We start from the raw sequence: 57,671 nt of genomic DNA, 5'->3' as shown, positions 1-57,671 counted from the left end.
CGGCTACGTCTATATCGCTCAGCCGCCGTTGTACAAGGTGAAGTCCGGCAAGCAGGAGCACTACGTCAAGGACGACAAGGAACTGTCGAGCTATCTCCTGCGGCTGGCGCTGAACAAGGCCGAATTCCGTGTGTCGGCCGATACGCCGCCGATCTCCGAGGATGCCCTGGCCGATCTGGCCCATCGCTATACGGTGCTGCTCGAGGATATCGACCGCTGGGCGCGTCGCTATGATCCGGCGACACTCACGGAGATGACCTATCTGGCCCCGGTGACCGCGGAGTCGTTCGCCGACGCCGACTGGATGGCCGGCTGGGCCGAGCAGCTGCAGGTGCGTCTGGACGCGCGCGAAGAAGCGCGTCATCGCTACGAGGTACAGATCAAGCCGGCCGACGACGAGCATCCGCTGCATCTGCAGGTCACGCGTTACAGCCACGGCATCCCGCATATCTTTGTCTGGCACGAGGACTTCTTCACCAGCCCGGAATACCGTCGCATGTCGAGCCTGGGCACCGAGCTGACGGAGCTTATCGGCGAGGGCGCCCGCGTGACGCGTGGCGAGCGCGAGGCCGAGGTCGCCACGTTCGATGAGGCTTATCGCTGGCTGCTCGAGCAGGCCAAGCGCAATCTCAACGTCCAGCGTTACAAGGGGCTGGGCGAGATGAATCCGGAGCAGCTGTGGGAGACGACCATGGATCCGGAGAGTCGTCGCCTCATGCAGGTCAAGATCGACGATGCCGTCGGGGCCGATCAGATATTCACCACGCTCATGGGTGACCACGTGGAGCCGCGGCGGGAGTTCATCGAACGCAACGCGCTGATGGTGTCCAACCTGGATATCTGATCGGGTAGTGCGCCCCCGGGCTTCGGTTCAGCCCTCGGTCGAGTGTCGGACGCGTTCGGCCAGGATGTGTTCGACCGCACCGGTCAGATCATCGAACATCGCGACGCTGGCCCAGCGTTGATCATCGGTATCGATCGGTTTGCCGGTACGCACGCCGAGCGCGGCCATGCCCGCTGCATGTGCGGCCTGGATATCGGTGGGGCTGTCGCCGACCATCACACACTCTGTTGCCGCCAGATGCCATCGACTCATGATGTCGTCCAGCATGCCGGTGGCCGGCTTGCGACACATGCAGCCGGCTTCGGCCGTGTGGGGACAGAAGAAAACCCCGTCGAGCGCGACGCCGAGATCGGCGAGCTGGCGTGTCATCTTCTCGTGCATCGCCAACAGCGCGTCGTACTCGAACAGGCCGCGGCCCAGGCCCGACTGGTTCGTTGCGACCATGACACGCAGCCCGGCATGCCGCAGCCGCGCGATTGCCTCCAGACTGCCCGGGATCGCATGCCATTCGGCCGGCGACTTTATGAAGGCTTCACTGTCCCGGTTGATCACGCCGTCTCGATCGAGCACGACGGTCGATAGCGTCACTGCGTGCTCTCCACCGACAGGCAGGAAACGTCAGCCACACGACGACACAGGGCATCGATCGTGGCGAGCAGCGCCAGCCGATTGGCACGACGATCCACATCGTCGGTCATGACCATGACTTCATCGAAGAACGTATCGAGCGGGGCGGCGAGCGAGGCCAGCGCCGACAGCGCCGCCGTATAATCGCTGGCTCGGGCATCGCGTTCGATGTCTGCCTGAACCCGGGTGAGCGCCTCATGTAGTGCGATCTCGGCAGATTCGCTCAGCTGGGCGCCGGTGACGGCATCGGCGATTTCGGCGTCGCTGTTGCGACGCAGGATATTACGGATGCGCTTGTGTGCCCCGCAGACGATGGGGGCGGCGTCCAGCCGCGCAAAGGCCGCCACAGCATGGAGGCGGGCATCGAAATCCACCAGATCAGTGACGCCCTGGCCGGCAATCGACTCGAACTCGGCCGGCGTGAAGCCACGCTCCAGCCCGTAGCCGCGCAGACGTTCCATCACGAACTGCCAGAGGGCCTCGGCTGTGCCCGCCGGCGGGGTGACGGGCTGCGCAGCCAGTGAGCTCCCCAGGGCGGCGGCCAGATCCAGCCGGATATCGCCCTCGATGAGCGTCCGGACAACGCCGAGCGTCGCACGCCGCAGGCCAAAGGGATCCTTGTCGCCGCTGGGGCGCTTGTCGATGGCGAAGATGCCCGTCAGCGTGTCCAGACGATCGGCCATGGCCAACGCTTGGCCGGCCGGCGACACCGGGATCGGGGCGCCGGCGGCCGCGGGGGCGTACTGTTCGACGATGGCCGTGGCAACGGCCGCCGGTTCGCTGTCGTGGGTGGCGTAATACCCGCCCATGATGCCCTGCAGCTCGGGGAACTCGTCGACCATCTCGGTCAGTAGATCGGTCTTGGCAAGCCGGGCGGCACGCGTGACGACTTTCGGATCGGCACCGGTCGCCTCGGCCAGGCGGCCGGCCAGGGCCTGCACGCGGGTCGACTTGTCGGCGAGGCTGCCCAGTGCCTGCTGGAAACTCACCGCCGCCAGGGCGTTCACACGTGCCTCCAGCGATTGCTGGCGATCGGCGTTCCAGAAGAACAGCGCATCGGCCAGCCGCGGGTGGACCACACGCTCGTTGCCGGCCACGACCTGCGCCGGATCACGACTGGCGATATTGGCGACCGTCACGAACCCGGCAATGAGCGCGCCCGTCTCACCGGCCACCGGGAAATAGCGCTGATGCCCTTCGAGCGTGGCGATCAGCACCTCGCGCGGCAGCGCCAGATAACGTGTGTCGAAATGCCCGGCAATGCCGACCGGCCATTCCACCAGCGCGGTGACTTCCGTGATCAGGTCGGGGGAGACAAGGGCCGTGCCGCCGAGCGTGGCCGCGGCCGCGTGCACTTCCGCGGTCACCAGGCGCTCGCGTTCGACCATGTCGACGATAACATGACCGGGGGCTCGCAATCGCGCGATATAGTCGTCGGCCTGGGACAGCGGGATATCGTCCGGATGATGGAAACGATGGCCGCGGGTGGTGGCCGTAGCCGTGATGCCGAACACCGACAACGGCAGCACCCGGTCGCCGTGCATGGCCACGACCCAGTGCACCGGCCGTACGAACGCGGCCTCGGAATCCCCCCAGCGCATGCGCTTTGGAATCGGCAGGCTGCGCAGTGCCGCATCGACGGCGGGCTGGAGCAGATCGGTCAACGGCCGGCCTTCGGCGACACCGCGATAGACCAGACGCTGGCCCTTGTCCGAATCCTCGACCTCGAGATCGTCCATCGAGACTCCGACCGAGCGTGCAAAGCCCTCGCCGGCCTGGGTCGGTGTACCAGCCTCGTCATAGGCAATGGCCACGGTCGGGCCCTGTTTTTCGATCGTCTCGGACTGGCCCTGGGCGGCGACGTCGGCCATGCGTACGGCCAGTCGCCGCGGCGTGGCCAGGGGTTCGATCGTGCCGTGGGCGAGACCGGCCTCGTCCAGCTGGCGGCCCAGCTGTTCGGCGAAGGTCTCGGCGAGCGGGCGCATGGCTGCCGGTGGCAGCTCTTCCAATCCGATTTCGACAAGCAGAGTGGCTGTCATGCCGCGTTCGCGTCCTTGTTCTGTTCGAGCATGGGAAAGCCCAGCGCCTCGCGGGCGTCGTAATAGGCCTTGGCGACGGCGCGCGCCAGCGTGCGCACGCGCAGGATGTAGCGCTGACGCTCGGTGACCGAGATCGCATGTCGCGCATCGAGCATATTGAAATTGTGCGAGCACTCCAGCATGCGTTCGTAGGCCGGCAGTGCGAGACCGGTCTCCACGAGCGACAGACATTCGGCTTCCAGTTCGTCGAAGCGGCGAAACAGGGCCGCCACCGGTGCATGCTCGAAGTTGTAGGTCGATTGCTCGACCTCGTTCTGATGGAACACGTCGCCGTAGTAGACCTTGCCCTGGGCCGAGTCGGACCAGACCAGGTCGTAGACCGATTCCACGTTCTGGATATACATGGCGATACGTTCCAGCCCGTAGGTGATCTCGCCGGAGACCGGGCGACAATCCAGCCCGCCGACCTGCTGGAAATAGGTGAACTGCGAGATCTCCATGCCGTTGAGCCAGATCTCCCAGCCCAGCCCCCAGGCGCCGAGCGTCGGGGATTCCCAGTTGTCCTCCACGAAACGTACGTCGTGGATCGACATGTCCAGACCCAGCGCTTCCAGGCTGGCCAGATATTGCGCCTGGATATCCTTGGGCGAAGGCTTCAATAGCACCTGGAACTGATAATAGTGCTGGAGGCGGTTGGGGTTGTCGCCATAGCGCCCGTCGGTTGGTCGACGCGAAGGCTGGACATAGGCGGCGCGCCACGGCTCCGGGCCGATCGAACGCAGGAACGTGGCGGTATGAAAGGTGCCGGCGCCGACGGCCATGTCGATCGGCTGGACGACGACACAGCCCCGTTCGGCCCAGAACTGCTGCAGCGTGAAGATCAGCTGTTGGAAATCCATTGGTATGCGCACTTTGATGCAGACCCCTATTGTAACGGACCGACTGCCTGCATCGGTGTCCGTGCTGCGCACCAGATCGGCGCACCAAAAAAGACGATGAATTATTTTAGTGCGTCAGTTGTCTGATAAAAGTGCACTGACGGGGTGCAAGGCCGGTGTCACGCCGGGATGACGTGGCACGGAACCTGCCTTTATAGTGCATCCGTTGAACTGGCTGCGGGATACGGCAGGCGGTCAGCGCCGATAACCCATCAAGGAGTGATCATGGCGAGTAAAGCGCTCGAACTCATCAAGAAGACCGAAGCCAAGTTCGTGGATTTCCGTTTCTGCGACGCCCGCGGCAAGGAACAGCACATGACCATGCCCGCCAGCGTGGTCGATGAAGAGTTCATGGAAGAAGGCAAGATGTTCGACGGCTCGTCCATCGACGGCTGGAAGGGCATCAACGATTCGGACATGGTCATGATGCCGGACGATGATTCGGCCGTGCTCGATCCGTTCTTCGAGGAGCCGACGGTCAACATCCGTTGCGATGTACTCGAACCCAACACCATGATGGGTTACGAGCGCGATCCGCGAACCGTGGCCAAGCGTGCCGAGGCGTATCTGGCCTCCACCGGCATCGCCGACACGGCCCTGTTCGGCCCGGAAGCCGAGTTCTTCATCTTCGATTCCGTGCGCTGGCACAACGAGATGAAGGGGGCCGGTTTCGAGATCGATTCCGAGGAAGCGGTCTGGAATACCGGGCGGGCCTATCCGGAAGGCAACATGGGCCATCGGCCGGGCGTGAAGGGCGGCTACGTCCCGGTGCCGCCGGTCGACTCGCAGCACGACATCCGCTCGGCCATGTGTCTGGCCATGGAAGAGATGGGCCTGACCGTCGAAGTGCATCACCACGAGGTGGGCACGGCCGGTCAGGGCGAAATCGGCATGTTGTTCAACACGCTGGTCAAGAAGGCCGACGAGACACTGACCTACAAGTATTGTGTCCAGAACGTCGCCCATGCCTTTGGCAAGACCGCGACCTTCATGCCCAAGCCGATCGTGGGCGACAACGGCACCGGCATGCACGTGCACCAGTCGTTGTCCAAGGACGGCAAGAACATCTTCTCGGGCGACGAATACGGTGGCCTGTCCGAGGAAGCGCTGTACTACATCGGCGGCATCATCAAGCACGCCAAGGCGCTCAACGCGTTCACCAACGCCTCGACCAACAGCTACAAGCGTCTGGTCAAGGGCTTCGAGGCGCCGGTACTGCTGGCCTATTCGGCGCGTAACCGCTCGGCCTCGATCCGTATTCCGTGGGTGTCCAGCCCGAAGGCCCGTCGCATCGAGGTGCGTTTCCCCGATCCGACCGCCAACCCGTACTTCGCCTTCGCCGCGATGATGATGGCCGGCCTCGACGGCATCCAGAACAAGATCCATCCGGGCGAAGCCATGGACAAGGATCTCTACGATCTGCCGCCCGAGGAAGAGCAGAAGATTCCGACGGTGGCACAGTCGCTGGAAGAAGCGCTGAAGTCGCTGTCCGACGATCGCGACTTCCTGAAGAAGGGCGATGTCTTCACCGACGACCTGATCGACGGCTACATCGAGCTCAAGCAGGAAGAAGTGCTGCGCATGAAGATGAGCACGCACCCGGCCGAGTTCGACATGTACTACAGCTGCTAGAGCGGCACGCTGTCGCATGATCGAAAAGGCGCATCCGCATGGATGCGCCTTTTTTGTTGGATACTCGTTCCACGGCCGGCTGCGAGGGAGGACGTTGCCATGCAGACTCATCGCCGACGACGTGCACGTCTTCGGGTTCGTTGCCTGATCGGGCTCGTATTCATGGGCGCAGCCGCGCCGGCGCTTGCCACCGTCTACACGTGGACAGATGCCAAGGGCGTGACCCACTACAGCGATCGGGCCGGTGCGCGTGGCGCCGAGCCCATGCGGCTGCAGGTACGGGCGCTGGGGGATACGACGCCGCATGCTGTCAGCGCCGGTGATGCGAAGGCATCAACGGCGGCCACGGGGTCGCAGAGTCAGGCCACACACGCGCCGCGTATCGTGTCGCCGTCATCGGATGCGGTGATCGACGCTGCTGCCGGGTCCATGGTGGTCTCGGTTGCGATCGGCGACGATGCGACGCTGACCCCGGATGAAACGCTGGTCTATCGCCTGGACGGACGCGTGCTGGAGGCGGCCCCACCGACGGCGACGCGCCTGGCGATCGACAACCTTGCCCCGGGCCGACACCAACTCTCCGTGACGCTGGCTCGGAACGGGCAGGAGATCGGTCGCCAGGATGCCGTGACCTTCACCGTCGCCGCTGCCGATCAGTCGCCGTCGGGCGATGCAGCGACAGCGTCATATCCGGGATCGACGATGCGGTGAGACACGAACTCGTTCGTCACCGATGTGTGTACCCATCAATGGCTCGAACCTTGCTAGGTGGCGGGCATGACTGAAGATTATGTACCGGACGTCGCGCCGGACAATATTCTGGACAACCTCAGGACCGCGGTGGTCTGCCTCGACGACAGCCTGCGCGTGACCTATCTGAACACCGCCAGTGAAATGCTGTTCGGCGTCTCGGCTCGCCACTGCCAGAAGGAAGTGTTCGATCGGGCGTTGCCTTATCTGGCCGACCATCGATCGCGGCTGACGCACGCCCTGACCGAGGGCGCGGCCTATACCGACCGCGAACTCCAGCTGGTGGCCGGTGACGGCGAGGCGTTGATCGTGGACTGTACGGTCACGCCGTTCACGCAGCGCGACGGACGAGCCGCCCTGTTGCTCGAGTTCCTGTCGCTGGACCGTCAACTGCGCATTTCGCGTGACGACCAGATGCGGGTTCAGAACCTGGCCAATCGCGAAATGATTCGCGGCCTGGCGCACGAGATCAAGAACCCGCTCGGCGGCCTGCGCGGCGCTGCCCAGCTGCTCGAGCGCGAGATTGGCGATGCGGCCCTGACCGAATTCACGGCCGTGATCATCCGCGAGGCCGACCGTCTGCAGAATCTCGTTGATGACATGCTCGGCCCGCGTCGGCCGCCGGACAAGACACCGATCAACATTCACGAGCCGCTGGAGCACGTGCGGGCGCTGATCACCACCGAGCTGCCCGCGGACGTGCGCCTGATTCGTGATTACGATCCGAGCATCCCCGAGATCCCGGCCGACCGGGAACAGCTCATCCAGATCTTCTTCAATCTGGTCGGCAATGCGGTCACGGCACTCGGCGGCTCGGGCGATATTCTGCTGCGCACGCGCACCCAGCGACTCTTCACGATCGGTGGCATACAGCATCGGCTGGTCAGCCGGGTCGACGTGATCGACAACGGGCCCGGTATTCCCAAGGACCTGCTGCCGCGCATCTTTCATCCGATGGTCAGCTCGCGGGCCGAGGGCTCCGGCATGGGCCTGCCGATCGCGCAGTATCTGGTCCATCTCCACGACGGTCTGATCGAGTGTGAAAGCCGCCCCGGGCAGACCGTATTCAGTGTGTTCCTACCCATGGAGGCCGCGCATGGCTGATCTGACCGCCTGGGTCGTCGACGACGACGAATCGATTCGCTGGGTGCTCGAGCGCGCCTTCGGCGCGGCCGGTATCGAGGTCGCCTGTTTCCCGGGCGGGGCCGAACTGCTCGACGCGCTGGACGAATCGATGCCGGATGTACTGCTCACCGATATCCGCATGCCCGGCATCTCGGGGCTGGATCTGCTCGAGCGCGTCCACGCCATCAAGCCCGATCTGCCGATCATCATCATCACCGCGCATTCCGATCTGGATTCCGCGGTCGCCTCCTATCGCAACGGGGCCTTCGAGTATCTGCCCAAGCCCTTCGATCTCGACGAGGCCGTCGAGCTCGTGCAGCGTGCGGCCCTGGTCGCCGACGAGGACGATCCGGCCCGCCCGGTGGAGGGCGAGGGCAGTTCGACGATCATTGGTGAGGCCCCGGCCATGCAAGAGGTCTTCCGGGCGATCGGGCGGCTCTCGGCATCCAACATCACGGTATTGATCACCGGCGAGTCGGGCACCGGCAAGGAACTCGTCGCCCACGCGCTGCACGAGAATTCGCCGCGTGCCCAGCGTCCGTTCATCGCGGTCAATACCGCCGCGATCCCGAAGGATCTGATGGAGTCGGAATTCTTCGGCCATGAGAAGGGCGCGTTCACCGGCGCGGCCACACAGCGCCGTGGGCGTTTCGAGCAGGCCCACGGCGGGACGCTCTTTCTCGATGAGATCGGCGATATGCCGGCGGATCTACAGACGCGGCTGTTGCGCGTGCTGCAGGACGGCCAGTTCTATCGCGTTGGCGGGCATCAGGCCGTCAAGGTCGATGTTCGTATCGTGGCGGCAACGAACCAGAACCTCGAAGCGGAAGTGAAGAAAGGCCATTTCCGCGAGGACCTGTTCCACCGCTTGAACGTCATCCGGCTGCGGGTGCCGCCGCTGCGCGAGCGGCGCGAGGACATCCCGCTGTTGCTCGATTTCTTTCTCGCCCGGGCCGCGGCCGATCTCGACATGGAGGTCAAGAGCGTCGGTTGTGGTGCCCGCCAGTATCTGACCGGGCTCGACTGGGCCGGCAACGTCCGGGAGCTCGAGAACCTGTGTCGCTGGCTCACCGTCATGGCGCCGGGGCGCGAGGTGGTGCTCGAGGATCTGCCGATCGAGCTGCGACCGGGCAGTGATCAGGGCGATACACCGTCGGCGATGGGTTTCGGGGCCGAATCGACAATGTCCGGTGAGGCGCAGACGCCGGTGGCGGCCAGCGCGACCGGCGAATGGGATCGGCTGCTCTCCGGCTGGGCCGATGCACGACTCGCGGCCGGCGCCGACCACCTGCTCGATGAGGCCGTACCGCGGCTCGAGCGGGTGATGATCCGCGCAGCGCTGGCTCATACTGGCGGCCACCGACAGGAAGCCGCGCGCCTGCTGGGTTGGGGGCGTAATACGCTCACCCGCAAGATCAAGGAGCTGGAGATGAGTACGGCCGAGCACTGAGTTGATCGGTCGGGTCGGGCGGACTCGCGCGACAAGCCGAGACGGCTTATCGTCGGGACTGTTTTGCTCCAGAGGCCAGAGACATGTGTCTGATCGTCGTCGCCTGGCAGACGGATCCGGAGTTCGATCTGATCGTGGCCGCCAACCGGGATGAATTTCATGATCGGCCAGCGCGATCCGCTTACTGGTGGCCGAGCGTGCCCGGTCTGTTCGCCGGACAGGATTGTGTGGCCGGCGGCGCCTGGTGTGGCGCGGGACACGACGGCCGTTTCGCGGCCGTGACCAACGTTCGTGATACGGCCGCGCCGATGGGGCGTCGATCGCGCGGTGGGCTGGTCCGGGATTATTTCATCAACGACCTCGATGCCGGCAGCTGGGCATCGCGCGTTCAAGCGTCCGGCAACGAATACGCGCCGTTCAATCTGTTGATCGGGGATCGCCGCGGCCTGTATTTCGTCTCCAATCGCGACGAAACCCCGCCGCGACGTCTGCCGTCCGGCATCTGGGCGATATCCAACGGCCACTGGGGGCAGCGCTGGCCGAAGACCGAGCGCGCGACGGCTGCCATGGACCACGCGCTCAAGGCCGATCGACACGATCCCGAGTCGCTGTTGGCCCTGTTGTACGATGACCGGCCGGCACCGGAAGCCGAATTGCCCGATACCGGCATCGACAGGACACGCGAGCGGTTTCTGTCATCGATCTTCATTCGCAGCCCGCAGTATGGCACTCGGGCCGCGACGGTGATTCGTCGACGTCCGGACAGATCCGTCGAATTCACCGAGCAGGGCTTTGATCGTACCGGTCAACCCGTGCACCGTGTGCAGCAAACTTGGCTCATCGAGACCTGTTCCACATGAAACCCATGCGCCCCTACGGCAGTTGGCCTTCTTCGATCTCTGCGGCACACGTCGCCGCTGCCGGCCGCAAGTTCACCGATCTGACCGTGGACACCGCCGGTACGGCAGGCGATACGCTCTACTGGGTCGAATCGCGGCCGGAGGAGGCCGGACGGGCCACGATCATGGTCGATGGAGACGGCGCACCCCGCTCGCTGCTCGAGGCGCCGATGTCCGTGGGCAGCCGGGTTCACGAGTATGGCGGTGGGGCGATCGCGGCCCACGGCGGCTTCGTCTGGTTCGTCAACGCGGCCGATCAGGCGATCTGGCAACGCGACACGGAAGGCGAGCTGTCGCCGGTCACCGATGTTGATGCCGATGTCCGCTACGCCGATCTGCAATACGACAGCCGGTTCGGGCGATTGATCGCCGTGGCCGAGGATCTCGGTACGGGGCACAGCGAACCGGTCGCGCGCGTGGTCGCGGTCCATCGGGACGGTTCGACGAGCACGATCGCCGAAGGTCATGACTTCTATGCCAGCCCGCGACTCGCCCCCGGATCGCACCGGTTGGTCTGGCTGGCCTGGCAGCATCCGGACATGCCCTGGGATCGGACCGAACTCTGGGCCGCCGATATCGATGAACACGGCGAGATCGGACCGGCGACACCGCTCTGGCAGCCCGAGGCGCTATCGCTCTTCGGTCCGGTCTTTGCACCGGACGGCATGCTGCATATCGTGGCGGACGTCGACGACTGGTGGAACATCCATGTCGAGAGGGCCCCCGGCCGGTTCCAGGCGCTGACCCACGAAACTGCCGAATTCGCGGTGCCGCAATGGGTGTTCGGCCAGTCCACCTATGCCTTCACCGGCGAGGGGCGGCTGTTTGCGCTGGCCTCGCGGGACGGGGTCTGGCAGATCGGTGAGGTCGATCGCGAGAATGGCGATTTTCGTCCGCTCCGACAGGATTTCGATTTCTACGAGCAGATCGTGGCGCTCGACGAGGCGGTCGCCCTGGTCGCGGCCAATCCGGCGCGTGCCAAGCACGTGCGTCGTATCAACGCCGACGGCAGCAGCGAAATCCTGCAGGCCGCCGACAGTCTGCCGGCGGATGCGGCGCTGTCGCGCCCCGAATCCGTGAGCTGGCCGAGCGCTGACGGGACGACCGCGCACGGGCTGTTCTATCCGCCGGTCAGCGAAAGCTATGTGGCCGCCGATGATGAACGGCCGCCGGTAATCCTGAAATGCCACGGCGGGCCGACGGGCGCGACGAGCACGGCGCTCGATGCCCGGATCCAGTACTGGACCTCGCGCGGGTTTGCGATGCTCGACGTCAATTATCGCGGCAGCACCGGCTACGGGCGAGCGTATCGCCAGGCGCTCGTCGGCGCCTGGGGCGTGGCAGACGTCGCCGACTGTCAGAGCGGCGCCGCCTACCTCGCCGAGGCCGGCCGGGTCGATCCGGAACGGGTACTGATTTCGGGTTCGAGTGCCGGGGGCTATACCGTATTGTCGGTCCTGACGTTCACCGATCTGGCCGCTGCCGGCGCGAGCTACTACGGCATCGGCGATCTCAAGCGCCTGCTCGCCTCGACCCACAAGTTCGAGTCGCGCTATCTGGATCGTTTGATCGGCGTCGACGAGGCCACACTGACGGCGCGTTCGCCCCTGTATCACGCCGAGCAACTGTCCTGCCCGGTGCTTTTCCTGCAGGGGCTGCAGGACAAGGTCGTCCCGCCCGATCAGGCCGGATCGATGGTCGAGGCGCTGCGTAGTTCGGGCGTGCCGGTGGCCTATGTGGCCTTCGAGTCCGAGCGGCACGGCTTTCGTGATGCCGACAACATCATGACCGCAATCGAGTCCGAGCGCAGTTTCTACAGTCGCGTGCTGCACATCGCCGAAGTCGAGGATCTCGAACCCTTGACGATCGAGAACTTCGACGACACCGAGGCCGTGCCTTAGGGCCTGTTGATGTTTCGTGCGAGTCCGCGCTTGTCCCTTCGGGTTGGGCCGCAAATCACGCCCGGTGGCTGTGCCGAGCCTGAGACCGTCGGCGGGGCAATGAATGCGGCCGCCTGTCCCCTGACGACATGCCTCAGGGACCGCTATCCAACACCAGTACGCACGAAGCGGCGGTCGATCGCATCCTTGACATGCCACATGTATCGCGAGGCCGGCAGGCTCCAGCGTCCGCGAATCGCGATCGCTCGCCGGTCGCCCAGCGAGACGAGCGCCAGACTACGACGCTGGGCCGAAAACACACGCAGCGGCTGGCCCTGTGTCGCACGCACCAGATTGTCGGCCAGGACAGGGGCCTCGCGCACGGCGAACACCCCGGATTTGGGTCGCGGTGCCGGTAGTGCCGCGAGATCGCCGGCAGCGAACACACCCGGATGCGAAATCGACTGCAGTGTCCAGTCCACGGCGATGAAACCACGCGCGTCCACGGCCAGGCCACTGGCCCGCGCCCAGTCGGGTGCCCGAGCGCCGGTCGCGGCCACGACCAGGTCGGCTGCACGGTCGCGGCCGTCGTCCAGAACCAGTTGACCCGGTGGTCGGGCGGTCATGCGTGCCCCCTCGTCGAGGATCACGCCGGCGTGCTGCAGGGCCCGGCGAAGCCGTTGCCGCGCCGAGACGGCGACATCCGGCAACAGCCCCGACGTGCCGGTGACGAGTCGAAAGGCGGGCGGCGTCGGCCAAAGCGCCCAGCGATGGACCAGCGACAGCATCAATTCGACGCCGCCGACACCGCCGCCGACCACGGCAACACGGCACGGATTGGCGGCATCGCGGTGTCGTCGTTCAAAACGGGCCAGACTCGACATCAGTGTGTCGACGGGCTTGGCGGGGACCACGGTCCGATCGAGGGCATCGATCGTCGTATCGACGGGGGCGCCGCCAGTATCCAGCGACAGCATGTCGTAGGTCAGTGTCCGACCGGAAGACAGCGTCAGCGTCCGCGCATCCGGATCCAGTGCAACCATCGTATCCGGGTATCGAAACGCGCCGAGTCGCCGTGTGCGCGCTTCGATGGACAGCGTGGTCTGCGCGCGAGCGTAGTGGCCGGCGATCCAGCCCGGCAGCATGCCGGAATACACGAGCTCGGCATCCGGCGTGACGACCTCGATCTGGCAACGATCGCCGGACCTGCCCGCGAGGCGGCGCAACACGCCCACGTGGGCATGGCCGCCGCCAACCAGAATCAGACGGATCGGCACATGGGGACTCATTCAGCGCTGTTCATTCGTGTTCGTCCGATAACTCATGATAGACATACACTTGTATCTTGAAGAACAGTGCCGGAAACACGGCTCGGATAAGATTGGGGCAGGTTCAGGGGTGAACGCTTTCCAACCGACGTGCTGTCAATCGGCGCCACCGTTATGCTGAGGTCTCGATCGGGGATGTCGTCATCTTGATTATTCATGGCCAGCGGGCAATGCGGCGTCGATGGCTGATTCTGTTGGGGCTGTCGATGGCCGGCGGGGTGTATTCAGCCAGTGCCGTCGCCGACGATGTCTCGGTCCAGATCGAGGGCATCGATAATCCATTGAAGAGTAATGCGCGCAAGGCGTTGTCGGTGGCGGCCAAGCATGAGGATGACTGGAGCGGCCAGCACATCCAGACGCTCTATCGGCTCGCACCGAAAGAGATCAAGCAGGCGCTCGAGCCCTATGGTTACTACAACCCCGAGATCAAAAGCGACCTGAGCGCACCGACAGGGGATGGCAAGACCTGGCAGGCAGCCTTCCGCGTCAAGCACGGGCCAGCCACTCAGATCACCACGCTGCATATCGCTGCCGAAGGGCCGGGTGACGGCGTTCAGGGACTGGTGCAGGCCATGCGCGGAACCGAGCTGAAAAAGGGCCAGCGCTTGCGCCAGGCGCGCTACACCGCCACCAAGAGTGCGATGTACAACGCGGTCTACAACGCCGGCTATCTGGACGCGAAATTCAGCCAGTCCGCGATTCGCGTGGACCCACGCGACAACACTGCCGAGATCGATCTGGTCCTGCAGACAGGCGAGCGCTATTACTTCGGCCCGGTGACCTTCGACCAGGATCTGCTGGCGGATTCGTTCGTCCAGCGATTCGTGCCGTTCGACGCCGGTCAGCCGTACAACGCGCAGAAACTCATCGATATGCAGCTGGCGCTGTCGGACTCGGAGTATTACAACCAGATCGAGATCAGTGCCGAGCGGGCCCAGGCCAAGCGGACGACCGATGTCGACGGCTGGTTCTACGATCTGTTGTATCCGCCGCAGGACCCTCTGGAATCGGTGGGCCAGCTGCGGATACCGGTGACCGTCACGGCCAAGCCGAGCAAGGGCCAGAGCTACAAGTTCTCGGCCGGTTACGGCACGGATACGGGACCGCGCGTCGGGGCCGGCGTGAAGTTTCGTCACCTGAATCGCTACGGGCATCAGTTCCGGCTCAATGCGCGGGTCTCGCAGATCCAGCGCTCGCTCCAGGCCGCCTACGATATCCCGATCGAGAACGTCGCCCAGGACAAGCTCTCGTTCACGGCGAGCATCAACAATCAGGAATTCGGCGACATCACCTCGACGCTCTACGGCGTCGGTGCGGTGCGGGATACCGGCTGGTCCCTCGGGCGCCAACGGGCCTATCTGAAATTCCAGCGCGAATACTACGATCTCGGTGATGGAGATCAGCAGAGCAACCTGCTGTATCCCGGCTACAACATCACGGCCCGCAAGGCCGACGATCTGTTGTTCACCCGCAAGGGGTTTTCCTTCTCGTTCGACGTGCACGGCGCATCGGACGTGCTGGGCTCGTCGACCAACATGATCTCGGGCGATCTGAACGGCCACGCCGTGATACCCCTGACCGCCACGACACGCCTGGTCACCCGGGCCGAGATCGGGGCGATCGGCACCGATGACTTCGGCAAGGTCCCGCCCAGCCAGCGATTCTTCGCGGGCGGCGCCCAGAGCGTGCGCGGCTACTCCTATCAATCGATTTCGCCGACCAACGGCGATAACGAGGACATCGGCGGACGATATCTGGCCACCGGCAGTATCGAAGGCGACTGGTTCTTCTACAAGAAATTCGGCATGGCCGCCTTCTTCGACGCGGGCGACGTAGCCAATTCGATCAGCGATATCGCCTTCAAGAAAGGCGTCGGTCTGGGGTTTCGCTATGGCTCGCCGGTCGGCATGGTGCGCCTGGATATTGCCCATCCGCTGGATGATTCCGGCAGCGCCGTCGCCGTGCATTTCAGCCTGGGACCGGATCTGTGAGCGACAACGCATCGCCTGACACCCCCGAACAGCCGCCGAAGGCACCGCCCCCGCGTCGCGGCTGGGGCCGAACCCTCTGGCGTATTGCGAAATGGGTGCTGATTGTCCTGCTCGTGCTGCTCGTGGTAATCATCGGGCTGGTCGGTTGGGTAGCCGGTACCCGCTCGGGCACCGCCTTCGCCTGGCATCAGGCCAACCGCTTTCTGCCGGATACGCTGCATATCGACAACGTGGACGGACGCCTGATCGGGCCGTTGCACGTCGACGGCGTGTCGTACCGGACCGACACGATGACTGCATCGGTCGGCTCGATCGATTTCGACATGGATTTCTCGGCGATCTGGCATCGCACCGTGCATATCCAGCATCTGGACGTGAACAACGTCGATTACACGGTGACCGGCACCGCCCCCGAGGCGCCCGAAACCGAGAGCCAGCCGTTCTCCATGCCGGAACAGATCGATCTGCCGGTCACGGTTGTCCTTGATCGGTTGTCGATCAGCAACGTGAAGGCGATCACCGCGCCCGATGCCGAGCCGCTGCGCGTGGACCGGCTGGCCCTGGTCGGTGCGACACTGGACAACGCCCGCTGGCAGATCAAGTCGCTGACCGGCCACGGGCCGATGTTCGATCTCGATGCCCACGCCGGGCTGACGCCGAACAGCGGTTATGCGACCAATTTGCACGCCAAGGCCACGCTGCGGCTGGACGGCTATGCCCCGATCGATGCCACGGCGAACGTCAGTGGCGATCTGGCCGATCTCAAACTCGATGCCAACGTGGGCGCGCCCTACAACATCGCGTTGCAGGGGCAGGTCACCAATGCATTGAAGTCGGCGGCCGTGGATGTCGGCTTGCACATCAATGATCTGCAGACCCCGCGGATCGCCGAGAGCCTGCCGAGACTCACGGCCTCGGCCGACGTCACGGCCCAGGGGCCGGTCAATGATCTCGCCTTGAATCTGTCGGCCGATGTCGACAGCGCCGATTACGGCAAGGCGCGTCTGGACGGCGGACTGCACTACACGCCCGAGAGCGTGGCCATCGATCAGCTCAAGATCGGCGTGCCGGCAACCAACGGTCAGCTCGTGGCCAACGGCCAGGTCGCGTTGGCCGAGGGCAACGCCATGAATCTGACCGTCGATTGGCAGAATCTGGCCTGGCCGTTGACCAATACGCCACAGTACAAATCGCCCGACGGCACCATCAAGCTCGACGGCACGCTCGACGACTATCGCCTGGATACAAAGCTGGGTTGGCAGGTCGTTGGCCAGACGGCCGGCAAACTCGCGGCCAGCGGCTCGGGCAGTACCAAGGCCTTCGATCTGAAATCGCTCGATATTTCCGGCGGGCCGGGACACATCACCGGGCATGCCAAAACGCGCTGGTCGCCGTCGCTGGATGTCGACGCTCATCTGTCCGGTGAGCAGGTCGATCTGGGCGCCGTCGTGGCCGATGTGCCCAGCAAGTTCAACATGGTGGCCGATGTCACGGCGACCCAGACCGACGACGGTGCCATTCATGCCAATCTGAAACAGCTGACCGCGCACGGCAGCCTGCGTCGCCAGCCGCTGGATCTGAAGGCCAAGGCCCAGTATCTCGGCGATCATGTCGTCATCGACACGATGCATCTCGTCTCCGGCGCGGCCACGGCCGATGTGACGGGGACTTACGGCTGGACACCCGATGCCAAGCTCGACGGCCGCTGGTCGGTTCATTCCTCCGACCTGTCGACGATCATGCCGGGACTGGCCGGAGAGCTGAACACCGAAGGCCGGGTGAGCGGGCGCGTCAAGGCCCCGATCGCCAAGGCGACACTCAAGGCCGACAACGTCGCGGCCTTCGGCACCCAACTGGCCTCGGCCGACCTCGATGCCGATGTGGACTGGTCCGGGCAGCGGCGCTCGCAGGTCAGCCTGGTGGCCAACGGCATCGAGTCCGGCGGGCAGACGATTCGCAAGGTCACGCTCGATCTGGACGGCACGCCGGGCCGGCACAATCTGTCGCTCGATCTGGACAGCGATATCGCCAAGGCGGATCTTGCCTTGACCGGCGCATTGAACAAGAACACCTACGAGGAACGCTTCACGCTGCAACGCCTGACCGCGGGCTACGGCGATCTGGCGCCCTGGACGCTGGCCAGCCCGGCCAGCGGCCGTGTCTCGGCCAAGGCCCAGTCGATCAAGGACGCCTGTCTGGCATCCGGCAGCGCCCGTCTGTGCATCGATGGCAGCCATGACGCCAAGGCCAGTGTGGCCCATGTCGATCTCAAGGACTTCGACTACAACTACGCCAAGCCGTATTTCCCCGAAGGACTGGCCGTCTCCGGTGCGGTCTCGGGCACGGTCGATGCCCGGGTGCCGACGGGCGGCGCGCCGCGTCTGAAAGCCGATCTGCAGACGACTGCCGGTCGGGTGGCGATGACCAATGCCACCGGCGAGACGGTCCAGATCCTGGACATGCAGCCCGGCTCCATACGGGCACAGATGGCCAACAACGGGCTGGATGCCAGCCTCGATCTGCCTCTAGCCGGCAGCGATGGTATCCGCGGTCAGGTGTCGGTGGCCGCCGGATCGGGGGCGATGACTTCGCACGGCCTGGACGGCCAGGTGCACATCGGTCTCGACACGCTCGGTTTCATCGCCAAGCTGTCGCCGGAAGTCGATACGTTCGACGGCAAGCTGGCCGGTGACCTGCGCCTGTCCGGCACGCTGGCCAAGCCCAACGTGCTCGGCAACACCGCACTCACAGCCTCGAAGATCGTGCTGGTTTCGCCCGGGCTCACGCTGACCGACGTCAGCCTGGCCGCACAGGGGCAGGGCGATGCGATCGGCCTGACCGCGGCAGCGAAATCCGGCGGCGGCACGCTCAACGCGAACGGCCAGATCGCGCTCGATGACAGCGGCCAGAACGTCGAATTGGCGATCACCGGCAATCGGTTCCAGGTCGCCAACATCCCCGACGTGACAGCCTACGTCAGCCCCGACCTCAAAGTGGCCGTGACACCCAGCAAAGTCGCGGTGTCGGGCAGCGTCACGATCCCCGAGGCCTCGGTCACGCCGAAGAATCTGCCGGAATCGGGCGTGACCACGGTGTCCTCCGATCAGGTCATCGTCACCGAGGAAGATTCGAAATCGGCGGCAGTGGCCCGGGCGATCGATGCCAACGTCAATGTCATTCTCGGCAAGAAGGTCCACATCGACGCCTTCGGCCTCAAGGCGGATCTGGACGGCAATCTGCGCGTGGTTCAGCAGCCGGGCGATGCGACACCGACCGGCACCGGGGCTATCAACGTCAAGAATGGGTCCTATCAGGCCTACGGCCAGAACCTGGACATCCAGACCGGCAAGATCCTGTTCGCGGGCGGGCCGGTGAGCCAGCCGGGGCTGGACATCAAGGCAGCCCGTTATCCCAACGACGACGTCACCGTCGGCGTCCACGTGCGCGGCAGTCTATCGCAGCCGCAGCTGGAGCTGTTTTCGGACCCGTCGATGACACAGTCGGAACAGTTGTCCTGGTTGCTGCTCGGTCGGCCGCTGGACGATACGACAGGCCAGCAGTCCTCGCTGGTCGCCCGGGCGGCGCTGGCGCTCGGCTCATCGCGAGGCAACAAGGTGTTGCAGAACATCGGCGACAAGCTGGGCGTCAACGTCGGGCTGGGGGCCGGTGCCGGGCAATCCTCGGACGAGACCGCGCTCACGGTTGGCAAGTATCTCTCGCCGCGGCTCTATGTCAGCTACGGGCTCGGCCTGTTCGATCAGGTCTCGACCGTGTCGATGCGCTATACGCTGTCCTCGCACTGGTCGCTCGAGACCTCGTCGAGTGGTCAGGCCACCGGCGGCGATGTCATCTGGTCGTTCGATCACTAGGGCCTGTTATTAACCCGGCCTAAAAATAGATGATTTTTCGGATTGATAACGCGCGTGTCCGGCAGCACGCGCGCCACGGCCAACGGCCGTGAAGCCATTGAAAATAAAAAGACGGACAAGTGCCGGTGTTTCTTTCGATGGCGTTGAAAACAGCTGACGTCGTCGGCTGTTTTGGTGCCGGATTAATAACACGTCGCCCGTGACCGCGTGGCCGCCCCAAAACCGGCCATGCGCCTTGCCTGGCCGGTTTTGGGGCGCAACCCGACGGGACGGCGGTCATTTTTGCGCAATCCGGCGTTGTCGTTCGCGACGGCAGAATGACTGCGGTACGCGCCCGATGCCTTGTCTTGCAAAAAAATTGGGCGCCGGCGCGGCGCACCACGATCAAGGCTCGCAACGCCGCCGGGCGCCCATCGTCGATTTTTCATGGGCGGCCCAACCCGAAGGGACAAGCGCCCCAGAATCAAAAACACGACGGCAATCCAGCGTTGTAGCCCGCGGGTGCAGCATGGCTGCACGGCGCACTACGCCTCGTCTTGCCGCCCATCGTCAATTTCAGGGCGCGCTTGGCGCGGACTCGCACGAAACCTCAACACGCCCTAGCGCCGCCAGCGTTGACGTGTGTAGTAGATGAGCCAGCCGCCAAAGGCCAGAACCAGCACTGCGATCAGCATCAGCTGCTCGGCGTTCTGGATCTTCGACAGGGCTCGGCTGATACCGTCGGCGAGATACCAGGCCACCACGGTCACCGACGTGGACCAGATCAGCGTGCCGATCACGTCATAGAACAGGAATCGCCAGGGGGAGACCCCGAGCGAGCCGAGCACGAAGGGCGTGACCGAGCGCATCGCGTAAAGAAAACGAAAGCCGATCATGATCAGCGGGCCGTAGCGCCCCAGCAATGCTTCGACGCGCGTGGCTCGGGCGTGCCATTTCGGCCGGCGTGCCAGAGCCGGCTGGCCCATGTGATGGCCGATATGGAACCAGATATTGTCGCCGATGATCGTGCCGATCGTCGCTGCGAACCAGACGCCGTGGGGCGACAGCATACCCTTGGTCGCGGCCATCATGCCGAGCAGCACGGCGGCCTCACCCTCGAAGAAGCAACCGATGGCGACGGCGAAGTAACCGTAATTCGCGATCAGGTCGGACAGCGTGGCGATCATGTTGAAGTATCCGGCGAGAATGCCCCGGGGGCTTGTTGATGTTGCCGATGCGTCCGCATCAAGCGCGGTCTGGGGATAATCCGGCCCGGACGCGCCCACGTGTTGGATAACGGCGTGGCATGAACCACGCCGCGCCGGGCTGCCAGATCGTATCGGCCCGGGCGGATGGGGCCGTCCATCCTGTCCCGGTTCGCGGCGAGTCCGGCTCGTGGCGCGCCAGGACCGGCGACGTCCGTCTTACCGAACACAAGGCGCGCCCGTCGATCCGGCGCTCGTCCGAGAGATCCACACGCCCTATGGCCTGTTGAGGTTTCGTTCGAGCGCCTTTTTCGTCGAGAGACCGCAGTGTGTCCGGCAAGGCGCGAGTTGCCGATCGTGACGTGCCACGATCCAGACCGGCAACGCCGCAGGGCGCCCATCGTCGATGTTTCATGGGCGGCCCAACCCTTCGGGACAAGTGCTTCGAAATCGAAAACACGACGGCGATACAGCGTTCCAGCAGGCTGGCGCAGCATGACGGCGCGGCGCGTGCGACGCCTTGTCTTGCCGCCCATCGTCAATTTCAGGGCGCACTGGGCGCGGACTCGCACGAAACCTCAACAGGCCCTAGAGCCGCGTACGCAGCCAGCGGCCGATGGTGGCGATCTGTGGCAGGCAGACCTGATGTGCCATCGGGTATTCATGCCAGGCCACGTCGTAGCCCGCGGCCACAAGCTGGTCGCGACTGCCCCGGCCGAGTGCGATCGGCACGACTGGATCTTCCGTGCCGTGGGCCATGAACACCGATACGGCCTGGCTGGCCGATGCGGCTTCGTCGGTCAGGCGGTCGTGCAGCGGCAGATAGGCCGAGAGTGCCATCACGCCAGCCAGGGCAGGCGATTGCCGCAGTCCTGTATGCAGCGCCATGGCACCGCCCTGCGAGAAGCCGGCGAGCACGATGCGCTCGGGCGGGATGCCGCGTTCGACTTCGCGCCCGATCAGCGCCTCGATCTCGCGAGCGCTGGCCGCGATGCCGTCGGCGTCCTGCTTGTCGGCAATGTCCGTGCCCGCGATGTCGTACCAGGCCGGCATCGCCATCCCGTTGTTGACCGTGACCGGTCGCGACGGCGCATTGGGAAACACGAACCGCACGCTGTGGCCATCGCCCAGGCCCAGCTCATCGATGATGGGCACGAAATCATTGCCGTCGGCGCCCAGGCCATGCAGCCAGATAACCGCGGCCGTTGCCGCCTTGGCGGGTTCGATCTCGACGCACTCAAGCATGGCTTAGTCTTTCCGGAATGTTTCTCGCGAAGTCTGGACAGCGTCGCGATCAAGTGCAACAAAGTCGCTATCGTACAACTCGCGCCTGAACGAGGTATGGCACAGTGGCATCCATCGGACGGTCGGCCCGATGATGCCGGCCGGCCTGCGTAATTACCTCAGCCAGCAAGAGACTCTGCGATGAAATCACGTGCCGCGATTGCATGGGAAGCCGGCCAGCCCCTGTCCGTGGAAGAAATCGACGTCGAAGGCCCGAAGGCCGGCGAAGTGCTGGTGCGCATCGTGGCCACCGGCGTCTGCCATACCGATGCCTTCACGCTTTCGGGGGCCGACCCGGAAGGTTTCTTTCCACGTATCCTCGGGCATGAGGGCGGCGGTATCGTCGAAGATGTCGGCCAGGGCGTGACCTCGCTCGCGCCGGGCGACCACGTCATCCCGCTGTATACCGCCGAGTGCGGCGAGTGCAAATTCTGCAAGTCGAACAAGACCAACCTGTGCGGCTCGGTGCGCGAAACCCAGGGCCAGGGTCTGATGCCCGACGGCACCTCCCGCTTTTCGCAGAACGGCAAGTCGCTCTATCACTACATGGGCACGTCGACGTTCTCCGAGTACACCGTCGTGCCGGAAGTCTCGCTGGCCAAGATCAGCCCCGAAGCACCGCTGGACAAGGTCTGTCTGCTGGGCTGTGGCATCACCACCGGTATCGGTGCGGTCTTCAACACCGCCAAGGTGCAGGCCGGTGACAACGTCGCCGTGTTCGGCCTCGGCGCGATCGGGTTGTCGGTCATCCAGGGCGCCAAGATGGCCGGTGCGAATCGCATCATCGCCATCGACCTGAATCCGAACAAGTTCGAGTTCGCCCGCCAGCTCGGCGCGACCGAGTGCGTCAACCCGAACGATTACGACGACCCGATCCAGAACGTCATCGTCGACATGACTGACGGTGGGGTCGAGCATTCCTTCGAATGCATCGGCAACACCAACGTCATGCGCAGCGCGCTGGAGTGCTGCCACAAGGGCTGGGGCGAGTCGACCATTATCGGCGTGGCCGGCGCGGGCGAGACGATCGAAACCCGTCCGTTCCAGCTGGTGACCGGCCGCGTCTGGCGTGGTTCCGCCTTCGGCGGTGTGAAGGGCCGCACCCAGCTGCCCGATTACGTGGGTCGCTACATGGCCGGCGAGATCAACATCGACGATTTCGTCACTCATGATCTGCCGTTTGAACAGATCAACGAGGCCTTCGACCTGCTGCATGAAGGCAAGGCCATCCGGTCGGTACTGCATTTCTAAGCCAGCGCACGCCCGCGCGCCCATACCCGATCATCGTTGCAGGAGAGATCGTTGGAACGTATCGACGAGCACAAGTCACACGGCGGCTGGCAGCGTCGCTATCGTCACGCCTCGAAGCGCTGTGCGTGCGACATGACGTTTTCGGTCTATCTGCCGCCGGCGGCGGAGACCGCCCGCGTGCCGGTGGTGTACTGGCTCTCCGGGCTGACCTGTACGGACGAGAACTTCGTCAACAAGGCCGGCGCACAGGCGGTGGCCGCCGAACTCGGCATCGCGCTCGTCGCGCCGGACACCAGTCCGCGCGGCGACGATGTGCCCGACGACGATGCCTATGACCTGGGGCAGGGGGCCGGTTTTTACGTCAATGCCACCGAGGCGCCCTGGTCGTCGCACTACCGGATGTACGACTATGTCGTGACCGAGTTGCCGGAACTGCTGGCCGCGGAATTCGGCGATACGCTCGATCTGTCGCGCGAGGCGATCGCCGGGCATTCCATGGGCGGTCACGGTGCCCTTGTCATCGGCCTGCGCAATCCGGACCGATTCGCGGCGATCTCGGCGTTCTCGGCCATCTGTGCCCCGAGCGAAGTGCCATGGGGTCACAAGGCCTTCCCGACGTATATCGGCGACGATCGCGCGGCCTGGCAAGCCTACGACGCCAGCGCGCTGCTGGCCGGGGCCACACATCCCGAAAGTCTGCCGCCGATCCGGCTCGAACAGGGCCTGGCGGACAACTTTCTCGACGAGCAGCTCGCTCCGCATCGTCTGGAAGCGGCTGCGGCCGGTGCCGGGGTGACGGTCGAGGTCAATCGGCGGGCAGGTTACGACCACAGTTATTTCTTCATCGCCAGTTTCATCGGCGAGCATCTGCGCTTTCTGGGGCGTCATCTGGGCAGCGTTTGAACGATATGTGGCGCGGTCGCCCTCCTCGGGCGGCCGCGTCGCCGTCGCGCTGGCAAGACGCGGCGCTGTGTTTCGAGACGATACCGATCGCTTCGTGCCTGTGCGCGGCCTCGGGCGCAGGTTAAACTGGCGCGACTCTTCCGTCCGGCAGGCATCATGAAGACCACTGCGCTGGCGCTCGTGCCGCTTCTCATCGCTCTGGCCATACCGCTCGCCGGCTGTGGGCAGAAAGGCCCGCTGTATCTGCCGGGCGAGAATCCCAATCCGCCCCGGTCGCTGCTCGACGACCCGAACGCGGACTCGTCGTCAGCGAATCAATCGTCGTCCCCGGCGGCGCCTGAGGCGCCCGATGCTGAAACGCAGACGACATCTGCCTCCGACGATCGGTCCTAGGACCGCCTGCCGAAGACGTTATGGATCATTTCTCCCTCCGTGACGGCGTCCTGCACGCCGAAGACGTGGCGTTGCCCGATATCGCCGAACGATTCGGTACGCCGACCTATGTTTACAGCGCGGCGACGCTCACGCGTCATTACCGGGTCTTCGACGAGGCGCTGGCGGATATCGCTCACGAGATCTGTTTCGCCGTGAAGGCCAACGGCAACCTCGGCGTGCTGGGGTTGCTCGCCGATCTGGGCAGCGGTTTCGATATCGTCTCGGTCGGCGAACTCGAGCGGGTCATCACCGCCGGCGGGGACCCGGGCAAGGTTGTGTTCTCCGGCGTGGGCAAGCGCGACGATGAGATCCGGCGGGCGCTGGAAGTCGGCATCGCCTGTTTCAACGTCGAATCCGCCGCCGAGCTGGATCGCCTCGATGCGCTGGCCCGGGAACGCGGGGTGCGGGCACCCATTTCGCTACGCGTGAATCCGGACGTCGATGCGCAGACGCACCCCTATATCTCGACCGGGTTGAAAGAGAACAAGTTCGGGATCGCGGTCGCCGAGGCGGAGGCGCTGTATCGCCGGGCGGCCGGCATGGCCGGACTGTCGATCGTGGGTATCGATTGTCATATCGGCTCACAGCTGACCGATCTCGCGCCGTTTCGGGATGCCGTCAAACGATTGCTCGCGCTCGTCGATCGGCTGGCCGCGTCCGGTATCCAACTGGCGCATATCGATGTCGGCGGTGGATTGGGCATCACCTATCGCGACGAGAATCCGCCGAGTCCGGCGGCCTATGCCGATGCGCTGCGCGACCTGGTGGCCGGACGCGATCTCAAGCTCATCTTCGAGCCGGGCCGGGTGCTCGTGGCCAATGCCGGCATCCTGTTGACGCGGGTGTTGCACCTCAAGCCGGGCGAAGCCGAGACCGACAAGCACTTCGCGGTGGTCGACGGCGCCATGAACGACCTGATCCGACCGGCGCTCTACGAGGGCTGGCATCGCATCGTGCCGGTCGTCGACGAAAGCGCGGCGCCAGCGCGACACTGGGATATCGTCGGCCCGGTCTGCGAGACGGCCGATTTCCTCGGTCAGGATCGTGAACTGTCACTGGCCGGCGGCGAACTGCTGGCCGTACGCAGCGCCGGGGCCTACGGCTTCGTCATGGCATCGAACTACAACGCCCGCCCGCGGGCCGCCGAAGTCATCGTCGACGGCGATACTGTCCACGAAGTGCGGGCACGGGAAACCCTGGCCGACCTGATGCGCGGCGAGCGGCGGCTGCCTTTCGACTGACTTTGAATACCAACGCCGTCCGGGGATCGACTCGACACCGACAATGCCGTCTGCGGTCGGGCGTCGTCGACAAGCTCGATCCGGCAGTCGCATCCGCCGACAGGTCTGCGTCCTGTCAAAGCGGATCGATCGCGGACGCGCGAACGGCAGCAATCGTGTCGGCACCGCGAAGCGCGGCCTGAATGCACCGTCACGCGTTCATGGACCCACGACCGTCGCGCTCTTAAAGTAGCGGCATCGCTTCGTCGCCCGTTCTCGTCATGTCCGAAACCCAAGCCCACGGCCCGCTGATTCTCATCGACGGCTCGTCCTGGCTGTATCGCGCCTATCACGTGCTGCCGCCATTGACCAACGGGGCCGGTGAGCCAACGGGGGCGATCTATGGCATGACCAACATGCTGCGCAAGTTCCTGCGAGAGTACGACTCGAATCGTATCGTCGTGGTTTTCGACCCGAGAGGACCGACCTTTCGCAACGAGCTGTTCGCCGACTACAAGGCGAACCGTCCTCCGGTGCCGCCGGATCTGTCCGATCAGTTCCAGGGCATTCAGGACGTGATCGCTGCCCTCGGCCTGCCGATGCTTCAGGTCAGCGGGGTCGAGGCCGATGACGTGATCGGAACGCTGGCGGTCGCCGAGTCCGGTCCGGTGATCATCGTGACCGGCGACAAGGACATGGCCCAGCTCGTCGACGAGCGGGTCGTGCTGCTCGATACCATGCAGGACAAGCGTACCGACGTGGCTCGGGTGAACGACAAGTTCGGCGTGCCGCCGGAACGCATCACCGATTATCTCGCACTGGTCGGTGATACCTCGGACAACGTGCCGGGCGTCGACAAGGTCGGGCCGAAGACGGCCGCCAAGTGGATCGAGAAATACGGCGATCTGGCCGGCGTGATCGCGCATGCCGACGAGATCGGCGGCAAGGTCGCCGAGAATCTGCGTGCCAAGCTCGACGAGCTGCCGCTCTATCAGGATCTGGTCACGATCCGTACCGTGCTCGATCTGGGCGAGGCAGGTTCGGATCTCGTGCGACGCGAGATCGATACCGAGGCACTCGTGGCCCTGTATCGTCGCTATGAGTTCTACAAGTTCCTCGACGAGCTGGATGCGCCAGCGACCGACACCGCCGCAAGCGCGGCCCCGGCGCCGGCCGAGACCACGTATCACACAGTGCTCGATGAGGTCGCGCTCGACACGCTGGTCGCCCGGCTCGAAGCCGCCGAGCTGATCTGCGTGGATACCGAGACCGATGCCCTGTCGGCCATGCAGTCGGGTCTCGTCGGCCTGTCGTTCGCCGTCGAGCCGGGCGAGGCCTGGTATGTGCCGGTGGCCCACGATTACATCGGCGCCCCGGCGCAGCTGTCGATGGACACGGTGCTCGCGCGCGTCAAGGGCGTGCTGACGGATGCCGACAAGCCGAAGCTCGGCCAGCACATCAAATACGACCTCAACGTGCTGGCGCGTCACGGTATTCGGATCGCCGGAGCCGATCACGACACCATGCTGGAATCCTACGTGCTGGATTCCACGGCCACGCGTCACGACATGGACTCGCTGGCACAGAAATACCTGGAACGCACGACCACCAAATTCGAGGAGGTGGCCGGCAAGGGCGCCAAGCAGGTCGGCTTCAATCAGGTCGCACTCGACGATGCGGCGCCATACGCCGCAGAGGACGCTGACATCACGCTGCAGCTGCATCACCGACTCTACGGTCAGTTGTGCGAAACGCCCTCGCTGCGCGCGCTTTATGAAGAGATCGAGATGCCGCTGATGCCGGTGCTCGCGCGGGTCGAGGCCAACGGGGTGCTCGTGGATGCCGAGCTACTGGCCCGTGTGTCCGGCGAAATGAAGACCCGCATGGATGAGATCCAGGCCGAGGCCTATATCGCGGCCGGCACCGAGTTCAATCTCGGCTCACCGAACCAGCTGAAGACCATCCTCTTCGATCAACTTGAGCTGCCGGTCATCCGCAAGACACCGAAAGGCGCGCCGTCCACGGCCGAGGATGTTCTGCGTGAACTGGCCGATGCCCATGAACTGCCAGCGCTGATCGTTGCCTGGCGCGAGCTGTCCAAGCTGCGATCGACCTACGCCGAAAAGCTGCCGACGCTGATCAACCCGGGCACCGGCCGTATCCATACCAGTTATCACCAGGCCGTGGCGGCCACCGGCCGGCTGTCCTCGTCCGATCCCAACCTGCAGAACATCCCGATTCGCACCGAGGCTGGTCGGCGTATCCGCGAGGCGTTCGTGGCCCGGCCGGGATATCGGATTCTGGCGGTCGACTATTCTCAGATTGAACTACGCATCATGGCCCATCTGTCGGGCGATCCCGGGCTGCTCGCGGCCTTCAACGAAGAGCGCGATATCCACACCGCCACGGCATCGGAAGTCTTCGACACGCCGCTGGACGACGTCACCGCCGACCAGCGCCGGGCCGCCAAGGCCATCAACTTCGGTCTCATGTACGGCATGTCGGCCTACGGCCTGTCCAAGCAGCTCGAGACCTCACGCGAAGATGCCGCGGCCTATATCGACAAGTTCTTCGAGCGGTTTGCCGGTGTCGCACGTTTCATGGAGGACACCCGAAAGGCCGCCAAGGCCCAGGGTTATGTCGAGACCCTGTTCGGCCGTCGGCTCTATCTACCCGAAATCAATGCCCGCAACGGCCAGCGCCGTCAGTACGCCGAGCGTACGGCGATCAACGCGCCGTTGCAGGGCACGGCAGCCGATCTCATCAAGAAAGCGATGATCGCCGTTGATGCCTGGCTGGGCGAGACCGGCACCGACGCGACGATGATCATGCAGGTGCACGATGAACTCGTATTCGAAGTGCCGGTAGACACCGCCGATGCGATCGGCGAGCAAATCGTGGACCGCATGAACGCAATCGCCACGCTCGATGTGCCGTTACGGGCCGAGGCCGGTATCGCCGATAACTGGCAGGCGGCGCACTAAAGGACAAGGGCCGGGTCGAGCGGTGTGCCTGCGGGCCACAACGACCTTTGCTCGGCCGCCGGTCCGACAGAACAACGTATCGGACGAAAATGCCCGATGCCGACGACTGGCGCCGTTTTCGGAATAAAAATCGCCGGCAAAATCAGCTACTTGAAAATGATTTCAAGAAGATTGCGCATGCTGGTGGAACTCATGTCGCACGCAGCAGTCTCAATTCACGTAAGCATTGCTTGCTTACCCGCTTTTCTCCCTGAGCGGTAACCCCCATCCGGTTCCCCCCAACAACCGGATACCTTACCCCGGCAGTAATTCCCCCTACTGCCGGGGTTTTCTTTTGGATTGGCCCCTTTCGACACGATGCGAGCGGTTTGCTGGCAGACCGACGCAATGGCTGCCTGGCGATTCGTCAGCGGCTTGTCGTGTACCCAAAAAAAATCTGCTGATGGGGGAACTCCGTCGACGTTTCAGCGTCTGACCTCATGTAAGCGAAATGCTTGCCCGCTTTTCTCCCTGAGCGGATCCCATACCGGTTTCCCCCAAGACCGGTCCGGCCCCGACGGTACTCCCCCTGCCGTCGGGGCTTTTTTTTGCGGTCGGGATCGCTGTTGTTTACCCGCCGCAAAAAAATCTCGTCAATGACCGGAACTTTGTGGCGGTGGTGGCGTCTGACCTGATGCAAGCGAAATGCTTGTCCGCTTTTCTCCCTGAGCGGATCCCATACCGGTTTCCCCCAAGACCGGTCCGGCCCCGACGGTACTCCCCCTGCCGCCGGGGCTTTTTTTGCGGTCGAGATCGCCGTCGTTCGCCCGCCGCAAAAAAATCTGGCCGATGGCCGGAACTTTGTGGGCGTGGCGGCGTCTTAGGTCATGCAAGCGAAATGCTTGCCCGCTTTTCTCCCTGAGCGGATCCCATACCGGTTCCCCCCAAGACCGGTCCGGCCCCGACAGCGCTCCCCCTGCTGTCGGGGCTTTTTTTATCAACCGATACCGGCAACGAAGCCAACGATCCGAAAACCGCACAAAAAAATAGGGCGATCCGCGGAACTTCGTTCGTGTTCCGGCGTCTCACCCTATGCAAGCAATGCTTGCCCGCTTTTCTCCCTGAGCGGATCCCCCCGGTTCCCCCAAACCGGTCGTGCCCTGACGGTATTCCCCCTGCCGTCGGGGCATTTTTTCGTCCGTACTGGCCGAAAAAACCGGGTATCGATGGAACTTCCGTCGATACACGGCGTCTCACCCTTTACAGGCGACGTGCCTGCCCGCTTTTCTCCCTGAGCGGTATCCAGTCCGGTTCCCCCAAGATCGGGCCGTCGGCCCTGACGGTGTTCCCCCACCGCCGGGGCTCGTTTTTTGCCCTGAGCACCCCTGCTCTGGATGAATTTATCGCACAAACCTCGATCGGCGTCGAGCCCAAATGGCTGATCCGCCGATGAAAGGTCGATATGGGTCGACGAACGTAAATCGCGGCCTTCAGATCGGCTCGTCCAGTGGGTCGGTCGGCGTGTCATCCGCCTCGGGCAGAAGCGCGGCGACCGCCCGTCGGGCTTCATCAAGGCCGGTGCCCCGTGTGGCCGAGAACAGGCTGATTGTTGCGCCTTCGACGGCGGCGTGGATCTTTTGCAACGTCTGATGCTGCTGGTTTCGAGAGAGTTTGTCGGCCTTGGTCAGGAGCAGATGGAATGCCAGGCCGTATTCGCCGCCCCAGTGAAGCAGCTGGCGGTCGAACTCCATGAGTGGACGACGCGCGTCCATGATCAACACGACGCCGGCCAGGTTGTCGCGCTCGGCGAGATAGCCTTCGATCAGACGTGCCCAGGCCTGTTTCACGTTTGGCGGCACGCGTGCGAAGCCGTAGCCCGGCAGGTCGGCAAAGCGCAGTGTGCCGTTGTCGAAGAAATTGATGGCCTGCGTGCGGCCCGGCGTCTTGCTGGTGCGCGCCAGAGCCTTCTGATCGCAGAGTTTGTTGATCGCGCTGGATTTGCCGGCATTGGAGCGGCCGGCGAAGGCGATCTCCGGGATCGCATCCGAGGGCAGGGCGGTCAGCTTGGGCGCGGAGAGCCGGAATTGCATGCGCCGGAAGTCTTGCGGAGTCAGGTCTGCCATCGTGTTCGAATTCCCGGGTCGTTTTTGTTCGTGCGCGACGTGTTATCGGTTCCTGGCCTGGCCGACTACACTGGGCGCCGGCGAACAGCCGCCGTGCCCAAACCGGCATTGTATCGGCTCGTCGCCGCATATTCGGTAGACAGAAGTGGAAACAGCAATGATGCGATCTCTCTCGGTTCTGACGGGCGTGATGCTGCTCGCGATGTTCGCGACGGCTCACGCGCAGTCGCTGGTGACGCGCTATGTCGCGGGCGACGACTATCAGGTCGTGGCGAATGCGCCGGAACCGGGCAAGGACGGCCCGATCCATGTCACGGAATTCTTCGCGTACTCGTGCCCGCACTGCTATCACTTCGAGCCCCGGCTCGAGCGCTGGGTAAGCAAGCATCAGGGCATCGAATTCGATCGCGTGCCGGTCCTGTTCGGCGAGGGCGGTATGTCCTATGCCCGGCTCTACTACACCGAGCGCGCGCTCGGTGTGACCGACAGTCTGCACAAGGCGATTTTCGACGCCATCCACCAGGATGGCCAGCCGCTGGCCACCGCGGCCGCGCAGCGGGCGTTTCTCGTGGCGCACGGCGTTGACGGCAAACGTTTCGATGCCGTCTACAACAGCGATGCGGTCTCGGCCAAGGTGCGCGCGGTGGCCGATCGGATGCGGCACTTTCGTGTGACGGCCGTGCCGAGCATGGCGGTGGGGGATCGATACTGGGTCAGCGGGCGGCTTGCCGGCGACAATACTCGCATGCTCGATGTGGTGGATTATCTCGTCGTGCAGGCCAAGGCCCGGCGCGCGCAGTGATTGAAACACACCCCGTGCCTGGCGCCGGGACTGTCATTCTGGCGGCCCGATCACATGCGGCCGCATGATGAGACATCGGCGCCTGATGACGGCGGCCGGCTTTTCGACAGACGGATCACGGGGATCTGACATGCGCATACCGGTGCTTTTGGCGGGCGGGCTCGGAACGCGTCTGTGGCCTTCGTCGCGGCGTAGCCGTCCGAAGCAGTTTCTGCCGCTGGCCGACGATGAGGCGTCACTGTTCAGCCAGTCGCTGACCCGCCTGGGCGAGATCGACGATCTGGGCCCGGCGATCGTGATCGGCCACGACGAACATCGATTCGTGATCGCCGAGCAGATGCGTGCGGCCGGTCACGAGGGCCGCATTCTGCTCGAGCCGGCCGCGCGGAACACCGCAGCTGCGGTCGCGGCTGCGGCGCTGGAAGCTCGGCATCTGCACGGCTCGCAAGTCGAGTTGCTGGTCTTGCCCACGGACCATGCCATTGCCGACACGGCGGCGCTGCGGCATGCGATCGCTCAGGCCCGTGGCGCCGTGGCCGACGGCGCGCTGGCTCTGTTCGGGGTCGTACCCGAACGGGCCGAGACGGCTTATGGCTACATCCATGCCGGCGATGAGATCGCCGAGGGCGTGCGCCGGGTCGATGGTTTCGTCGAAAAACCTGACCCGGTACGGGCGGCGCATTTTCTCGCCGCGGGCGATTATTTCTGGAACAGCGGCATGTTCGTCTTTCGTGCCGCCGATTATCTTGCGCTGCTGAGCGCGTATGCCCCGGATATTCACGATGGCGTACAGGCCGCTTACAAGAACGCGGTCCGCGACATCGATTTCCTGCGTCTGGAGTCGGTGGCTTTCTCGGCCGTCCGCGCCGATTCGATCGACTACGCGGTGATGGAACGGACCGATCGCGCAGTCATGGTCACACTGGCCACCGCCTGGTCGGATCTGGCCGGCTGGAGCGCGGTCGCCCGGGCCAACGGTGCCGATGCGCGTGGCAACACGGTCATGGGCGATGTGTGGCTTGCGGACAGCGATGACTGTCTGGTGCGAAGCGAGGACCAGCTGGTCGCGGTGCTGGGCATGCGCGGGGCCATCATCGTCGAGACCCCGGATGCAGTGCTGGTCGCCGATCGGTCGCGCGAGCAGGACATTGGGCGGCTGGTGGCCGATCTCGATGCCGCCGGCCGGTCGGAGGCCATCGAACATCGCAAGGCTTATCGGCCGTGGGGCAGCTATCGCCAGATAGCGACGGGGCCGCGCTATCAGGTCAAGCATATCCGGGTGTCGCCGGGCGGTCGGCTGTCACTGCAGTCTCATCATCATCGGGCCGAGCACTGGGTCGTCGTGCGCGGGACGGCCCGGGTGACGCGAGATGACGATGTTGTCCTGTTGACGGAAAACCAGTCGACCTACTTGCCGCTGGGATCGGTTCATCGTCTGGAAAACCCCGGCAAGGTAGACCTGGACCTCATCGAAGTACAGTCCGGCAGTTATCTGGGCGAGGACGACATCGTGCGCTACGACGACGTCTACGGCCGTACCCCGCCGCCGGACACCGACAGCTAGACAATCGAACCGGTTTGCAACAAGGAGTTTTCGATGGGTGAGTATTACGCTTTCTTCAAGGCCTACGATGTCCGGGCCAAGGTGCCTGACGAGCTCGACGCCGACATGGCCCGTCGCATCGGCGCGGCGTTCGCGGCCGAGCTCGGCGCGCGTACCGTGGTGGTCGGACGCGACATGCGCCTGTCCAGCCCGGAACTCGCGGACGCAGTGATCGACGGCCTGACTTCGGCCGGCGCCGATGTGCTGGATATCGGCCTCGGCGGTACGGAAGAGGTGTACTACGGCGTGTTCTCGCAAGATGCCGATGGCGGCATCATGGTCACCGCAAGCCACAATCCCAAGGATTACAACGGGCTGAAGTTCGTGCGCGAACAGGCCAAGCCGATCTCGGCCGATACCGGCCTGGCCGACATCGAGCGCCGCGTGCACGCCAACGATTTGTCGCCGGCCGACAAGCCGGGGCAGGTGACGCCGCTGGATCAGCGCGACGACTACATCGATTTTCTGCTGGCGCAGATCAAGCCCGAGGAACTCAAGCCGCTCACGATCGTGGCCAACCCGGGCAACGGCTGTGCCGGGCTGGTGGTCGACAAGCTGGCCGAGCGTCTGCCGTTCGATTTCCAGCGCATGCAGTTCGAGCCGGACGGCACGCTGCCCAACGGCGTGCCCAACCCGCTTCTGGTCGAGAATCGCGAGGCGACCTCGGCGAAGGTGCGTGAGACCGGCGCGGATTTCGGCGTGGCCTGGGACGGGGACTTCGATCGCTGTTTCTTCTTCGACGAGACCGGCGCCTTCATCGAGGGCTACTACATCGTCGGCCTGATCGCCCAGATGCTGCTCGAGATGAACCCGGGCGAGGCGATCGTGCACGATCCGCGCCTGATCTGGAACACGCTCGACCAGGTTGCGGCCGCCGGCGGTGAAGCGGTCGAATCCAAGTCCGGCCATTCGTTCATGAAACAGGTCATGCGCGAACATGACGCGCTCTATGGCGGCGAGATGAGCGCCCATCATTACTTCCGTGAATTCTCCTATGCCGACAACGGCCATCTGCCGTGGCTGGTGCTCGCCCAGCTCGTCTCGCGTACCGGCAAGCGCCTGTCCACGCTGGTCGAAGAGCGCATCGCGGCTTTTCCCGCCTCGGGCGAGATCAACCGCAAGGTCGAGGATGCCGATGCCGTCATGGCCGACATGGAGCAGGCCTATCGCGACAGCGCGGAGAGCGTGGCTTATGTGGACGGCCTCTCGATGGACTTCGGTGCCTGGCGCTTCAATCTGCGTAAATCCAACACCGAGCCGGTGATCCGGCTGAACGTGGAATCACGGGGCGACAAGGCCTTGATGGAAGCCAAGACCGATGAGTTGTTGACCCGGATCGGCGGGACGGCCTGATGCAACCGCGGGACGGTCTCGGGCTCAAGGTGCACGACGGCCGGGTCTGTCTGCTCGACCAGACTCGGCTGCCACAGGAGGAAGTCTGGCTGACGATCGGCTCGACGCCCGAAATGGTCGAGGCCATCCGGGCGCTGCGGGTGCGCGGCGCGCCGATGATCGGTGTGGCGGCGGCCCTTCATGTCGCCGCGCGGGCCGAGGCCGGCGACGAGGCCGATACGCTGGCCGACGATATTGCCGCGCTGCGCGCCGCCCGCCCGACCGCGGTCAATCTCATGTTCGCGATGGACCGGTTGGCCGCTGCGCTGTCACGCAACGGCATCTCCGGGGTGATTGCCACCGCCGAGTCCATCGCCGATCGCGATGTCATGCTCTGCGAGGCCATCGCTGACAACGGCGCGGCCCTGATCGGCGCTGGTGAGCGTATCCTGACCCACTGCAACACGGGTGCGCTGGCCACCGCCGGCATCGGCACCGCGGCGGGCGTGATCCGTCGGGCGCACGAGCAGGACAAGGGGATTTCGGTCTGGGTCGACGAGACCCGACCGCTGTTGCAGGGCGGCCGGCTGACGGCCTGGGAATTCGGCCAAATCGGTGTGCCTTATACCCTGATCACCGACAGCATGGCGGCGGCCCTGATGCGCGAAGAGCGCATCGATCGGGTGATCGTTGGCGCCGATCGAATCGCCGCCAACGGTGATGTCGCGAACAAGATCGGGACGTATGGACTGGCCGTGCTGGCGCGGTATCACGAGATTCCGTTCGCGGTTGCTGCGCCGTACACCACACTGGATCCCGAGTGTGAGACAGGGGCGGCAATCGAAGTCGAGCAGCGCGATGCTGCCGAAGTACGTGGTGTGACCGGCCCGGCGGGCGACCTACGCTGGGCCCCGGCCGATGCGCCGGTCCATAACCCGGCGTTCGATATCACTCCGGCGACATTGATCGACCACTGGATTCTGGATATCGGCGTGTTCGGGCCGAGCGATGTGGCAGCCGGCGCGCTTGATGCCGGCGGGGCGGCTTTCGGGTAGCGCCTATCAGTGGCGGATGATGCCTCGTTCCTTGAATACCCGGTCGGCGATCATTCTTGCATTGAGCGCCGCCGGGAAGCCGGCATGGACGACCATCTGAATGATGGTTTCTACGACCTGTCCGTGCGCACAGCCGACGTTGCGCGCGCTGTGTAGATGGACTTACAGCTGTGCAGGGCAATTGACCAGCGCGGTGACTGCGGCCACCGTGACCGGTTCGCGGCGCGCCAGGTCCAGACCGGGCCGCTGATAGATATCGCCGAACGGAAACTGGATCACGTCACGCCTCAGATCGGGCGCGATCGATTGCAGGCTTTCGATGACGTTCTCACCGGCAGCGCTGTCGATTTCGCGAAGTCATGCCAGTCCGGTTTCGTCGCGTGCGTTGTCCATGGTTCTGCCTGATTGAAGAGCGAGCGAAACAACGCACGGCTTCGCGTTGACTCTAGGGCGTGTTGATGTTTCGTGCGAGTCCGCGCCAAGCGCGCCCTGAAATTGACGATGGGCGCCCTGCGGCGTTGCCCGTCTGGATCGTGGCACGCCACGATCGGCGACTCGCGCCTTGCCGGACACACAGTGGTCTCCCGACGAAAAGGCGCTCGAACGAAACATCGACAGGCCCTAAGGAACCTCTGATCTATTCATCCACGGTCGCGCCGGTGTCTTTTGCGCGCGTCTGACAAGACGCCGCGAGCGCCGTTTGCTGAATGCAAATGAGCGAGCGGCAACGCCGCTCAGGCGCGCGCAAAAGCCCGGCCGCTAAGCGGTTTGGCCCCAAAGGCCGCGCTACGGCGTTGCATGGCTGGATCATAGAGTGGCTATGACGCGGCGCCATGCGCCTTGTATCGTGGCCTTTGGGGACTCAAACGCGACCGTGGATGAATAGATCAGAGGTTCCCTAAACAGCGGCGCGGGTTTTCAACAGCGTCTGGCGGTCGGTCAACGTGTGATGGCCGGTGGCGCGCAACTCTGCGTAGCGACGAATCTGCAGTAACAGCATACCGGTCGCCCTCAAGTGTTTGATAAACGCGACCCGGGCGAGGTCAGCCGTATCGAAGACACGCGGTCCGTTGGCATCGCGATGCGTTCGACGCAGGACGCCATGCGCTCGTGATAGCGCAGCGTGTGAGGCGACAGGCCGGCCTGGCGGGCCAATTCGCCGATTTTCATAACAGTTCGATTTGAGAGAAATCGTCGACCACGGCATGGGTCTGCTGGTTATAGGCTTTTTCCCGGGCGGTGTCCGTACGTGCTACCCAGCAGGTTTGGAAGCCGGCTTTCTTGGCCGCATCGAGCTCGTTGCCGCGGTCCGAGACGAACAGGAGCGCTTCCGGGGGTTGACCGACCGCCTTGGCGATGGCCGTGTAGCTGGCGGCCTGGGTCTTCTTGCCTGTGCGCGGGTCGAAAAAGCCGGAGAACAGGTCCGATAGATCGCCGTGGTCGCTGTAGGTGACGAGGAGACGCTGATCGTAGGCCGCCGAGGCCGAAAACGTGAATAACGCGCGATGATCGTCGGCCCAGCCCTGAAGCGTGGCCACCGCATCGGGATACACATGGCCCTCGAGATCGCCGGCGCGATAGGCATCCAGCCAGAGCAGTCTTACCAGTTCGGCCAGGGCGGGCAATGCTTCACCCTGCGCCAGGCTGGCTTCGGCGAGCTCGCTCAGGCGGTCGTCATCGGCCTCGGGCTCGTCGACGGCATGGCGAAATACATCGGCGGCGGCTGCCACTTCGGCACGGCCGCGGTGGCGGGCCAGCCAGTCGCCGAAATGCTGCTCGGCGTAGGGGATGAGCACGTCGGCGGTGAATCGGGCATCGCTGATGGTGCCTTCGATATCCACCACCACGGCGAGAACTTCGGGTGAGAGCGAACCTTCGAGATGCATTGCAGGCCTTGTCATGACGCAGGCCGCCAATCGTAACGTGCGTGTGCCGGTGTTGCCCTGGGCCGGACCAGGATCGCATCGGCGACAGGCCGGCCGGCGTTATCGGCGCGCGGTCGGACGCGCCGAGACCCGGGCATGTCATGCCGCCAGATGGGGCTGCGTGTCGGGATCGATGCGCTGTTTGATGATTCGGGCGAAATCGATCGCGGCAGCCGCCGTGATATCGGCGACCGGAAACGCCGGGCCGGCGATCCAGGTCTGCCCGGCCAGATGGCGGTCCAGAAAATCGGACATGCGGCTGGCGGTTGCCAGACAGTCGGCGCCGTAATCGGAAAACATCCGCTCGCGATCGGCGAAATGCACCGTGGTATGACGTAAGGCCAGCGCCACCGGATAGAGCAGGTTGCGCTCCATGCGACGATGCCACATCTCGATGACGGCTTGATCGCGTGCCGAAACGCCCAGCAGCGGCGGTTCGGGGGCCGGGCCTCGAAATAGCGACAGATCGCCATCGATTAGGCCAGGTTTCGTTCGAGCGCCTTTTCGTCGAGAGACCGCGGTGTGTCCGGCAAGGCGTGAGTTGCCGATCGTGGCGTGCCACGATCAAGGCTGGCAACGCCGCCGGGCGCCCATCGTCGATTTTTCATGGGCGGCCCAACCCGAAGGGACAAGCGCCCCAAAATCAAGAACACGACGGCAATCCAGCGTTGTCGCCCGCGGGTGCAGCGTGGCTGCACGGCGCGTGCGACGCCTCGTCTTGCCGCCCATCGTCAATTTCAGGGCGCGCTTGGCGCGGATTCGCACGAAACCTCAACACGCCCTAGGCAGGTGCCGTCGTCAAGTTCGAGTACGGGCACCGTGCCCATCGTATTCCTGGCCAGACACGTCGCCGATCGGTTTTCCCCGGTCACGATATCGACGGGCACGATGTCGATCGTGGCCCAGTCGACGGCTTTTTCGGCGATGAACCAGCGCACACGACGAGGATTGGGCGCGCGCGAATATTCGTAGAGCTTCATTGCAGTGTCTCCGGCCGCAGGTCGGCCGTGTAGCAGACCAGGCGACGCGACGTGATCGTTTATCGTATGCTGGCCATCTGACAAGACGCCATTTCAGATGATGACTCAACCTGAATCCACCATGCGACGTGTTGCAATCACCGGCGCCGGCAGCGGGCTCGGCCGCGCACTGGCGCTGCGCTATGCGCAGGCCGGCTGGGCCGTTGCCGTCACCGATCTGGATGCCGAGCGCGCAAGCCGCGTGGCCGCCGAGATCGAAGCCGCCGGCTGCACCGCGCTCGCCCAGCCGCTGGATACCCGCAACGATGCAGACTTCGCCGAACTGACCGCGCGTCTGGCCGCGGACTGGGGCGGCGTCGATGTCTTCATCAATAACGCCGGGGTGGCCGGCGCGGGGACCGTGGCCGATACGCCGGCCGCCGACTGGGCGTGGCTGATCGATATCAATCTCATGGGGGTCGTGCGCGGCACGCGTGCGGCAACGCCGTTGCTGCGGGCCAGTCGGGGGCATCTGATCAATATCGCGTCCTTTGCGGCGATCGCCAATGCGCCGGGTATGGCGGCCTACAACGTGGCCAAGGCCGGCGTGCTGTCGCTGTCGGAGACCGTGCGCCATGAGGAAGCACGCCACGGTATCGGGGTGACGGTCGCCTGTCCGGCTTTTTTCGCGACCGGGTTGATGGACACGTTCCGAAGCAGTCGGCCGGGCCAGAAGGCGATGGTCGAAAAACTCATGCAGCGTTCGAAGGTCACGGCCGAAACCGTGGCCGACGATGTCTTCGAGGCCGCTGCGGCCGGCCGGTTCCTGGTCATCTCGCATCGCGAGTCGCGCTGGCAGTATCGGCTCAAGCGTCTCCAGCCCGAGCTGTTCGCACGCGCCGTGCGCAAGGCGACCCGATCATTCGTCGAACGAGGAGAAAAACAATGAAGCATAGCCGTCTGCTCATATACGGCGCCTATGGTTATACCGGAGAGCTGATCACCCGTGCCGCGGTGGCCGCCGGGCTCGCGCCCGTGGTCTCGGGCCGTAATGCATCGCGGGTCGGGGCATTGGCTCACGAGCTGGGGCTCGTGGATCGGCCGTTCGACCTGAACGCCGATACGATCGCGGGTCAGCTGTCCGATATCGATGTGGTCATTCACTGCGCGGGGCCATTCTCGTCGACCGCGCCGGCCATGGTCGCGGCCTGTCTGGCCAGTCACACGCATTATCTGGATATCACCGGCGAAATCGCGGTTTTTGAACAGGTATTCGCGCAGATGCAGGCCGCGCGCGAGGCCGGCGTCGTGCTCTGTCCGGGGGCCGGTTTCGATGTGGTGCCCACCGATTGCCTGGCGGCTCGGCTGGCCGAGGAAATGCCGGATGCGACGGCACTCGCGCTCGGCTTCGACTCCCGATCCGGTCTGTCGCCGGGGACGGCCAAGACCTCGGTCGAGGGGCTGGCCGGGGGCGGCAAGCTGCGACGCGGCGGGCGTATCGAAACCGTCAAGCTTGCCGCCGACGTCCGCAAGATCGATTTCGGCAACGGCGAGAAGACCGCGATGACGATTCCGTGGGGCGATGTCTCGACGGCGTATCACTCGACCGGCATTCCTGATATCGCCGTCTATATGCCGATATCGCCGGGTCGCGTGAAACAGGTCAAGCGCCTGAACTGGATCCAGCCTGTCCTTGGTCTCCGGCCGGTCACACGGTTCCTGAAAAAGCGCGCGGGACAGATCAAGGGCCCGGACGCCGAAACCCGGGCGCGACAGCCAACCTATGTCTGGGGCGAGGCCACCGACAAGCACGGGCAGACAGTCGTGGGCCGGGTCAAGGTCGCCAACGGTTACAGCGTGACCGTGGATGCCAGTCTGGCGCTGGCGCAGCGATTGCTGACAGATGCCCCGGCAGAGGGCGGGGCCTATACACCGTCGCGCCTGGCCGGCTGGCAGTTCGTGGAGACCCTGCCGGGCAGTGAACCGATCACGATCCAGCGGAACTGACGTCCGGCGTGCGATGACCGACCGGTCGATGCCGGGCGGTGTCGAAATCGAAACTGGTGGCCAGCAGGTTGTACAGGCCGGGATGCGTTCGGGCGAGCTCGCGGCCGCGCTGGAAAAACGCCTCGGCTGCGGCACCGACGAATCCGGGGAGGTCGGTCTGCTCGTCGATGCGACGCAGTAGCTGGCGTGCGCCCGGTCGCGGGTCGGCCCGCCAGCGTTGCCAGGCCGCATCGTAGGCCGCCATCCAGCTGCCGTTGCGATCCGGATCGGCGACGATCTGCTGCATGCGCCAGCGGGCCAGGCGGCGCACCAGCGGATTGTCCGGCCCGCCGGCCGCGGCGCGCTCGATGCTCGGCCAGGACACCGCCAGCCGTTTGGCGGCCCAGCTTTCGCCGATCGCCAGTTCGCTGAAATCCTCGATCATGTCGCTGGGCAGCGTGGTGACGGCGGTGTCCACATCGTCGCCGAAGACCACCAGTTCGTCGGGCAGCCAGTACGGGTTGATATCCGGGGCCAGGCTGCAGACCGCCACGTGCGCCAGAATCGCCATGCGCTGTGATTCGTCCGGTTCGAAACCGTCGCCGGGCACGATGGGCATGTCCTTTTCCAGCCGCACCACCTGATCGAGCAGGCGGGCGCGGCGGCGCGCATCCAGACGTTGCCACCACGGCAGGGCACGGATGATCTGGCGCCGTTGTCGGGGCACCAGCCTGCCGGGTCGCGTCAATCGTTCCGGCCGGATCACGAGCCAGGCGATGACACAGAGCGTCAACAGAACCACGAGTACGCTGGTGAGTAGATTCATGGCAAGAGTGTCGTGATATTCGCGGTCATGGGGCCATTGACCTCGACATGGCCCGTCCCCGGGGCCTGTTGATGTTTCGCACGCGTGCTTTCGTCGAGAGCCCGCTGTGTGTCCTGCAAGGCGCGAGGCGCCGATCGTGGCGTGTCACGAGCCAGACCTGCAACGGCGCAGGGCGCCCGTAATCGATTCATCATGGGCGGCCCGACGCTTCGGGACAAGCGCCCCAGGCCAAAAACACGAGGGCCATCCCGCCTGTCAGCGGAGTGGCCGGATCATCATCCGTCGTGGCACGACACGGTATCGGCTGTGGTCGAGGCGGGCGGGCGGACATCGCCGTGCCGGTCGGCCCGCGGACGATTCATGACCGCGCACATGCCCCCCGCGACGGTGTCGGCAGCGGCACCGTGTCAGTCGCCGGTCTCGTTGGCGATGCCGTGTGGTACATGGCCGGCCGCGACCAGGCTGGCTGCGCTGCCGATATGGGTGGCCTGATCGTCGAAGAAGATATCCGCGCCGAAGGCCCGTAGAAACGCCGCCTTGCCCAGCCCGCCCAGGAACAGGGCTTCGTCGATACGGATATGCCAGGCCCGCAGGGTGCGGATGACGCGCTCGTGCGCGGGGGCACTACGCGAGGTCACCAGCGCCGTGCGGATCGGGCAATCGGTCGGATCGAATTCGGCCTGTATATGCGTCAGCGCTTCGAGAAAGGCCTTGAACGGCCCACCCGGCAACGGACGCTCGGCAGCTTCACTCTCCGATTCGGCGAAGGCGGCCAGCCCGTGTTGCTTGAAGATGCGCTCGGCCTCGTCGGAAAACAGCACGGCATCGCCGTCGAAGGCGATCTTGAGCTGGCCTGCGCCGGACGGCAGGGACTGGCCCGGTACGATTGTCGCGGCCGCGCAGCCGGCGGCGAGTGCGGCTCGGACATCGAAGGCATCGGCCGAGAGGAACAGATCGGCCCCGAAGGCTGCGACGTATCGCCAGGGCGAGTCGCCGCTGGAAAACGCGGCCCGGCTGATCGGGAGGTCGTGATGGGCAATGGAGTTGAAGACACGCAGCCCGGTATCCGCACTGTTGCGTGATAACAGAATGACCTCAACGCGTTCGTGGGTTTCGTCGTTGAGTGCGAGCAGTTTCTTGACCAGCCCGAAGGCGACCCCGGGTTCGAGCACATCCTCCTCATGTTCGATCTGGTAGGCGCAGTAGGCTTCGCGGCCTTCGGCTTCGAACACCGTATGGCTGGCTTCCAGATCGAATAGCGCACGCGAGGAAATACCGACGACGAGTTTGTCGGACGAAGTGTGCATCGGGCGGCGTCTCCTGGGGCGTGTTGATGTGTCGTGCAGTCCGCGCCAAGTGCGCCCTGAAATTGACGATGAGCGGCAAGACGAGGCGTCGTGCGCCGTGCAGCCATGCTGCACCCGCGGGCTACAACGCTGGATTGCCGTCGTGTTTTTGATTTTGGGGCGCTTGTCCCTTCGGGTTGGGCCGCCCATGAAAAATCGACGATGGGCGCCCGGCGGCGTTGCGAGCCTTGCCGGACACACTGCGGTCTCTCAACGAAAAGGCGCTCGAACGAAACATCAACACGCCCCAGGCTGCAATGCCGCCACTCTACACCGCGTGGCCCGGCATGTCGGTGCGTGCGCGGGCCGCCCATGCCGGGCCACGCCGGTGCGGCGTGACACGGCGTTGGCTGCGATCTATTGGGCGTCGCTGTCGCGGGTGCCGTCGTCGCTGTCGTTGTCGTCGGCATCCCCGACGGTCGCCTCGTCCTGGAGGGCGGCCACGGTCTTGTTGCCGATGCCATCGACACGCGTGAGTTGATCGAGGCTGTCGTAATCGCCGTTGGCCTTGCGATCGGCGACGATCGCGGCCGCCTTGACTGTGCCGATGCCGTTGAGCTGGCTCAGCGTGTCGGCCGAAGCCGTGTTGACATTGACGGCGGCCAGCGCACTGCCGGCATAGAACAGGCCGGCGAATGCCAGCGCGGTGAGAAATATCCTCATGATATCCAGTCCCCCATATTGACTCTTTGGATGAATTATGAAACTAAGCAGGCTGAGGCGGTCGCTGCAAGGCCCTGGCAGTGCGGTTTGTGTGCCATATGCACTAAGTGCGTGATGTCACGCGATTTGTTTTTTGTCGTTTCGTGCCGGGTGAGCGATTCTTCATGCAGATTCTGCGCATTTCGCGTGTGTGCACGCCGTTCGTGGTAACCGCGTATCATTGATGTCCTGATTCCAGCGAGTGCGATCGCCTGTGAGCAAGAAATCCGATAACGGCAAAAAGAACCGGTCCGCCGATCGAAACCGTGAGATCGAATGCTGGCTCACCGACATGGACGGTGTTCTGGTCCACGAAAACGAGGCATTGCCGGGCGCGGCCGAACTCATCGAGCACTGGCGCAAGCAGGGCAAGCGATTCCTGGTGCTCACCAATAATTCCATCTATACCCCGCGCGATCTGTCGGCACGCCTGGCACGCAGCGGCATCGAAGTGCCGGAGGATCAGATCTGGACCTCGGCGCTGGCCACGGCCGCCTTTCTCAAGGATCAGGCACCCGGCGGCTCGGCCTGCATCATCGGCGAGGCCGGTCTGACCACGGCCATGCACGAGGCCGGTTTCGTGATGACGGATGTGAATCCGGATTTCGTGGTGCTCGGCGAGACGCGGACCTACTCGTTCGAGGCCATCACCAAGGCGATCCGCCTGATCAACGAGGGGGCACGTTTCATCGCGACGAACCCCGATGTGACGGGTCCGAGTGCCGAGGGCGTGTTGCCGGCCACGGGGGCGGTGGCGGCCCTGATCACCGCGGCCACGAAGCGGGAGCCTTATTACGTCGGCAAGCCGAACCCGATGATGTTCCGGTCGGCGATGAACAAGCTGGGTGCGCATTCCGAGCGCACCGGTATGATCGGTGATCGCATGGATACCGATGTGGTCGCCGGTATCGAGGCCGGGCTGCATACGGTGCTCGTGCTGTCTGGCATCTCCTCGCGCGAGGATGTGGACCGTTATCCGTTCCGGCCCGCCGCCATTCACGATTCGGTGGCCGACCTCATGGAGAATCTGTAGGGCTCGTTCGGCGAGGCCGGTTCCCGGACACACCGCAACCGGCCCGGGCCCGTTTGCAGACGCCCGTGAGACCCGAAGCGACGCGTTGACTTGCCTGGCGAGGAAAACGCCGCATCATCGGGTTTGAGACATTCCAAGACAGGACATCCGCTGTGGCCGGTCTACTCACTCGATCGCGGCCGCGTCGAACCCACGATGCGACCCCGATGGGCTTGTTCGATTTCGTGTTCGAGGCCGCTGGCGTGCTTGGCCTGGTGGCGACACTACTGCTTTGCATGCTGGCATTCGCCGTGGTCACCGGGGCCGTGTTCTGGATCACGGTCGGTGTCGCGCTGATCGGCACGCTGGTTTATCTAGTCTATCAATTCGCGCGTCGCGCTGCCGGGTCCAGTGGCTTCGCCTGGCGACAGATGGTGATGATCACGATCGTGCCGACGTTGGCGCTCGTGGTGACCGTGCTTATCGGCGCGCAGCGTGCCGGGCTGGTGACGTTGCCGGTGGGCCATCGCGCCGTCGAGACCCAGCGACACGTGATTTCGGTCAAGAAAAAAGCCGACGGTTCGATCGTGACCGAGCAGCACAAGCTGCCGAACAAGTCTGACGATCCGAACTGACGCCTGTATTCGCGGTCGCGCGCGTGCGCCAACGGCAAGGCCGAACGGCTGATCCAGACGGCGTGACATGAATGGGCCTATGCCCATGCGTACCAGAGCGCCGATGAGCGCGCGGCTTATCTGCCGTATTGGCGCCATGACGACAACTGGCATAGCCCCCTGGCCCGCCTGAATCATCAACCCCCCATCAGCCGATGGCCGTTATCCGTGAACAATGTGCTGGGTTTATACACTCAGGGCCCGCTCATGGCGCGCGTGAAATCGTTGCGAAATGCGCTCATCGGGCGTACCGGCAAGCCGGGATCGGGCCGCATGCCCGGGGACCAGTCACGTGCGCTCAGCCGGGACAACACGCGCGGATCGTCGGCGATGACATGAATCGGCACGTCGCGCGAGGCGTCTTTGCCGGTGATGATCGGCGCCGGCTGGTGATCGCCGAGCACGATGAACACCGTGCCGTCACCGAAGCGGGCCATGTAGTCGCCCACGGCCATCAGGCTGTAGTCCACCGCTTTTTCGTATTGTTGACGCACCCGATCCGGGTCGGCCCAGACCGTAGCCGGCGAATCGCCGGCCCGGGCCTGGGCATCGAATATGTGGCCGTCGCCGATATCCGCCCAGGGCACGAGATGTGGTACCGGTGTCCAGGGGGCGTGGCTGGAGATGAGCGCGGTCTCGACCATGACGGGGCGATCGATGCCGGCCGTGATGCGCTGGATGGCCGACAGCGTGTACTGATCCGGCATCGTGACCCAATTGAACGGGGCCCCGGCATAACCCAGATCATCGGCGCCGTAGATTCGGTCATAGCCGAACCAGCGGGCTTCCGGCCAGTCCATGGTAATCGCCGGCATGGCCGCGATCGTGGTCCAGCCCGCGCGCCGGAAGAGCCGGTTGAGGCTGATGCGCTGGCTGTCCAGCACGCGATCGTAGCGTTGCTGATCGTCGAGCCAGAGCCCGGAGAGCAGTGTGCCGTGGGCCAGCCAGCTCATGCCGCCGACGGTGGGCGAGCGCAGCCAGCCGCTGACGACATGACGCCCGGTGCGGTCGAGCGCCGCGTCGATGGCGTCAAGCCGGGCGCCGATGGAATCGGCATAGCGTGGATCCATGAGCGCGCTGCGCCCGTAGGATTCGACGAAGACGAGCACGACATCGCGGCCGGTCAGCGCCGAGAACCGCTTCGACGGCGCCAGCCCGGCCAGTGGATCGTCTGCCAGATCGCGATCGAAGGCTGCCACGGCGTGTTCCGTCCGCACGACCAGCGCCATCCGATCACCCAGATAGCGCCAGCCCGGGGCCTCGACGCCGATAGGTATCGCGCCAATACGATGAACCAGAAAACCGCATATCCCGAGCAGACAGAGACAGCGCAGCACCATGCGTGGCGTAGTGCGCAACCGCGAGGGTCCGCCGAGCGCCCAGTACAGCAGGCCGGCCAGGCCCACGAGCGTGGCACCGATCGCCAGGCCGGTCAGCGCGGTGACGGCCGGACCGACGGTGCCGCGCGCGAGATGCCATGCGGCTGGCAGGAGTCCCCAGTCGGTCACTGGATTGAACACCCGGGCGTAGGCCGTGCCAACGGCCCGATCGCCGATCTTGAGGGCAACCATGGCCGTGGCCGCCACGCAGACGAACATGCGATAGATGTGACCGGGCCAGCGGCGCAGGAGGCTCGCGGCGAGCACGATAACCAGCGCGCCGACGGGCAGGGCCAGACGTATCGGTGCACCGGAGAGCCCCGGCAGACCGATGATCACGGCCAGCAGCCCCAGCGCCACCAGGCTGCGCACTGCTGCGCTGCTCATCCTCGGCACCTGGCAATTGCACGATCGATACAGCACGCATGCGACCGATAGACCATGTCGCGGCCGGCATGATCTCGTATCTCTGGCGGGCCCGATCCATCCGTGTTCTGACAGCCGCCGGATTGCTGGGGCTGGTGGCGATCGGGGTCGGTGACCAGGCCGTGGCTGCCCGTCTCGACCGGGTGCGATGGCCGATGATCGCCGTTGCTGTCCTGTTGGTGCAGGCACAGATCGTGCTGTCGGGTCTGCGCTGGCGCATGACGGCCCAGGCGCTTGGCCAGGCGCTGTCGCGGCACCGGGCGGTTGCCGAATACTATGTGGCCTCGCTGCTCAATCAGGTGTTGCCCGGCGGCGTATCGGGCGATGTCCTGCGGGCGGCCCGCAATCGGCCGGCCGGTGACAACCGCGTCGGCTGGACGGTGGCGGTGCATGCGGTCGTGATCGAACGTTTGGCCGGCCAGGCGGCGCTCGTGCTGGTCGCAGCCGTTGGCCTGCTGATCTGGTTGCTCACACACGGCCACGAGATCGACGGTGCCGTGCCGCTCGTGGCCGGTGCCGTGAGTGTCCTGGCGGCTGCCGGTCTCCTGGTGGCGGCCGCCGCGCGCTGGGCACCCGCGCGGCTCGCGCGTCTGGCCGGCATCTTTGCCGGTGCCGTACGCGCGGCCTGGCTCGGGCCCGGGCTTTTTCTGCGCCAGGCCGGATTGTCGCTCGCGATCGTCGCGGGTTATCTCGGTGTCTTCGCGCTGGCCGGCGCGGCCGTGGGGGCGCCGTTGTCGTTTCCGGCCGCCATCGCGCTCGTGCCCCTGGTGCTGCTGACCATGTTGGTGCCGGTATCGATCGCCGGCTGGGGCGTGCGCGAAACCGCGGCCGCGGCACTCTGGCCGCTGGCCGGGGCAAGTGCGGCCGACGGTGTGGCGACCAGCATTGTCTACGGACTGGTCAGCCTTGTCGGGGCATTGCCCGGGGCGATGCTGTTGCTGCGTCGGCGCCTTCATGTGGTCCGGCCGGTCCGACAGGCATAGATATCCCAGCCCGGCCCGTGGCGTGGACGGGCCTCGATTGCTCGACGACAGTCGGCAGCCGTGCCCCAGTCGGCACGAGCCCAGCGATGGCGTTCGCCGATGACCCAGTTGTAGCGATAATCATCGGCCAGCGCGCTCAGCCGGTCGATACAGGCCAGGGCCGTGTCGGGCGCGACCGGCAGATACTCGAATACGACACGATCCAGCGGCTGCGACAGTCCCTGCAGTATGGCGGCTTCATGCCCCTCGACGTCGATCTTGCAGATATCCGGCCGGCCATGGGCGGCGATCAGCGCATCGAGCGTGAGTACCGGGACCTCGGCCGTCTGGTCCCAGCGGACCTGCATAAAGCCGGTGGTTCGGGAAACGGCATCGATCCAGTCCGAGGCGAGCGTCGAGACGGTCGGGTGGCGACTCGATATCCGCAGGCTGGCCGTGCCCGTGACCGCGCCGAGGGCCTCGCGGCGCAGCGTGACGCGTGGATCGCGCCCGAGGGTGCGTGCCAGATAAGCCGCACAGATCGGTTGCGGTTCCACGGCCACGACGCGGAGCCCGGCTTGCGCCAGCGCGCGACTGCGATTGCCGACATGCGCGCCGATATCGAAAGCCAGCATGCCGGGCTGCAACAGCCGGGCATAGAAGCGTCGCAGCGCCCGTGTGCGCCAGGGCTGGGCGTGATAGATCACGATCGAGCGCCACAGGCCGAGTCGGGCGCGCATCGTCATCCTTGATCCTCGGCCAGCAGGACGCGGATATCCAGGGCGAAGGACACCGACAGCGCGATCAGCGCGGCGGCGGCGATCACCGAGGCCAGCGGGGCGGTGACGATAGGCGCGAGCCCGATGCACAGCACCACGCCCTGGATCACACAGACCGTTTTGCGGCGTTGGCTGGGAGCCAGCGTGCGTCGGGCCAGCCGCGGCCAGAGCCATTGGCCGAGCACGAACGCATAGCGCATGGCGCCCAGCAGATAGATCCAGATACCCACCTTGCCGGCGCCGTGCAACAGCACGCACAGCAGCAGTAACAGCAGGGCATCGATCTCCATGTCGAAACGCGCGCCGAAGCGCGATGTCTCGGCGCGCCGGCGCGCAGCATAACCGTCGAGTCCGTCGAGCGCGAGCGCGATCGCGGTGGCCCCGGTGGCGAGCCAGGCAAGCCTCGGCTCGGGGGCGGTCAGGCGCTCTGCCTCAAAAGCCAGGGCACCGATCAGGGCCGTGATGCCGGCGCGTGCGGTGGTCAGCATGTTGGCCACGCCGAACCGGGCATGGGGATAGGCGGGCAGGGCCAGCATCACCAGTGCCGCCATCAGCCCGAATCCGCAGGGTGCCGCGATCGCGAATGCGGTACCGAGATCCCCCCGATGACGCAGCCAGAACGCGATGACGATCAATATGGCCGCGGTGATGCCCATCACCGTCAGTGCCTCGGCACGCAGTCGGGGCGCGGCCGCCGACCGACGTCGGACAGGGCGTGTGCTCATGGCGTGCGTCCGGCACGCCGCGTCGAAACAACAACAGTCCTTGGCACGTGTCTCGCTCCGCAGTCGGTCTCGTGGCGAACGGCGGCCGATTACCGCCGATGACCTGAGGATGTGTCGTGCGAGTGCTTTCGTCGAGAGTCCGCCGTGCCTGCTGCAAGGCGCCCATGCGCGAGCGGCCCCACCCTTCGGCACAAGCGCCCCGGATCAAAAACACGACGGCAATCCAGCATGCGACGCCTCGTCTTGCCGCCCATCGTCCATTTCAGGGTGCACCCGGCGCGGACGCGCACGACGACCCATCCACAGGCCCCCGCATCGATTATCGAAATCCGCCGCCGCCGGGCAACCGCACGCCGGGCGCGGCCGCACCCGGCGGCATGAGTGGGATTACGTGCCCGAGCCGTCACGCGTTGCAGTGGCTGGCCGGGATACCCCATGGATGACCGAGGGATGCCCCGGCATGTGACGCCGTCCGTTCGAGCGACCATTGCACCGAACAGGGCTCAAGTTCTTGCGAGCTTGGTCGTTCAATAAAGGGTCAACCACAATTTGATGGCGCCAAAGCCGAATCCGATGGCTGAAACATTACCGCATGGCCGCCCTGAGGGCCTATCGCCACGGGCCGAACCGAGCGCACGAGCGCGCGGTGCCGATATCATCGAAGCGGTGGATCGTTTGCAGGCGATCATCGAATTCGATGCCGACGGCATCATTCTCGAAGCCAATGCACCGTTTCTCGCGCTCATGGGCTACAGCCGCGAGGAGTTGGTCGGCGCCCACCATCGCGTGTTCTGTCTGCCGGCCGATGTCGAGTCGCCGGCGTATCGGCAGTTCTGGCACAAGCTCGGGCGCCAGGGCGAGGCCGATACGGGTGAGTATCGACGCCTGACACGCGACGGTCGCTCGGTCTGGTTGCGTGCGACCTATGCACCGATCCGCGATGCCGCCGGTCACGTCGTCAAAGTCGTCAAGTGTGCCTTCGACGTCACCGATGAAAAATTGCGCAACGTCGAATTCCAGAGCCGCATGCGGGCGATCGATCGGGCGCAGAGTGTCATCGAGTTTGATCTCGACGGCACTATCCGGCACGCCAATGCTGCTTTTCTGGCGGCTTTCGGATACGAACTCGATGAGATCGTCGGTCGTCACCACCGGATGTTCTGTGATGCCGAGTACGCACGCAGCGACGACTATGCCGCGTTCTGGGCTCGGCTGCGGGCCGGCGAGTTCGTGGTCGACGAATTCCGTCGCCTGGCCCGCGACGGACGAGCGGTGTGGATCCAGGCCAGCTACAACCCGGTGCTGGATATCGATGGCCGAGCGCACCGGATCGTCAAGTTCGCCACCGACGTCACCGAGATCAAGCACCGTCAGATGGATACGCGCGGCAAGATCGATGCGATCGAGCGCTCGCAGGCCGTGATCGAATTCGACATGAGCGGAATGATCCTGTCCGCAAACGGTTTGTTCCTGACCCTGTTTGGATATCGCGCCGAAGAGCTTGTCGGCCAGCATCATCGCCAGCTGTGCGAGCCGACCTACACGACCAGCGCCGAATATCGCGATTTCTGGAACACGCTGGGCCAGGGCGAGTTCTGCAGCGGACGTTTTCTGCGTCTTGGACGGCACGGTCAGCGAATCTGGATTCGGGCATCGTATAACCCGGTTTTCGACGGCGAGGGCCAGCCTTGCAAGGTCGTCAAATTCGCCTCGGACATCACGGCTGTCGTCGAGCGTGAAGAACAGATCGCCCGCCAGACCGAGGCGATGCAGGCCAATATCCGCGAGCTGAATCAGTCGATCCATACAGTGGCCGACCATACCCGGGCGGCCCGGGATCAGGCGTTGTCCGCGCGTGATGAATCCCAGCGTGGCAGTCAGGCCATTGCCGATTCCGGGGAATCGTTGCAGTCGATCCGCAACTCCTCGGAAGACATCGCCGAAATCGTGGACGTGATCGGCGAAATCGCCTCGCAGACGCACCTGCTGGCCTTCAATGCCGCGATCGAGGCCGCACGGGCGGGTGAACACGGTCTCGGGTTTTCCGTGGTCGCCGATGAAGTGCGCAAGCTGGCCGAGAAATCCGGCGAGGCCGCGCGCCGCATCAATCGCTTGATCGTGGAATCCCAGCGACGCATCGACGGCGGTGTCCAGGTGGGCGAACGGGCGCGTGGCGCCTTCGAGCGGATCAGCGAAGGCGTCGATACCACGACCCGGGCGGTCGAGGAAATCGCGGCGGCCATCACCGCCCAGCGTGAGACATCCGAGCAAGTCGTCGCCCTGATCGAGGCCTTGACCGACAATGCCGGTACGGCGTCGATGAACCGGGCCGAAGCTGCGGTCGTGCAGCGCTGATGTCTGTCCTTGCGTGTCTTGCCGCCAGAGCCTGTTGATGTTGCGTGCGAGCGCCGTGTTGGCGCCACAAACCGTGTCCGGCAAGGCGCGAGTCGCCGATCGTGGCGTGCCACGATCCAGACTGGCAACGCCGCCGGGCAGCCATTGTCGATTGTTTATGGGTGGCCCTACCCTTCGGAAAAAGTGCCCCAAAATCAAAACCACGACGGCAATCCCGCGTTCCAGCACGCTGGTGCAGCATGACTGCACGGCGCGCACGACGCCTCGTCTTGCCGCACAACAGCGCTTGGCGCGGACTCGCACGAAACCTCAACACGTCCTGGGGATGTACCGCGAAGTGCCGGGTCGCTGGCGATGACCGGCGTCGATTGCCTGGCTACCTTTGCGGTCGCCGACAGCGAAGTCGCGTTGCCGGGACAGGTCGTGCGCGAAGTCGTGAGCCGACCGGTGGAGCTGATGCCGGCGCCGCGCGCCCCGGCCTGGTCGCTCGGTGTCTTTTCCCTGCGCGGCGTGCCGGTTCCGGTAGTCGATATGGTCGGATTGCTTGGGTTGACGCCGACAGCCGACGATGTGGGCACCGATTACCAGGCGGCCCCCTGCGTGGCGATCATCGCCCACGGCGCGCGGCTGTTCGGCTTTGCGGTCGATCGTGTGCTGGATGTCGTCACGATCGATGCCGGTGCACGCCATGAAGGACATCGTGCCAGCGACGGCCTGATCACCGCGTTGTTCACGCGGCCCGACGGGCGCTGTGTCTATGTGCTCGATGTCGACGCGCTGTTTGCGCTCGACGAGCTGTTATCGGTTCGCGCGACCGCCGCTGCGATCGGTGACGCGACGCCTGCCGATCAATCTCGGCAGGCACCGGCGGCGACCGAACGTATGGTGATCCTGCGTGTCGGTGAACAGCATCTGGCATTGTCGATGTCCGTCATCCGCGAAATCTGCCCGGCCCGCGCGCCGGTGCCCCCGGCGCTGCATGCCGCGGCCTATCTCGGCCATGTCGACTGGCGGGGCCGTCGGTTGACCCTGATCGATCCGTTGGCGTTGCTGTATCTGCCGGACGTCGGGGATCCGACCGAGCGTGCCTGTCAGGTTGTCGTGACATTGGTCTGCGGCGAACTGGCGCTGGCCGTGGATGCGGTGGTCGATATCGCCGAAGTCGGCCCGGCGGCGCGGGTGCCGCTGGATCGGGCCGCAGCGACCGTGGCGGATGGTGCAACCCGGCTGATCGACGGCGTGCTCGAAGACAATGCCACGCACGGTGCGTTATGCCTCGATCACGAGGCGGCCGGCCGGGATGCGCGAATCATCGCCTATGCGGCGATAGGCACGTCAGGCGATCAAACGGCCGGTACGGTGGCTGCCGAACCGAGACAGCGCTTCGCCTATCTTCATTTCGAGGCCGGGCCCGGCCTGTCGACGCCGCTCGACGAGATCGTCGCGGTGGTCGAATACCCGGCCGAGGTGACAGCGCTGGACCGCGGCGACGTCTTCGTGGGCCGCTTCGTGCACGACCGACACAGCGTTGCCCTGGTCGATCTGCGCGGTCTGCTCGGCGGCGCGCCACGCGCTGGCGGCCGGGTCCTGATCGTGGATACCGGCAATCGGCGCGTCGGTTTCGCGGTCGAGGAGATCCGGCGCATCGATTACATCGAGGCACCCACGTCGAGCTTCATCGAACGGCGCCGAACGAGCCGTGACGGTTCGCCGTTCGACGACGCCATCCGGCTGGTCAGCCTGGGACGCGGGGCGGGCCAGCAGTTCCTGTCGGTCGTGCATCTGGCCCGGCTCGCCGAGCGCCTCTCGGCGCCGGCGTGCGTCTCGCGAGTGGGTCAGGCCTCCGGCTCGTAGCCCAGATTGGGCGCCAGCCATTTCTCGGCCGTGGTCTCGTCCCAGCCCTTGCGCTCGGCGTAGTCGCGAATCTGGTCCTTGGCCACGCGCCCGACCACGAAATAACGCGATTCGGGATGGCTGAAATACCAGCCCGAGACCGCGGCACCCGGCCACATCGCCCGGGACTCGGTCAGCTGGATGCCGGTGTTGGCCTCGACGTCCACCAGATCCCAGAGCGTGTCCTTGCCGGTATGCTCCGGGCAGGCCGGGTAGCCGGGCGCCGGTCGGATGCCGTTGTATTTCTCGGCGATGAGTTCGTCGTTGGACAGCGACTCGTCGGCGTCATGGCCCCAGATCTCGGTGCGCACGTACTTGTGCATCCATTCGGCGAACGACTCGGCCAGCCGGTCGGCCAGGGCCTCGACCATGATCGCGTTGTAGTCGTCGTTGGCCTGCTTGAATGCTTCGACCTTTTCCGGCGCGCCGAGGCCGGTGGTCACGGCGAAGCAGCCGATCCAGTCGTCCTTGCCGCTCTCGGTCGGGGCCACGAAATCGGCGAGCGAGCGATTGGGCACGCCTTTGCGATGCTCGGCCTGCTGGCGCAGCTGATGGACTACGGAGACGACCTCGCTGCGATCATCCGAGAGCACTTCGATATCATCGAGATTCCCGGCCGTGCGTGCCGGACAGATGCCGACCACGCCTTTCGCCGTCAGCCATTTTTCATCGACGATCTGTTTCAGCATCGCCTTGGCGTCGTCGAACAGTTTGCGGGCTTCCTTGCCCTTGTGCGGGTCGTTCAGGATATCCGGATAACGGCCTTTCATCTCCCAGGACAGGAAGAACGGTGTCCAGTCGATGGTGTCGATGAGCTCGTCGATCGGAAAGTCGTCGAAGACATACAGGCCGGAGACTGCATCGTCGCCGGCCTCGTGACCGCCCGGCAGGGGCTGGCGCTTGGCATAGGCGGTCTCACGCGGCAGCGTCGGCTTCGGCGGCGTGTAGTCGGCCCAGTCGAGCTGTACGCGGTTGGCCCGGGCGTCGTCGAGCGACAGGAATTTGGTCTGGCGCTTGGCCGCATGGCGCTCGCGCATCTTGTCGTAGTCCTCGCGCAGCTCTTCGACGAGCTTCTCGCGGGCGTCCTTGTTGACCATCTTGGAGGCCACGGGCACGGAACGCGAGGCATCCTTGACCCACATCACCGCGCCGTCATAGGCCGGGTCGATCTTGACTGCGGTATGGGCACGCGAGGTGGTCGCCCCACCCACCAGCAGCGGCGTGGTCATCTTGCGACGCTGCATTTCCGCGGCCACGTTGACCATCTCGTCCAGTGACGGGGTGATCAGGCCGGACAGACCGATCACGTCGGCATCGTGTTTCTCGGCGGCATCCAGAATATCGTTCATCGGCTGCATCACACCGAGGTCGATGACCTCGAAGTTGTTGCACTGCAGCACGACCGAGACGATGTTCTTGCCGATGTCGTGCACATCGCCCTTCACGGTCGCCATGATGATGGTGCCGTTGTTCTTCGAGGCATCGCCGGATTTGGCCTTTTCTTCCTCGATGTAGGGAATGAGATGGCCGACGGCCTTTTTCATCACACGCGCAGATTTCACCACCTGGGGCAAGAACATCTTGCCGGCGCCGAACAGGTCGCCGACCACGTTCATGCCGTCCATCAACGGGCCCTCGATCACCTCCAGCGGCTTGTCGGCCTGCTGGCGTGCTTCTTCGGTGTCCTCGATCGCATAGGTATCGATGCCCTTGACCAGGGCATGTTCCAGGCGTTTGGTGACTTCCCATTCGCGCCAGGCCAGATCCTCCTTGGATTCGGCTTTCTTGCCGCCGCCCTTGTACTGCTCGGCCAGTTCCAGAAGGCGTTCCGTGGCATCCTCGCGACGGTTCAGCACCACGTCCTCGCAGGCCTCGCGCAGCTCGTCGGGGATATCGTCGTAGACCTCGAGCTGACCGGCATTGACGATCGCCATGTCCAGGCCCGCGGGAATCGCGTGGTAGAGAAAGACCGAGTGCATGGCCTGGCGTACCCGCTCATTGCCGCGGAACGAGAACGACACGTTCGACAGCCCGCCGGAGACATGGGTCGCCGGGAACTTCTCGCGCACGCGACGCGTGGCCTCGATGAAATCCACGCCGTAGTTGTTGTGTTCCTCGATGCCGGTGGCGATGGCGAAGATGTTCAGATCGAAGATGATGTCTTCGGGCGGGAAGTCGAGTTTCTCGGTGAGCAGGGTGTAGGCCCGCTCGGCGATCTCGACGCGCTCGTCCTCGTTATCGGCCTGGCCTTCTTCGTCGAAGGCCATGACCACCACGGCCGCGCCGTAGTCCAGACAGGCCTGGGCTTTTTCCAGAAACGCTTCTTCGCCTTCCTTGAGCGAGATGGAATTGACCATCCCCTTGCCCTGAATGCACTGCAGCCCGGCCTCGATGACTTCCCATTTGGAGGAGTCGACCATGATCGGCACGCGTGCGATGTCCGGTTCGCCGGCGATCAGGTTCAGGAACTTGCGCATGGCCTGCTCGGAGTCGAGCATGCCTTCGTCCATATTGACGTCGATCACCTGGGCGCCGTTTTCGACCTGATTACGCGCCACCTCCAGGGCGGTGTCGTAATCCTCTTCCTTGATCAGGCGCTTGAAGCGCGCGCTACCGGTGACGTTGGTGCGCTCGCCGATGTTGATGAAGTTCGCTGCTGAGGTCATAAAGATAGTTATCCGCAGATGAACGCAGATGGCCGCAGATTAAGCGGATGAAGAATGTCGTGAACGCGATCGTATGAGTCGTCGATATTCGAGGCCGGCCCAATCACGGTTGATCGAAAGCGCGCGTCCGCCGTCGGTTGCCTTGGGATCATTCGATACCCGGGCCTGTCTCTTGGTTGTCTATCGGTCGAACGCCTCTGTCTTCACGATGATGTCGTCCTGGCACAAGCGAGCCGCCCGGTGACGGTCGGCCGCGTCCTTCCTTGAAGGCAAGACCGCGTGCGAACCGCTCGTTCGCCGCTGCCTCGCATGTCAGGACGCGATGGCCTGGCATGGCCGTGCCGATCAGCGCAGACGTCAGAGAATCATGATCCGTTTTATCTTCTCCCGTCGGCGATCGTCAGCAGGCACCGATGGCATTCAGGCCGCGTCCTCGTCGGCGGCCGACGAGCCGCCCGCCGTGAACGGTTCGAGGCCGGACAGACGCATGACGCGCTTGATGTCGGGGCGCTTCCGGGGGGCCTTGCCTTCAACTGCCTTGGCGATCGCACCGATGTGTTCGGGCGTCGAGCCGCAGCAGCCGCCGGCCATGTTGAGCAGGCCGGACTCGGCCCATTCGCCGATGTGTTCGGCCATTTCGTCCGGCTGCAGGTCGTATTCGCCGAATTCGTTGGGCAGTCCGGCGTTCGGATAGGCATGCACATAGCAGGGCGCGATCCGCGACATCTCGGCGACGTATTGACGCAGCGCATCCGGGCCCAGCGCGCAGTTCAGGCCCACCGTCAGCGGCCGGCCATGGGCGACCGAGTTGTAGAAGGCCTCCGTGGTCTGACCGGACAGCGTGCGGCCCGAGGCATCGGTGATGGTGCCGGAGATCATCAACGGAATCGTCTCGTCTCGTTCGCGCATCAGCTTGCGCACCGCATAGATGGCGGCCTTGGCGTTCAAGGTGTCGAAGATCGTCTCCATCAGGATGATATCGACACCGCCTTCCAGCAGGGCCTTCGCCGCCTCGCCATAGGCCTGGGCCAGCTCGTTGAAATCCGTGTTGCGCTTGCCGGGGTCGTTGACGTCCGGCGAGATCGAGGCGGTCTTGTTGGTCGGGCCGATCACACCGGCCACGAACATCGGATGCGCTTCGGTTTCGAATTCCTCGGCGACCTCGCGGGCGAGTTTCGCCGCCGCGATGTTCAGCTCGTCGGCCAGATCTTCCATGTGGTAGTCGGCCTGGGCGATGGTCGTCGATGAGAAGGTATTGGTCGTGATGATCTGCGCACCGGCCTCGGCATAGTCGCGGTGGATCCCGCGGATCAGGTCCGGCGCTGTCAGCGTCAGCAGATCGTTGTTGCCCTGCAGATCGGATGCCCAGTCGGCGAACCGCTCACCGCGATACTCGGCCTCCGAGGGGCCGTGGTTCTGGATCATGGTGCCCATGGCGCCGTCGATGACCAGAATCTTCTCGGCCAGCGCTTTCTCGATCGCGTCCAGTGATTTTGTCATGCCGTGTTTCCGAGCGAATGCGCAAATAC

The 57,671-nt window shown here is 64.6% G+C and carries 42 protein-coding genes and 4 pseudogenes (1 of these 46 cut by a window edge); 26 read left to right on the top strand and 20 right to left on the bottom strand.

Annotation, left to right across the window (positions count from 1 at the left end):
• Positions 1–844, top strand: partial view of a DNA topoisomerase (ATP-hydrolyzing) subunit B gene (gene gyrB / locus D3260_RS11630; protein ID WP_120098767.1) — the 3' end only. 1,577 nt of this gene lie to the left of the window's left edge; the window shows 844 of its 2,421 coding nt (coding positions 1,578–2,421); its start codon lies off the left edge, out of view; it ends in the stop codon at positions 842–844.
• A 27-nt stretch (positions 845–871) separates the two neighbouring features.
• Here gyrB and gmhB read toward each other — a convergent pair whose 3' ends face one another.
• From gmhB to glyQ, 3 genes are read right to left on the bottom strand one after another with little or no spacing between them, the layout of a single operon-like run.
• Positions 872–1,432 (bottom strand): D-glycero-beta-D-manno-heptose 1,7-bisphosphate 7-phosphatase, encoded by a 561-nt coding sequence (gene gmhB, locus D3260_RS11625; RefSeq protein ID WP_120098766.1) that lies wholly within the window; start codon positions 1,430–1,432, stop codon positions 872–874.
• Positions 1,429–3,510 (bottom strand): glycine--tRNA ligase subunit beta, encoded by a 2,082-nt coding sequence (glyS, locus tag D3260_RS11620; RefSeq protein WP_120098765.1) that lies wholly within the window; start codon positions 3,508–3,510, stop codon positions 1,429–1,431. Before glyS ends, gmhB begins: the two co-directional genes overlap by 4 nt.
• Positions 3,507–4,409 (bottom strand): glycine--tRNA ligase subunit alpha, encoded by a 903-nt coding sequence (glyQ, locus tag D3260_RS11615; RefSeq protein ID WP_120098764.1) that lies wholly within the window; start codon positions 4,407–4,409, stop codon positions 3,507–3,509. The genes glyS and glyQ overlap by 4 nt, the downstream gene beginning before the upstream one ends.
• Positions 4,410–4,670: 261 nt before the next feature.
• Between glyQ and glnA the strand changes: the two genes are divergently transcribed.
• From glnA to D3260_RS11585, 6 genes are all read left to right on the top strand, one after another.
• Positions 4,671–6,080, top strand: coding sequence for a glutamate--ammonia ligase (glnA, locus tag D3260_RS11610; RefSeq protein ID WP_120098795.1), 1,410 nt, complete (start codon positions 4,671–4,673; stop codon positions 6,078–6,080).
• A gap of 99 nt (positions 6,081–6,179) precedes the next feature.
• Positions 6,180–6,791 (top strand): DUF4124 domain-containing protein, encoded by a 612-nt coding sequence (locus D3260_RS11605; protein WP_158583514.1) that lies wholly within the window; start codon positions 6,180–6,182, stop codon positions 6,789–6,791.
• Between the two features lie 66 nt (positions 6,792–6,857).
• Complete coding sequence (gene glnL / locus D3260_RS11600; protein ID WP_120098762.1) at positions 6,858–7,934, top strand: nitrogen regulation protein NR(II); 1,077 nt, start codon at positions 6,858–6,860, stop codon at positions 7,932–7,934.
• A complete protein-coding gene (gene ntrC, locus D3260_RS11595; protein ID WP_120098761.1) occupies positions 7,927–9,405 on the top strand; it encodes a nitrogen regulation protein NR(I) in 1,479 nt (492 codons plus the stop codon). Before glnL ends, ntrC begins: the two co-directional genes overlap by 8 nt.
• 83 nt (positions 9,406–9,488) lie before the next feature.
• Positions 9,489–10,265 carry an NRDE family protein gene (locus D3260_RS11590; RefSeq protein WP_120098760.1) on the top strand — a complete coding sequence of 259 codons (777 nt, stop codon included), beginning with the start codon at positions 9,489–9,491 and terminating at the stop codon, positions 10,263–10,265.
• Complete coding sequence (locus D3260_RS11585) at positions 10,262–12,205, top strand: S9 family peptidase (RefSeq protein ID WP_120098759.1); 1,944 nt, start codon at positions 10,262–10,264, stop codon at positions 12,203–12,205. The genes D3260_RS11590 and D3260_RS11585 overlap by 4 nt, the downstream gene beginning before the upstream one ends.
• A 143-nt stretch (positions 12,206–12,348) precedes the next feature.
• Here the strand turns inward: D3260_RS11585 and D3260_RS11580 are convergent, their stop codons facing one another.
• Entirely contained in the window at positions 12,349–13,473 is a 1,125-nt protein-coding gene (locus D3260_RS11580) for an FAD-dependent oxidoreductase (protein ID WP_120098758.1), read from the bottom strand.
• 185 nt (positions 13,474–13,658) lie between these two features.
• Between D3260_RS11580 and D3260_RS11575 the strand changes: the two genes are divergently transcribed.
• Both D3260_RS11575 and D3260_RS11570 read left to right on the top strand, forming a co-directional pair.
• Positions 13,659–15,503 carry an autotransporter assembly complex family protein gene (locus D3260_RS11575; protein ID WP_147418183.1) on the top strand — a complete coding sequence of 615 codons (1,845 nt, stop codon included), beginning with the start codon at positions 13,659–13,661 and terminating at the stop codon, positions 15,501–15,503.
• Positions 15,500–19,372, top strand: coding sequence for a translocation/assembly module TamB domain-containing protein (locus tag D3260_RS11570; RefSeq protein ID WP_120098756.1), 3,873 nt, complete (start codon positions 15,500–15,502; stop codon positions 19,370–19,372). Before D3260_RS11575 ends, D3260_RS11570 begins: the two co-directional genes overlap by 4 nt.
• A gap of 599 nt (positions 19,373–19,971) precedes the next feature.
• Here the strand turns inward: D3260_RS11570 and D3260_RS11565 are convergent.
• Together D3260_RS11565 and D3260_RS11560 are read right to left on the bottom strand one after the other, a co-directional pair.
• Positions 19,972–20,538 (bottom strand): DedA family protein, encoded by a 567-nt coding sequence (locus D3260_RS11565; RefSeq protein WP_120098755.1) that lies wholly within the window; start codon positions 20,536–20,538, stop codon positions 19,972–19,974.
• A 606-nt stretch (positions 20,539–21,144) separates the two neighbouring features.
• Positions 21,145–21,801: an alpha/beta hydrolase gene (locus D3260_RS11560; RefSeq protein WP_120098754.1), complete on the bottom strand. Its 657-nt coding sequence runs from the start codon at positions 21,799–21,801 to the stop codon at positions 21,145–21,147.
• A gap of 180 nt (positions 21,802–21,981) precedes the next feature.
• Between D3260_RS11560 and D3260_RS11555 the strand changes: the two genes are divergently transcribed.
• The 6 genes from D3260_RS11555 to D3260_RS17520 all read left to right on the top strand — a co-directional run bounded on the left by D3260_RS11555 (position 21,982) and on the right by D3260_RS17520 (position 28,887).
• Complete coding sequence (locus D3260_RS11555; RefSeq protein WP_120098753.1) at positions 21,982–23,091, top strand: S-(hydroxymethyl)glutathione dehydrogenase/class III alcohol dehydrogenase; 1,110 nt, start codon at positions 21,982–21,984, stop codon at positions 23,089–23,091.
• Positions 23,092–23,142: 51 nt separating this feature from the next.
• Complete coding sequence (gene fghA, locus D3260_RS11550; RefSeq protein WP_120098752.1) at positions 23,143–23,994, top strand: S-formylglutathione hydrolase; 852 nt, start codon at positions 23,143–23,145, stop codon at positions 23,992–23,994.
• A gap of 156 nt (positions 23,995–24,150) precedes the next feature.
• On the top strand, positions 24,151–24,387 hold the full coding sequence (locus D3260_RS11545; protein WP_120098751.1) for a lipoprotein: 237 nt from the start codon (positions 24,151–24,153) through the stop codon (positions 24,385–24,387).
• A 20-nt stretch (positions 24,388–24,407) separates the two neighbouring features.
• Positions 24,408–25,670 carry a diaminopimelate decarboxylase gene (gene lysA, locus D3260_RS11540; RefSeq protein ID WP_120098750.1) on the top strand — a complete coding sequence of 421 codons (1,263 nt, stop codon included), beginning with the start codon at positions 24,408–24,410 and terminating at the stop codon, positions 25,668–25,670.
• A 260-nt stretch (positions 25,671–25,930) separates the two neighbouring features.
• Positions 25,931–28,633 carry a DNA polymerase I gene (gene polA / locus D3260_RS11535; protein ID WP_120098749.1) on the top strand — a complete coding sequence of 901 codons (2,703 nt, stop codon included), beginning with the start codon at positions 25,931–25,933 and terminating at the stop codon, positions 28,631–28,633.
• An 89-nt stretch (positions 28,634–28,722) separates the two neighbouring features.
• On the top strand, positions 28,723–28,887 hold the full coding sequence (locus D3260_RS17520) for a hypothetical protein (RefSeq protein WP_158583513.1): 165 nt from the start codon (positions 28,723–28,725) through the stop codon (positions 28,885–28,887).
• A gap of 1,215 nt (positions 28,888–30,102) precedes the next feature.
• Here the strand turns inward: D3260_RS17520 and yihA are convergent.
• Positions 30,103–30,735 (bottom strand): ribosome biogenesis GTP-binding protein YihA/YsxC, encoded by a 633-nt coding sequence (gene yihA / locus D3260_RS11530; RefSeq protein WP_233544051.1) that lies wholly within the window; start codon positions 30,733–30,735, stop codon positions 30,103–30,105.
• 157 nt (positions 30,736–30,892) lie between these two features.
• Here yihA and D3260_RS11525 point away from each other — a divergent pair, with 157 nt between their 5' ends.
• The 4 genes from D3260_RS11525 (at position 30,893) to mtnA (ending at position 35,527) form a co-directional block, all read left to right on the top strand.
• On the top strand, positions 30,893–31,537 hold the full coding sequence (locus tag D3260_RS11525; protein WP_120098747.1) for a thiol:disulfide interchange protein DsbA/DsbL: 645 nt from the start codon (positions 30,893–30,895) through the stop codon (positions 31,535–31,537).
• Positions 31,538–31,667: 130 nt separating this feature from the next.
• The gene (locus D3260_RS11520) at positions 31,668–33,101 is read left to right on the top strand and encodes a mannose-1-phosphate guanylyltransferase/mannose-6-phosphate isomerase (RefSeq protein ID WP_120098746.1); all 1,434 of its coding nucleotides are present in this window, start codon (positions 31,668–31,670) and stop codon (positions 33,099–33,101) included.
• 33 nt (positions 33,102–33,134) lie between these two features.
• Positions 33,135–34,493, top strand: coding sequence for a phosphomannomutase (locus D3260_RS11515; RefSeq protein ID WP_120098745.1), 1,359 nt, complete (start codon positions 33,135–33,137; stop codon positions 34,491–34,493).
• Positions 34,493–35,527, top strand: coding sequence for an S-methyl-5-thioribose-1-phosphate isomerase (mtnA, locus tag D3260_RS11510; protein WP_120098744.1), 1,035 nt, complete (start codon positions 34,493–34,495; stop codon positions 35,525–35,527). Before D3260_RS11515 ends, mtnA begins: the two co-directional genes overlap by 1 nt.
• 6 nt (positions 35,528–35,533) lie before the next feature.
• On the opposite strand, the pseudogene D3260_RS18125 reads toward mtnA, so the two are convergent.
• The 5 genes and pseudogenes from D3260_RS18125 to D3260_RS11485 all read right to left on the bottom strand — a co-directional run bounded on the left by D3260_RS18125 (position 35,534) and on the right by D3260_RS11485 (position 38,432).
• A pseudogene (locus tag D3260_RS18125) lies at positions 35,534–35,875 on the bottom strand (carboxymuconolactone decarboxylase family protein).
• Between the two features lie 682 nt (positions 35,876–36,557).
• Positions 36,558–36,697 (bottom strand): annotated as a pseudogene (locus tag D3260_RS18120) (MerR family transcriptional regulator); the annotation flags it as partial.
• A complete protein-coding gene (gene mtnC, locus D3260_RS11495) occupies positions 36,694–37,413 on the bottom strand; it encodes an acireductone synthase (protein ID WP_158583510.1) in 720 nt (239 codons plus the stop codon). The gene mtnC and the pseudogene D3260_RS18120, both read right to left, overlap by 4 nt.
• A gap of 138 nt (positions 37,414–37,551) precedes the next feature.
• Positions 37,552–37,842: a glutathione S-transferase C-terminal domain-containing protein gene (locus tag D3260_RS11490; RefSeq protein WP_120098742.1), complete on the bottom strand. Its 291-nt coding sequence runs from the start codon at positions 37,840–37,842 to the stop codon at positions 37,552–37,554.
• A gap of 347 nt (positions 37,843–38,189) precedes the next feature.
• The gene (locus D3260_RS11485; RefSeq protein WP_120098741.1) at positions 38,190–38,432 is read right to left on the bottom strand and encodes a glutathione S-transferase N-terminal domain-containing protein; all 243 of its coding nucleotides are present in this window, start codon (positions 38,430–38,432) and stop codon (positions 38,190–38,192) included.
• Positions 38,433–38,553: 121 nt separating this feature from the next.
• Between D3260_RS11485 and D3260_RS11480 the strand changes: the two genes are divergently transcribed.
• Together D3260_RS11480 and D3260_RS11475 are read left to right on the top strand one after the other, a co-directional pair.
• Positions 38,554–39,360 carry an SDR family oxidoreductase gene (locus tag D3260_RS11480; RefSeq protein WP_233544049.1) on the top strand — a complete coding sequence of 269 codons (807 nt, stop codon included), beginning with the start codon at positions 38,554–38,556 and terminating at the stop codon, positions 39,358–39,360.
• The gene (locus D3260_RS11475) at positions 39,357–40,418 is read left to right on the top strand and encodes a trans-acting enoyl reductase family protein (protein ID WP_120098740.1); all 1,062 of its coding nucleotides are present in this window, start codon (positions 39,357–39,359) and stop codon (positions 40,416–40,418) included. Before D3260_RS11480 ends, D3260_RS11475 begins: the two co-directional genes overlap by 4 nt.
• Here the strand turns inward: D3260_RS11475 and D3260_RS11470 are convergent.
• The 3 genes from D3260_RS11470 to D3260_RS11460 all read right to left on the bottom strand — a co-directional run bounded on the left by D3260_RS11470 (position 40,399) and on the right by D3260_RS11460 (position 43,232).
• Entirely contained in the window at positions 40,399–41,223 is an 825-nt protein-coding gene (locus D3260_RS11470; RefSeq protein ID WP_120098739.1) for a zinc-dependent peptidase, read from the bottom strand. The two genes, D3260_RS11475 and D3260_RS11470, sit on opposite strands and share 20 nt — an antisense overlap.
• A 407-nt stretch (positions 41,224–41,630) precedes the next feature.
• Complete coding sequence (locus tag D3260_RS11465; RefSeq protein ID WP_120098738.1) at positions 41,631–42,530, bottom strand: 5'-nucleotidase; 900 nt, start codon at positions 42,528–42,530, stop codon at positions 41,631–41,633.
• Positions 42,531–42,926: 396 nt separating this feature from the next.
• Positions 42,927–43,232: a helix-hairpin-helix domain-containing protein gene (locus tag D3260_RS11460; protein ID WP_120098737.1), complete on the bottom strand. Its 306-nt coding sequence runs from the start codon at positions 43,230–43,232 to the stop codon at positions 42,927–42,929.
• Between the two features lie 331 nt (positions 43,233–43,563).
• Between D3260_RS11460 and D3260_RS11455 the strand changes: the two genes are divergently transcribed.
• Positions 43,564–44,304 (top strand): HAD-IIA family hydrolase, encoded by a 741-nt coding sequence (locus tag D3260_RS11455; protein WP_120098792.1) that lies wholly within the window; start codon positions 43,564–43,566, stop codon positions 44,302–44,304.
• Positions 44,305–44,510: 206 nt separating this feature from the next.
• Positions 44,511–44,918, top strand: a complete 408-nt coding sequence (locus D3260_RS11450; protein WP_120098736.1) for a hypothetical protein — start codon at positions 44,511–44,513, stop codon at positions 44,916–44,918.
• A gap of 233 nt (positions 44,919–45,151) precedes the next feature.
• Here D3260_RS11450 and D3260_RS11440 read toward each other — a convergent pair whose 3' ends face one another.
• Positions 45,152–46,723, bottom strand: coding sequence for a sulfatase (locus D3260_RS11440; protein ID WP_120098735.1), 1,572 nt, complete (start codon positions 46,721–46,723; stop codon positions 45,152–45,154).
• A 38-nt stretch (positions 46,724–46,761) separates the two neighbouring features.
• On the opposite strand from D3260_RS11440, the gene D3260_RS11435 reads away from it, so the two are divergent.
• Positions 46,762–47,745, top strand: a complete 984-nt coding sequence (locus D3260_RS11435) for a lysylphosphatidylglycerol synthase transmembrane domain-containing protein (RefSeq protein WP_120098734.1) — start codon at positions 46,762–46,764, stop codon at positions 47,743–47,745.
• Here the strand turns inward: D3260_RS11435 and D3260_RS11430 are convergent.
• Together D3260_RS11430 and D3260_RS11425 are read right to left on the bottom strand one after the other, a co-directional pair.
• A complete protein-coding gene (locus tag D3260_RS11430) occupies positions 47,715–48,470 on the bottom strand; it encodes an FkbM family methyltransferase (protein ID WP_120098733.1) in 756 nt (251 codons plus the stop codon). The two genes, D3260_RS11435 and D3260_RS11430, sit on opposite strands and share 31 nt — an antisense overlap.
• Entirely contained in the window at positions 48,467–49,228 is a 762-nt protein-coding gene (locus D3260_RS11425; protein ID WP_120098732.1) for a CDP-alcohol phosphatidyltransferase family protein, read from the bottom strand. Before D3260_RS11425 ends, D3260_RS11430 begins: the two co-directional genes overlap by 4 nt.
• Positions 49,229–49,801: 573 nt before the next feature.
• Here D3260_RS11425 and D3260_RS11420 point away from each other — a divergent pair.
• Positions 49,802–51,583 carry a PAS domain-containing methyl-accepting chemotaxis protein gene (locus tag D3260_RS11420; RefSeq protein ID WP_233544047.1) on the top strand — a complete coding sequence of 594 codons (1,782 nt, stop codon included), beginning with the start codon at positions 49,802–49,804 and terminating at the stop codon, positions 51,581–51,583.
• Between the two features lie 354 nt (positions 51,584–51,937).
• A complete protein-coding gene (locus D3260_RS11415; protein ID WP_120098730.1) occupies positions 51,938–53,437 on the top strand; it encodes a chemotaxis protein CheW in 1,500 nt (499 codons plus the stop codon).
• Here the strand turns inward: D3260_RS11415 and metH are convergent.
• Positions 53,419–56,142 (bottom strand): annotated as a pseudogene (metH, locus tag D3260_RS11410) (methionine synthase); the annotation flags it as partial. The gene D3260_RS11415 and the pseudogene metH sit on opposite strands and share 19 nt — an antisense overlap.
• Before the next feature lie 465 nt (positions 56,143–56,607).
• Positions 56,608–57,642, bottom strand: a pseudogene (locus D3260_RS11405) (homocysteine S-methyltransferase family protein); the annotation flags it as partial.
• Positions 57,643–57,671 lie beyond the last annotated feature (29 nt).

It is taken from the genome of Salinisphaera sp. Q1T1-3 (assembly GCF_003602005.1).
GTDB lineage: Bacteria > Pseudomonadota > Gammaproteobacteria > Nevskiales > Salinisphaeraceae > Salinisphaera.
The sequence above is the reverse complement of the archived record's forward strand: the minus strand, read 5'-3'. Positions and strand labels throughout refer to the sequence as shown.

Bases quoted from the DNA above. Each gene is read 5' to 3' on its own strand.
- D3260_RS11480 (WP_233544049.1), top strand. From the start codon at position 38,554: ATGCGACGTGTTGCAATCACCGGCGCCGGCAGCGGGCTCGGCCGCGCA.
- D3260_RS11560 (WP_120098754.1), bottom strand. From the start codon at position 21,801: ATGCTTGAGTGCGTCGAGATCGAACCCGCCAAGGCGGCAACGGCCGCG.
- D3260_RS11460 (WP_120098737.1), bottom strand. From the start codon at position 43,232: ATGAGGATATTTCTCACCGCGCTGGCATTCGCCGGCCTGTTCTATGCC.
- mtnC (WP_158583510.1), bottom strand. From the start codon at position 37,413: ATGCATCTCGAAGGTTCGCTCTCACCCGAAGTTCTCGCCGTGGTGGTG.
- D3260_RS11470 (WP_120098739.1), bottom strand. From the start codon at position 41,223: ATGAATCTACTCACCAGCGTACTCGTGGTTCTGTTGACGCTCTGTGTC.
- D3260_RS11590 (WP_120098760.1), top strand. From the start codon at position 9,489: ATGTGTCTGATCGTCGTCGCCTGGCAGACGGATCCGGAGTTCGATCTG.
- D3260_RS11475 (WP_120098740.1), top strand. From the start codon at position 39,357: ATGAAGCATAGCCGTCTGCTCATATACGGCGCCTATGGTTATACCGGA.
- D3260_RS11420 (WP_233544047.1), top strand. From the start codon at position 49,802: ATGGCTGAAACATTACCGCATGGCCGCCCTGAGGGCCTATCGCCACGG.
- D3260_RS11490 (WP_120098742.1), bottom strand. From the start codon at position 37,842: ATGTGGCATCGTCGCATGGAGCGCAACCTGCTCTATCCGGTGGCGCTG.
- yihA (WP_233544051.1), bottom strand. From the start codon at position 30,735: ATGGCAGACCTGACTCCGCAAGACTTCCGGCGCATGCAATTCCGGCTC.
- D3260_RS11585 (WP_120098759.1), top strand. From the start codon at position 10,262: ATGAAACCCATGCGCCCCTACGGCAGTTGGCCTTCTTCGATCTCTGCG.
- D3260_RS11455 (WP_120098792.1), top strand. From the start codon at position 43,564: ATGGACGGTGTTCTGGTCCACGAAAACGAGGCATTGCCGGGCGCGGCC.
- D3260_RS11435 (WP_120098734.1), top strand. From the start codon at position 46,762: ATGCGACCGATAGACCATGTCGCGGCCGGCATGATCTCGTATCTCTGG.
- D3260_RS11605 (WP_158583514.1), top strand. From the start codon at position 6,180: ATGCAGACTCATCGCCGACGACGTGCACGTCTTCGGGTTCGTTGCCTG.
- D3260_RS11465 (WP_120098738.1), bottom strand. From the start codon at position 42,530: ATGCACACTTCGTCCGACAAACTCGTCGTCGGTATTTCCTCGCGTGCG.
- glyS (WP_120098765.1), bottom strand. From the start codon at position 3,510: ATGACAGCCACTCTGCTTGTCGAAATCGGATTGGAAGAGCTGCCACCG.
- polA (WP_120098749.1), top strand. From the start codon at position 25,931: ATGTCCGAAACCCAAGCCCACGGCCCGCTGATTCTCATCGACGGCTCG.
- D3260_RS11440 (WP_120098735.1), bottom strand. From the start codon at position 46,723: ATGAGCAGCGCAGCAGTGCGCAGCCTGGTGGCGCTGGGGCTGCTGGCC.
- D3260_RS11425 (WP_120098732.1), bottom strand. From the start codon at position 49,228: ATGAGCACACGCCCTGTCCGACGTCGGTCGGCGGCCGCGCCCCGACTG.
- D3260_RS11450 (WP_120098736.1), top strand. From the start codon at position 44,511: ATGGGCTTGTTCGATTTCGTGTTCGAGGCCGCTGGCGTGCTTGGCCTG.
- lysA (WP_120098750.1), top strand. From the start codon at position 24,408: ATGGATCATTTCTCCCTCCGTGACGGCGTCCTGCACGCCGAAGACGTG.
- D3260_RS17520 (WP_158583513.1), top strand. From the start codon at position 28,723: ATGCCCGATGCCGACGACTGGCGCCGTTTTCGGAATAAAAATCGCCGG.
- D3260_RS11580 (WP_120098758.1), bottom strand. From the start codon at position 13,473: ATGAGTCCCCATGTGCCGATCCGTCTGATTCTGGTTGGCGGCGGCCAT.
- glyQ (WP_120098764.1), bottom strand. From the start codon at position 4,409: ATGGATTTCCAACAGCTGATCTTCACGCTGCAGCAGTTCTGGGCCGAA.
- mtnA (WP_120098744.1), top strand. From the start codon at position 34,493: ATGCAACCGCGGGACGGTCTCGGGCTCAAGGTGCACGACGGCCGGGTC.
- D3260_RS11515 (WP_120098745.1), top strand. From the start codon at position 33,135: ATGGGTGAGTATTACGCTTTCTTCAAGGCCTACGATGTCCGGGCCAAG.
- D3260_RS11485 (WP_120098741.1), bottom strand. From the start codon at position 38,432: ATGAAGCTCTACGAATATTCGCGCGCGCCCAATCCTCGTCGTGTGCGC.
- D3260_RS11565 (WP_120098755.1), bottom strand. From the start codon at position 20,538: ATGATCGCCACGCTGTCCGACCTGATCGCGAATTACGGTTACTTCGCC.
- ntrC (WP_120098761.1), top strand. From the start codon at position 7,927: ATGGCTGATCTGACCGCCTGGGTCGTCGACGACGACGAATCGATTCGC.
- D3260_RS11525 (WP_120098747.1), top strand. From the start codon at position 30,893: ATGATGCGATCTCTCTCGGTTCTGACGGGCGTGATGCTGCTCGCGATG.
- D3260_RS11430 (WP_120098733.1), bottom strand. From the start codon at position 48,470: ATGACGATGCGCGCCCGACTCGGCCTGTGGCGCTCGATCGTGATCTAT.
- glnL (WP_120098762.1), top strand. From the start codon at position 6,858: ATGACTGAAGATTATGTACCGGACGTCGCGCCGGACAATATTCTGGAC.
- D3260_RS11415 (WP_120098730.1), top strand. From the start codon at position 51,938: ATGACCGGCGTCGATTGCCTGGCTACCTTTGCGGTCGCCGACAGCGAA.
- D3260_RS11520 (WP_120098746.1), top strand. From the start codon at position 31,668: ATGCGCATACCGGTGCTTTTGGCGGGCGGGCTCGGAACGCGTCTGTGG.
- D3260_RS11545 (WP_120098751.1), top strand. From the start codon at position 24,151: ATGAAGACCACTGCGCTGGCGCTCGTGCCGCTTCTCATCGCTCTGGCC.
- D3260_RS11555 (WP_120098753.1), top strand. From the start codon at position 21,982: ATGAAATCACGTGCCGCGATTGCATGGGAAGCCGGCCAGCCCCTGTCC.